The organism is Streptomyces zhaozhouensis, assembly GCF_900230195.1.
Lineage (GTDB): Bacteria > Actinomycetota > Actinomycetes > Streptomycetales > Streptomycetaceae > Streptomyces > Streptomyces zhaozhouensis.
The window spans coordinates 392,827-449,132 of sequence record NZ_OCNE01000003.1 but is presented as its reverse complement, the minus strand read 5'-3'; the positions used below and the strand labels follow the sequence as shown (position 1 = coordinate 449,132).

Annotated in this window: 52 protein-coding genes (2 of these 52 only partly in view); 33 read left to right on the top strand and 19 right to left on the bottom strand. The window is 74.0% G+C overall.

Translation table 11 applies throughout. From position 1 onward, the window contains the following. The 10 genes from ald to der form a co-directional block, all read left to right on the top strand. Positions 1-107, top strand: partial view of an alanine dehydrogenase gene (ald, locus tag CRP51_RS07875; RefSeq protein ID WP_097230339.1) — the 3' portion only. It extends 1,006 nt beyond the left edge of the window; only the last 107 of its 1,113 coding nucleotides appear in the window; its start codon lies beyond the left edge, outside the window; the stop codon is at positions 105-107. A gap of 487 nt (positions 108-594) precedes the next feature. After that, on the top strand, positions 595-1,629 hold the full coding sequence (locus CRP51_RS07870; protein WP_097230285.1) for a ParA family protein: 1,035 nt from the start codon (positions 595-597) through the stop codon (positions 1,627-1,629). Next, positions 1,614-2,207, top strand: a complete 594-nt coding sequence (locus tag CRP51_RS07865; RefSeq protein WP_097230284.1) for a prolipoprotein diacylglyceryl transferase — start codon at positions 1,614-1,616, stop codon at positions 2,205-2,207. The genes CRP51_RS07870 and CRP51_RS07865 overlap by 16 nt, the downstream gene beginning before the upstream one ends. A gap of 49 nt (positions 2,208-2,256) precedes the next feature. After that, on the top strand, positions 2,257-3,396 hold the full coding sequence (locus CRP51_RS07860; protein ID WP_099459292.1) for a segregation and condensation protein A: 1,140 nt from the start codon (positions 2,257-2,259) through the stop codon (positions 3,394-3,396). Further along, on the top strand, positions 3,393-4,070 hold the full coding sequence (scpB, locus tag CRP51_RS07855; RefSeq protein WP_097230283.1) for an SMC-Scp complex subunit ScpB: 678 nt from the start codon (positions 3,393-3,395) through the stop codon (positions 4,068-4,070). Before CRP51_RS07860 ends, scpB begins: the two co-directional genes overlap by 4 nt. Continuing rightward, positions 4,070-5,260, top strand: coding sequence for a pseudouridine synthase (locus CRP51_RS07850; RefSeq protein ID WP_097230282.1), 1,191 nt, complete (start codon positions 4,070-4,072; stop codon positions 5,258-5,260). Before scpB ends, CRP51_RS07850 begins: the two co-directional genes overlap by 1 nt. Positions 5,261-5,339: 79 nt before the next feature. Continuing rightward, on the top strand, positions 5,340-6,425 hold the full coding sequence (locus tag CRP51_RS07845) for a prephenate dehydrogenase (RefSeq protein WP_097230281.1): 1,086 nt from the start codon (positions 5,340-5,342) through the stop codon (positions 6,423-6,425). A 177-nt stretch (positions 6,426-6,602) separates the two neighbouring features. Then, positions 6,603-7,316: a (d)CMP kinase gene (gene cmk / locus CRP51_RS07840; RefSeq protein ID WP_097230280.1), complete on the top strand. Its 714-nt coding sequence runs from the start codon at positions 6,603-6,605 to the stop codon at positions 7,314-7,316. 2 nt (positions 7,317-7,318) lie between these two features. Then, positions 7,319-7,963 carry a lysophospholipid acyltransferase family protein gene (locus CRP51_RS07835; RefSeq protein ID WP_097230279.1) on the top strand — a complete coding sequence of 215 codons (645 nt, stop codon included), beginning with the start codon at positions 7,319-7,321 and terminating at the stop codon, positions 7,961-7,963. 67 nt (positions 7,964-8,030) lie between these two features. Then, positions 8,031-9,521, top strand: coding sequence for a ribosome biogenesis GTPase Der (gene der / locus CRP51_RS07830; RefSeq protein ID WP_097230278.1), 1,491 nt, complete (start codon positions 8,031-8,033; stop codon positions 9,519-9,521). A 24-nt stretch (positions 9,522-9,545) separates the two neighbouring features. Here the strand turns inward: der and CRP51_RS07825 are convergent, their stop codons facing one another. Both CRP51_RS07825 and CRP51_RS07820 read right to left on the bottom strand, forming a co-directional pair. Then, positions 9,546-9,860, bottom strand: coding sequence for a hypothetical protein (locus CRP51_RS07825; RefSeq protein ID WP_245880443.1), 315 nt, complete (start codon positions 9,858-9,860; stop codon positions 9,546-9,548). A 157-nt stretch (positions 9,861-10,017) separates the two neighbouring features. Further along, positions 10,018-10,824 carry a DUF8842 C-terminal domain-containing protein gene (locus CRP51_RS07820; protein ID WP_170970461.1) on the bottom strand — a complete coding sequence of 269 codons (807 nt, stop codon included), beginning with the start codon at positions 10,822-10,824 and terminating at the stop codon, positions 10,018-10,020. 451 nt (positions 10,825-11,275) lie between these two features. Here CRP51_RS07820 and CRP51_RS07815 point away from each other — a divergent pair, with 451 nt between their 5' ends. Further along, the gene (locus CRP51_RS07815; RefSeq protein WP_097230276.1) at positions 11,276-11,491 is read left to right on the top strand and encodes a hypothetical protein; all 216 of its coding nucleotides are present in this window, start codon (positions 11,276-11,278) and stop codon (positions 11,489-11,491) included. Positions 11,492-11,542: 51 nt separating this feature from the next. On the opposite strand, the gene CRP51_RS07810 is transcribed toward CRP51_RS07815, so the two are convergent. Then, complete coding sequence (locus CRP51_RS07810; RefSeq protein WP_245880432.1) at positions 11,543-12,499, bottom strand: phosphatase PAP2 family protein; 957 nt, start codon at positions 12,497-12,499, stop codon at positions 11,543-11,545. Positions 12,500-12,849: 350 nt separating this feature from the next. On the opposite strand from CRP51_RS07810, the gene CRP51_RS07805 reads away from it, so the two are divergent. Then, positions 12,850-14,409, top strand: a complete 1,560-nt coding sequence (locus CRP51_RS07805) for an MFS transporter (RefSeq protein WP_097230274.1) — start codon at positions 12,850-12,852, stop codon at positions 14,407-14,409. Between the two features lie 115 nt (positions 14,410-14,524). Further along, positions 14,525-15,721, top strand: a complete 1,197-nt coding sequence (locus tag CRP51_RS07800) for an acyl-CoA dehydrogenase family protein (RefSeq protein WP_097230273.1) — start codon at positions 14,525-14,527, stop codon at positions 15,719-15,721. A 62-nt stretch (positions 15,722-15,783) separates the two neighbouring features. Here CRP51_RS07800 and CRP51_RS07795 read toward each other — a convergent pair whose 3' ends face one another. Then, on the bottom strand, positions 15,784-16,224 hold the full coding sequence (locus tag CRP51_RS07795) for a cell division protein SepF (RefSeq protein ID WP_097230272.1): 441 nt from the start codon (positions 16,222-16,224) through the stop codon (positions 15,784-15,786). A 361-nt stretch (positions 16,225-16,585) separates the two neighbouring features. Here CRP51_RS07795 and CRP51_RS07790 point away from each other — a divergent pair, with 361 nt between their 5' ends. The 4 genes from CRP51_RS07790 (at position 16,586) to CRP51_RS07775 (ending at position 20,838) form a co-directional block, all read left to right on the top strand. Further along, positions 16,586-17,503 (top strand): S1 family peptidase, encoded by a 918-nt coding sequence (locus CRP51_RS07790; protein WP_097230271.1) that lies wholly within the window; start codon positions 16,586-16,588, stop codon positions 17,501-17,503. 489 nt (positions 17,504-17,992) lie between these two features. After that, positions 17,993-19,066, top strand: coding sequence for a S1 family peptidase (locus CRP51_RS07785; protein WP_097230270.1), 1,074 nt, complete (start codon positions 17,993-17,995; stop codon positions 19,064-19,066). Positions 19,067-19,222: 156 nt separating this feature from the next. After that, entirely contained in the window at positions 19,223-20,401 is a 1,179-nt protein-coding gene (locus tag CRP51_RS07780) for a DUF5685 family protein (protein WP_097230269.1), read from the top strand. 113 nt (positions 20,402-20,514) lie between these two features. Next, complete coding sequence (locus tag CRP51_RS07775) at positions 20,515-20,838, top strand: chaplin (protein WP_097230268.1); 324 nt, start codon at positions 20,515-20,517, stop codon at positions 20,836-20,838. A 93-nt stretch (positions 20,839-20,931) separates the two neighbouring features. On the opposite strand, the gene CRP51_RS07770 is transcribed toward CRP51_RS07775, so the two are convergent. Together CRP51_RS07770 and CRP51_RS07765 are read right to left on the bottom strand one after the other, a co-directional pair. Next, positions 20,932-21,960 carry an aspartate-semialdehyde dehydrogenase gene (locus tag CRP51_RS07770; protein WP_097230267.1) on the bottom strand — a complete coding sequence of 343 codons (1,029 nt, stop codon included), beginning with the start codon at positions 21,958-21,960 and terminating at the stop codon, positions 20,932-20,934. Positions 21,961-22,046: 86 nt separating this feature from the next. Beyond that, positions 22,047-23,000 carry a helix-turn-helix domain-containing protein gene (locus CRP51_RS07765; protein ID WP_097230266.1) on the bottom strand — a complete coding sequence of 318 codons (954 nt, stop codon included), beginning with the start codon at positions 22,998-23,000 and terminating at the stop codon, positions 22,047-22,049. A 181-nt stretch (positions 23,001-23,181) separates the two neighbouring features. Here CRP51_RS07765 and CRP51_RS07760 point away from each other — a divergent pair, with 181 nt between their 5' ends. Next, complete coding sequence (locus CRP51_RS07760) at positions 23,182-24,042, top strand: phytanoyl-CoA dioxygenase family protein (protein WP_097230265.1); 861 nt, start codon at positions 23,182-23,184, stop codon at positions 24,040-24,042. A 114-nt stretch (positions 24,043-24,156) separates the two neighbouring features. Next, the gene (locus CRP51_RS07755; protein ID WP_245880431.1) at positions 24,157-24,999 is read left to right on the top strand and encodes a pentapeptide repeat-containing protein; all 843 of its coding nucleotides are present in this window, start codon (positions 24,157-24,159) and stop codon (positions 24,997-24,999) included. A gap of 82 nt (positions 25,000-25,081) precedes the next feature. On the opposite strand, the gene CRP51_RS07750 is transcribed toward CRP51_RS07755, so the two are convergent. Both CRP51_RS07750 and CRP51_RS07745 read right to left on the bottom strand, forming a co-directional pair. Next, complete coding sequence (locus tag CRP51_RS07750; protein WP_097230264.1) at positions 25,082-25,285, bottom strand: cold-shock protein; 204 nt, start codon at positions 25,283-25,285, stop codon at positions 25,082-25,084. 213 nt (positions 25,286-25,498) lie between these two features. Then, entirely contained in the window at positions 25,499-26,164 is a 666-nt protein-coding gene (locus CRP51_RS07745; protein WP_245880430.1) for an HAD family hydrolase, read from the bottom strand. A gap of 278 nt (positions 26,165-26,442) precedes the next feature. On the opposite strand from CRP51_RS07745, the gene CRP51_RS07740 reads away from it, so the two are divergent. From CRP51_RS07740 to CRP51_RS07730, 3 genes are all read left to right on the top strand, one after another. Continuing rightward, positions 26,443-29,886, top strand: coding sequence for a DNA polymerase III subunit alpha (locus tag CRP51_RS07740; RefSeq protein ID WP_097230262.1), 3,444 nt, complete (start codon positions 26,443-26,445; stop codon positions 29,884-29,886). Beyond that, positions 29,883-30,866, top strand: coding sequence for a DNA polymerase Y family protein (locus CRP51_RS07735; protein WP_097230261.1), 984 nt, complete (start codon positions 29,883-29,885; stop codon positions 30,864-30,866). The genes CRP51_RS07740 and CRP51_RS07735 overlap by 4 nt, the downstream gene beginning before the upstream one ends. A gap of 123 nt (positions 30,867-30,989) precedes the next feature. Beyond that, positions 30,990-31,856 carry an esterase/lipase family protein gene (locus CRP51_RS07730; protein WP_097230260.1) on the top strand — a complete coding sequence of 289 codons (867 nt, stop codon included), beginning with the start codon at positions 30,990-30,992 and terminating at the stop codon, positions 31,854-31,856. A 13-nt stretch (positions 31,857-31,869) separates the two neighbouring features. On the opposite strand, the gene CRP51_RS07725 is transcribed toward CRP51_RS07730, so the two are convergent. Then, on the bottom strand, positions 31,870-32,526 hold the full coding sequence (locus CRP51_RS07725; protein WP_097230259.1) for a pyridoxamine 5'-phosphate oxidase family protein: 657 nt from the start codon (positions 32,524-32,526) through the stop codon (positions 31,870-31,872). A 243-nt stretch (positions 32,527-32,769) separates the two neighbouring features. Here CRP51_RS07725 and CRP51_RS07720 point away from each other — a divergent pair, with 243 nt between their 5' ends. From CRP51_RS07720 to CRP51_RS07710, 3 genes are read left to right on the top strand one after another with little or no spacing between them, the layout of a single operon-like run. Beyond that, positions 32,770-34,314 (top strand): pyridoxal phosphate-dependent decarboxylase family protein, encoded by a 1,545-nt coding sequence (locus CRP51_RS07720; RefSeq protein WP_099459291.1) that lies wholly within the window; start codon positions 32,770-32,772, stop codon positions 34,312-34,314. Further along, a complete protein-coding gene (locus CRP51_RS07715) occupies positions 34,311-35,657 on the top strand; it encodes a lysine N(6)-hydroxylase/L-ornithine N(5)-oxygenase family protein (protein WP_245880429.1) in 1,347 nt (448 codons plus the stop codon). The genes CRP51_RS07720 and CRP51_RS07715 overlap by 4 nt, the downstream gene beginning before the upstream one ends. A 45-nt stretch (positions 35,658-35,702) precedes the next feature. Continuing rightward, entirely contained in the window at positions 35,703-36,071 is a 369-nt protein-coding gene (locus CRP51_RS07710) for a GntR family transcriptional regulator (RefSeq protein ID WP_097230258.1), read from the top strand. Positions 36,072-36,165: 94 nt separating this feature from the next. On the opposite strand, the gene CRP51_RS07705 is transcribed toward CRP51_RS07710, so the two are convergent. The 3 genes from CRP51_RS07705 to CRP51_RS07695 form a co-directional block, all read right to left on the bottom strand. Then, complete coding sequence (locus CRP51_RS07705; RefSeq protein ID WP_097230257.1) at positions 36,166-37,842, bottom strand: glycoside hydrolase family 13 protein; 1,677 nt, start codon at positions 37,840-37,842, stop codon at positions 36,166-36,168. A gap of 55 nt (positions 37,843-37,897) precedes the next feature. After that, complete coding sequence (locus CRP51_RS07700) at positions 37,898-38,974, bottom strand: LacI family DNA-binding transcriptional regulator (protein ID WP_097230256.1); 1,077 nt, start codon at positions 38,972-38,974, stop codon at positions 37,898-37,900. Between the two features lie 296 nt (positions 38,975-39,270). Then, positions 39,271-39,921 carry a hypothetical protein gene (locus tag CRP51_RS07695; protein ID WP_097230255.1) on the bottom strand — a complete coding sequence of 217 codons (651 nt, stop codon included), beginning with the start codon at positions 39,919-39,921 and terminating at the stop codon, positions 39,271-39,273. A 218-nt stretch (positions 39,922-40,139) separates the two neighbouring features. On the opposite strand from CRP51_RS07695, the gene CRP51_RS07690 reads away from it, so the two are divergent. The 3 genes from CRP51_RS07690 to CRP51_RS07680 all read left to right on the top strand — a co-directional run bounded on the left by CRP51_RS07690 (position 40,140) and on the right by CRP51_RS07680 (position 42,898). Beyond that, the gene (locus CRP51_RS07690) at positions 40,140-41,306 is read left to right on the top strand and encodes a helix-turn-helix domain-containing protein (RefSeq protein ID WP_097230254.1); all 1,167 of its coding nucleotides are present in this window, start codon (positions 40,140-40,142) and stop codon (positions 41,304-41,306) included. A gap of 177 nt (positions 41,307-41,483) precedes the next feature. Further along, on the top strand, positions 41,484-42,089 hold the full coding sequence (locus tag CRP51_RS07685; RefSeq protein ID WP_097230253.1) for a dihydrofolate reductase family protein: 606 nt from the start codon (positions 41,484-41,486) through the stop codon (positions 42,087-42,089). A gap of 365 nt (positions 42,090-42,454) precedes the next feature. Then, on the top strand, positions 42,455-42,898 hold the full coding sequence (locus tag CRP51_RS07680) for a hypothetical protein (protein WP_141514562.1): 444 nt from the start codon (positions 42,455-42,457) through the stop codon (positions 42,896-42,898). A gap of 94 nt (positions 42,899-42,992) precedes the next feature. Here the strand turns inward: CRP51_RS07680 and CRP51_RS07675 are convergent, their stop codons facing one another. Continuing rightward, positions 42,993-44,570, bottom strand: coding sequence for a pectate lyase family protein (locus tag CRP51_RS07675; RefSeq protein WP_439333126.1), 1,578 nt, complete (start codon positions 44,568-44,570; stop codon positions 42,993-42,995). An 866-nt stretch (positions 44,571-45,436) separates the two neighbouring features. On the opposite strand from CRP51_RS07675, the gene CRP51_RS07670 reads away from it, so the two are divergent. The 4 genes from CRP51_RS07670 to CRP51_RS07655 all read left to right on the top strand — a co-directional run bounded on the left by CRP51_RS07670 (position 45,437) and on the right by CRP51_RS07655 (position 49,896). After that, positions 45,437-46,726, top strand: coding sequence for a DUF1906 domain-containing protein (locus CRP51_RS07670; RefSeq protein WP_097230251.1), 1,290 nt, complete (start codon positions 45,437-45,439; stop codon positions 46,724-46,726). Between the two features lie 522 nt (positions 46,727-47,248). Beyond that, positions 47,249-48,640, top strand: a complete 1,392-nt coding sequence (locus tag CRP51_RS07665) for a glycoside hydrolase family 43 protein (protein WP_439333128.1) — start codon at positions 47,249-47,251, stop codon at positions 48,638-48,640. A 236-nt stretch (positions 48,641-48,876) separates the two neighbouring features. Next, a complete protein-coding gene (locus CRP51_RS07660) occupies positions 48,877-49,314 on the top strand; it encodes an ATP-binding protein (protein ID WP_245880427.1) in 438 nt (145 codons plus the stop codon). A gap of 312 nt (positions 49,315-49,626) precedes the next feature. Beyond that, on the top strand, positions 49,627-49,896 hold the full coding sequence (locus CRP51_RS07655; protein ID WP_097230249.1) for a hypothetical protein: 270 nt from the start codon (positions 49,627-49,629) through the stop codon (positions 49,894-49,896). Positions 49,897-50,101: 205 nt separating this feature from the next. Here the strand turns inward: CRP51_RS07655 and CRP51_RS07650 are convergent, their stop codons facing one another. From CRP51_RS07650 to CRP51_RS07625, 6 genes are all read right to left on the bottom strand, one after another. After that, positions 50,102-50,917, bottom strand: a complete 816-nt coding sequence (locus CRP51_RS07650; RefSeq protein ID WP_097230248.1) for a GntR family transcriptional regulator — start codon at positions 50,915-50,917, stop codon at positions 50,102-50,104. 51 nt (positions 50,918-50,968) lie between these two features. Beyond that, positions 50,969-52,318: a homogentisate 1,2-dioxygenase gene (gene hmgA, locus CRP51_RS07645; RefSeq protein ID WP_097230247.1), complete on the bottom strand. Its 1,350-nt coding sequence runs from the start codon at positions 52,316-52,318 to the stop codon at positions 50,969-50,971. A gap of 73 nt (positions 52,319-52,391) precedes the next feature. After that, positions 52,392-53,699 carry an NsdA family TPR-like regulatory protein gene (locus CRP51_RS07640; protein WP_097230246.1) on the bottom strand — a complete coding sequence of 436 codons (1,308 nt, stop codon included), beginning with the start codon at positions 53,697-53,699 and terminating at the stop codon, positions 52,392-52,394. A 313-nt stretch (positions 53,700-54,012) separates the two neighbouring features. Then, positions 54,013-54,474 carry a MaoC family dehydratase gene (locus CRP51_RS07635; RefSeq protein WP_097230245.1) on the bottom strand — a complete coding sequence of 154 codons (462 nt, stop codon included), beginning with the start codon at positions 54,472-54,474 and terminating at the stop codon, positions 54,013-54,015. Between the two features lie 49 nt (positions 54,475-54,523). Then, positions 54,524-54,862 carry a DUF202 domain-containing protein gene (locus CRP51_RS07630; protein WP_097230244.1) on the bottom strand — a complete coding sequence of 113 codons (339 nt, stop codon included), beginning with the start codon at positions 54,860-54,862 and terminating at the stop codon, positions 54,524-54,526. Next, a complete protein-coding gene (locus tag CRP51_RS07625) occupies positions 54,850-55,263 on the bottom strand; it encodes a YidH family protein (protein WP_097230243.1) in 414 nt (137 codons plus the stop codon). The genes CRP51_RS07630 and CRP51_RS07625 overlap by 13 nt, the downstream gene beginning before the upstream one ends. A gap of 109 nt (positions 55,264-55,372) precedes the next feature. On the opposite strand from CRP51_RS07625, the gene CRP51_RS07620 reads away from it, so the two are divergent. Continuing rightward, positions 55,373-56,306: the 5' portion of an FAD-binding dehydrogenase gene (locus CRP51_RS07620; protein ID WP_097230242.1), read on the top strand. The gene runs 719 nt beyond the window's last position; 934 of the gene's 1,653 nt are visible here — the first part of the coding sequence; it begins with the start codon at positions 55,373-55,375; its stop codon lies beyond the right edge, outside the window.

The following is a 56,306-nucleotide window of genomic DNA, read 5'->3' as shown; positions in this document are numbered from 1 at the left end:
CGGGGCTGGCCGCCGGGCTCCACACGCACGAGGGGCTGGTGGCCCACCGACCGGTCGCCGAGGCTCACCAACTGGCCTTCACCGCGCCCTCCGAGGTGCTTGCCTGAGTCGCCCGTGACCCGGGGCCCCGCCCCCGGGTCAACTCCCCGCGTCAACATCGGGAATGTCACACCGACGCGTTCGATGACCGTGTCGATTCAGCCACTCGGGCGCTTGTCGGTGCCGCCCGATCTGTCCCCAACTCCGCGCTCACGTCGTGGTTTAGCGGCCCGAACGGGGGTGAGATGCCCCGGCTCGCGAAGCATGGGGCCTTGACAAGTGATTGTTCGATGGCCGACACATCCGTGCCGGTCCGGTGGATTGTGTTGCTGAGGACCGCCGACACGCCATAGAGTCGCCAAACGTCGGCATGGTGCAACGCTGACTCTGTCTAGAAGTTCCCTGGTCCCCAAGGAGGTAAGACGACTTGTGAATGAGTCGATAATTACTCCCAGGGGAGCACAGGTCCCGGAGCGGCGTCAGAGCGCCTCGGATTCGACGGGCAACGGCTCCGTCGCTGTTCATCCCTTCGCAACCCACCAGAGCCAACCGAGCATGACAGCGCATCAGAGCACGGACGGCCACGAGACCAGTGCCGTCACAGCGAACCGTACGGCCGGCGAGTCCGACCGTTATCCCGACTACGAAGACATCCCCGACGGCCAGTTCTACGACCCGGACGCCGAATACGAGCCGGATCCCGAATACGCGGCGACCATCGCCCCGGACGCGGCCCGGCAGCGCCGGGAGCGGATCGGCCCCACCGGCCGGCCCCTGCCGTACTTCCCCATCCCCGGACCGCTCAGCGAGCGCGGACCGGCGAAGGTCATCGCCATGTGCAACCAGAAGGGCGGCGTGGGCAAGACCACGTCGGCCATCAACCTGGGCGCGGCGCTGGCCGAGTACGGACGCCGGGTCCTGCTGGTGGACTTCGACCCGCAGGGCGCGCTCTCCGTCGGCCTCGGCGTCAACCCGATGGAGCTGGACCTCACCGTCTACAACCTGCTGATGGAGCGGGGCATGGCCCCCGACGAGGTGCTGCTCAAGACGGCGGTCGCCGGCATGGACCTGCTGCCGAGCAACATCGACCTCTCGGCGGCCGAGGTGCAGCTGGTCAGCGAGGTGGCGCGGGAGTCCACGCTCCAGCGTGCGCTCCAACCGCTGCTCAGCGACTACGACTTCATCATCATCGACTGCCAGCCCTCGCTCGGCCTGCTCACCGTGAACGCCCTCACCGCGGCGCACAAGGTGATCGTGCCGCTGGAGTGCGAGTTCTTCGCGCTGCGCGGCGTGGCGCTGCTCACCGAGACGATCGAGAAGGTCCAGGAGCGGCTCAACCCCGAGCTGCGGCTGGACGGCATCCTCGCCACCATGTACGACTCGCGCACGGTGCACAGCCGAGAGGTGCTCGCCCGGGTCGTCGAGGCGTTCGACGACAACGTGTACCACACGGTCATCGGCCGCACCGTCCGGTTCCCCGAGACCACCGTCGCGGGCGAGCCGATCACCACGTACGCCTCCAACTCGGTGGGCGCGGCGGCCTACCGACAGCTCGCCAGGGAGGTGCTCGCCCGGTGCCACGCCGAGTGAGCCTTCCGGCGGCCGACGAACTGTTCCGCAGCACGGGTGGGGCGGCCGTCCAGCCGTCGAGCCCCTCGACCGCACAGGAGAACGCGGCGGCGGAGCCCTCCCAGGCCCCGTCCGCCGACCAGTCGGGCGAGCCGGCCGGCTCCGGGGCGCCCGACGAGGGCGCGGGCGAGGGGCGCGCGCGCCGCGAGCCCAGGCCCAAGTCGGCGCGTGAGCGCGGCGGTCGGGAGGAGCGGCTGCCCGCTCAGGCGAAGCGGGACGGCTCCGGCCGGCCCACCGTTCCCCCCGCCGGCGGCCAGCCCGCGGCCCCCGGCCGGGGCGGCGCCCCCGCGGGGCCGCCGCGCAAGGGACGCGTCGCGCGGCGGCCGAGCGGCCGGGAGCGGCACGACGAGAAGATCACCGTCTATGTCTCGGCGGAGGAGCTGATGGACCTGGAGCACGCGCGGTTGGTGCTGCGCGGTGAGCACGGGCTCGCCGTCGACCGGGGCCGCATCGTGCGCGAGGCGGTCGCCGTCGTCCTCGCCGACCTCGAATCCCGGGGCGACGCCAGCATCTTGGTGCGGCGCCTGCGCGGTCGCTGACCGCGCGGCGCGCGCTGCCCGAGTGCGGCGCGGAGTAACGTGCCCGGCGATGACCCCGCCCGCCCACCGCCGCCGCCCCCTGGGCCGGGGCCCCACCGGCCCCGAGGCGACGCCTCCGGAACGGGCCGCCGAACAGACCCCGGCGGCCCCTTCGCCCGTGCCCCCGCAGGGACTCGGGGAGCCCGAGCGGGCCGCCACCCCCGTGGACGCTCCGCCGCCGGGGGAGGCCGGCCCGGCGCCCGACGAGGACGGGACGCCAACCCCGGGGCCCGCGCCGGAGGATGCACCACCGGCCGCCGAGGACCAGGACGGCGCCGGCGGCGAGGAGGCGCCCGACGACGGGAAGTTCCGCGTCGTACTGGAGAACTTCGAGGGCCCCTTCGACCTGCTGCTCCAACTGATCTCCCGGCACCGGCTGGACGTCACCGAGGTCGCGCTCTCGCGGGTCACCGACGACTTCCTCGCCCATCTGCGGGCCATGGGGCCGGACGGCGACCTCGACCAGACCACCGAGTTCCTGGTCGTCGCCGCCACCCTGCTCGACCTCAAGGCCGCCAGGCTGCTGCCCACCGCCGAGGTGGAGGACGAGGCCGACCTGGCGCTGCTGGAGGCGAGGGACCTGCTCTTCGCGCGGCTGCTCCAGTACCGCGCGTTCAAGCGGGTCGCCGAGATCTTCGCCGACCGCCTCGCCGACGAGGCGCTGCGCCACCCCAGGACCGTCGGCCTGGAACCGCACCACGCGGAGCTGCTGCCGGACGTGGTGATCAGGATCGGACCCGAGGGCTTCGCGCGGCTCGCGGTCAAGGCCATGCAGCCCCGGCCAAGACCCGCCGTCTACGTCGAGCACATCCACGCCCCGCTGGTCAGCGTCCGCGAGCAGGCCGAGGTGGTGGTCGGCCGGCTGCGCGAGGCCGGCGCGCTCACGTTCGCCGAGCTGACCGACGACGCCCCGGACACGTTGACCGTGGTGGCCCGGTTCCTCGCGCTGCTGGAGCTGTACCGGGAACGCGCGGTCGCGCTCGAACAGCCGGAGGCGCTCGGCTCGTTGCTGGTCCGCTGGAGCGGCGCCGAGCCGGGGCGGACGCTGGTCAGCGACGAGTTCGACCAGGCGGCGGGGGACACGGGCAGGCGCGGCGCGCGCGACGAGGACGGCACCGAGGCCGACGACAGGGAAGGCGGAACGGCATGACCACCCCCGAGGCCCCCGCGCACCGGGACCCGGAGCGGAACCCGCGGCGGGACCCGGAGAACGCGCCCGAGGAGTCGCCCGTCGCGCTGCGGCCGGCGCTGGAGGCGGTGCTGATGGTCGTCGACGAGCCGGCGACCGAGGAGCACCTGGCCAGGGTGCTGGGGCACCCGCGTCGCGCGGTCGCCGACGCGCTGCGCGAACTGGCCGACGAGTACACCAGGGACGGCCGGGGCTTCGAGCTGCGGCTGGTCGCCGGAGGCTGGCGCTACTACACCAGGCCGGTCTACGCGTCCGTCGTGGACGGCTTCGTGCTGGACGGGCAGCACGCCCGGTTGACGCAGGCGGCGCTGGAGACGCTGGCCGTGGTCGCCTACCGCCAGCCGGTGAGCCGTTCCCGCGTCTCCGCGATCCGCGGCGTGAACTGCGACGGCGTGATGCGGACGCTGCTCCAGCGCGGGCTGCTGGCCGAGGCGGGCACCGAACCCGAAACAGGTGCGATCCTGTATGTGACGACGCACTACTTCCTGGAGCGGATGGGGCTGCGCGGCCTGGACGAGCTTCCGGAGCTGGCGCCCTTCCTCCCCGAGGCGGATCAGGTCGAGGGCGAGAGCCAGGAGGGGGTGCCGTCGTTCGACGTAGATGCAGACGACGGCGACTCCCCAACGGATCATTGATGCGAAGCAGCGGCAGGAACAACGACAACCGGGGCTCCGGCGGCAACAGCGGCCGGAACAACCGCGACGCCAACCGGAGCACGAGCCGGAACACGAACCGGAGCTCCAGCCGGGACAACCGCGGCGCGGGCAACAACCGCGACGACCGCGGGCAGCGGTCCGGCCGCCCCCCGCGCCCCGAGGAACGCCGCTACGACCAGGGCGGACGCGGCGACGACAGGAACGCGCCGGGCGGCCGGGGCCGCGGCGGAGGCCAGGGCCGGGCCGGCCAGGGCGGCCCCGGGGGCAAGGGCGGCTTCGGAGGCAAGGGCGGCCCTGGAGGCAAGGGCAAGGGCGGCGGCCCCGGCCGCCGGCGTCCCGCGCCGCCGGCCAGGTCGCGCGAGTACGAGGCGCAGATCGAGGACCGCAACCGGGAGCGGCACGCCAACAAGTCGACGGCCTCGAAGCTGCCCAAGACGTTCGACGAGCCCGAGGGCGAACGCCTCCAGAAGGTGCTCGCCCGCGCCGGCCTCGGCTCCCGCCGGGCCTGCGAGGAGCTGATCGACCAGTCCCGGGTCGAGGTGAACGGCCGGATCGTGACCTCCCAGGGCCGCCGCGTCAACCCCGACCAGGACGAGATCAAGGTCGACGGGCTGACCGTGGCCAGCCAGTCGCACCTGTATTTCGCGCTGAACAAGCCGGCCGGCGTGGTCTCCGCCATGGAGGACCCCGAGGGCCGCCAGTGCCTCGGCGACTACGTGCAGAACCGCGAGACCCGCCTCTTCCACGTCGGCCGGCTGGACACCGAGACCGAGGGCCTGCTGCTGCTCACCAACCACGGCGAGCTGGCCCACCGGCTGACCCACCCCCGCTACGGCGTGACCAAGACCTATCTGGCGGCGATCCAGGGCCCCATCCCGCGCGACCTGGGCAAGCGGCTGAAGGAGGGCGTGCGGCTGGAGGACGGCCATGTGCGGGCCGACAGCTTCCGGGTGGTGGAGAACACCGGGAAGAACTACCTCGTGGAGGTCGTGCTGCACGAGGGCCGCAAGCACATCGTGCGCCGGATGCTGGCCGAGGTCGGCTTCCCGGTCGACCGGCTGGTGCGCACCGGGTTCGGCCCGATCGTGCTGGGCGACCAGAAGTCCGGCTGGCTGCGCCGGATGACCAACACGGAGGTCGGCCGGCTGCTGCGCGAGGTCGGCCTCTGACGGCCCGGCCCCGCCCGCACGGGCGCTGACCTGTCGAAGACGTTCGGAACGTGTCGGGAGCGGCGACTACCCTGAGGGGATGCGCACCGCTCTCGTCATCGGCTGCGGTCTGATCGGGACCTCCGTCGCCCTGGCGCTCTCCGCGAGGGGCGTCCGCGTCCACCTCGACGACCACGACCACGACCGCCGCCGCACCGCCGCCGCCCTGGGCGCCGGCAGCGAGGAGCCGCCCGAGGGGCCGGTGGAGCTGGCCGTGGTCGCGGTGCCGCCGACCCGGATCGCCGCCACCGTCGCGGAGCTGCAACGGCGGGACGCCGCCCACGCCTACGTGGACGTGGGCAGCGTCAAGGCAGGGCCGGCCGGCGAGTTGGCCGCGCTCGGCGGGGACCCGACGAGCTACCTGGGCACCCACCCGATGGCGGGGCGCGAGCGCTCCGGGCCGCTGGCCGCCTCGGCCGACCTCTTCGAGGGCCGGCCCTGGGTGCTGACCCCGACGTCGCGTACCAGGACCGAGGTGGTCAACCTGGTCCTGGAGCTGGCGTCACTCTGCCGCGCGGTGCCCGTGATGATGGAGGCGGCGGCCCACGACCGGGCCGTCGCGCTGGTCTCCCACACCCCGCAGCTGGTCTCCAGCCTGGTCGCCGCCCGGCTGGAGTCCGCGGAGGAGTCGGCGGTGCGGCTGTGCGGCCAGGGCATCAGGGACGTCACCAGGATCGCCGCCTCCGACCCCCGGATGTGGATCGAGATCCTGGCGGCCAACCCGGGCCCGGTCGCCGACGTGCTCGCCGAGGTGGCGGGCGACCTGGAGCGGACGGTCAGCGCGCTGCGCGCCCTGACGTCCGCCGACGAGGCCAAGCGCGCCGAGGGCGCCGAGGGCATCGAGGCGGTGCTGCGCCGGGGCAACGCGGGCCGGGAGCGGGTGCCGGGCAAGCACGGGGCGGCGCCGGCCAGTTATGAGACGGTCGCGGTGCTGATCAGCGACCGTCCGGGCGAGCTGGCGGCGATCTTCGCCGACGCCGGCCGGGCCGGCGTCAACATCGAAGACGTGCGGATCGAGCACGCCACCGGCCAGCAGTCCGGGCTGGTGCAGCTGATGGTCGAGCCGTCGGCCGCCCCGCCCCTGGCGGCGGCCCTGCGGGAGCGCGGCTGGTCCCTGCGGCGGTAGCGGCCTTCCGCGCCCCCGCCGCGGACGCCGGCGGGCGGCCGGCGGGCGGCCCGTGCGGTGCCGGTACCCTTGCCCGGTGGGTCGCCCCGCCCCACCGCGCCGGGCCGCCCGTGCGCCCGCCGGGAGCCAGGGCCCGTCGAGGGGACCGGCGCCCGTTCTCGTCCCGAACTGCGAAAGGTGTCCACTTCCGTGGCTGCAACTCCCGTCGTCGTCGCCATCGATGGCCCCTCCGGCACCGGCAAGTCGAGCACCTCCAAGGCGGTGGCCGCGCGGATGGGGATGCGTTACCTGGACACCGGGGCCCAGTACCGCGCGATCACCTGGTGGATGCTGCACGCCGGCGTCGACATCGACGACCCCCGGGCCGTGGCGGCGGCCGCCGGCAAGCCCAGCATCGTCTCCGGCACCGACCCGCTGGCGCCCACCATCACCGTCGACGGCACCGACGTCGCCGCCCCGATCCGGGGCGAGCGGGTCACCGGCGCCGTCAGCGCCGTCAGCGCGGTGCCCGAGGTGCGGACGCTGATCACCGAGTTGCAGCGTTCCATCGCCGCCCAGGCGGACGGCGGCATCGTCGTCGAGGGCCGCGACATCGGCACCACCGTGCTGCCCGACGCCGACGTCAAGATCTTCCTGACCGCCTCGCCCGAGGTGCGGGCCGCCCGCCGCAGCGCCGAGGTGTCCGGCAGGGCCGGCACCCCGGCGGCCGGCGGTACCGACGTCGCCGCCACCCAGGCGGCGCTGCTGCGCCGGGACGCGGCCGACTCGGGCCGCAAGACCTCGCCGCTGGCGAAGGCGGGGGACGCCACCGAGGTGGACACCAGCGAGCTGACTCTGGAACAGGTCATCGAGTGCGTGGTCACCCTCATCGAGGAGCGGGGGCGGCGGTAACGATGACCCCACCCGGCGCCCGGGGCGCCGTGGCCGGCCACCGGCTGGCGCGCGGGGTGGTCCACACGGTGTGGCGCCCCCGGGTGCTGGGGGCGTGGCGGACGCCACCGGCCGGCCCGCTGATCCTCGCGGTCAACCACACCCACAACGTCGACGGTCCGGTGCTCTTCGGCGCCGCGCCCCGGCCGGTGAGCTTCCTGGTCAAGCGGGAGGCGTTCGTCGGCCCGCTCGGCGCGTTCCTGCGCGGCATCGGCCAGATCGGCGTCGACCGCGCGGCGGCCGACCTGGCCGCGGTCCGCGCCGCCGGCGGGGTGCTGGAGCGGGGCGGGGTGCTCGGCATCTTTCCCGAGGGCACCCGGGGGGACGGCGACTTCGCCTCCGTCCGCGCCGGGCTGGCGTACTTCGCGCTCCGCTCCGGCGCCCCGATACAGCCGGTCGCCGTCCTCGGCAGCGACCGCCCGGGGCGGCTGGTGCGCTCCCTGCCGCCGCTGCGCGGCCGGGTGGACGTGGTGCTCGGCGCACCGTTCACCGTGGGCGGGGGCGCGGGAAGCCGACGCGGCCGGGCGGCGTTGGACAGGGCGAGCGACGAGATCAGGGTCAGGCTGGCCGCCCATCTGCGGGACGCCAGGCTGGCCACGGGCCACTAGCGCCGGGTCACCGGCCCACCCACCATCCACGACGGAACGACACGACGGACGAGGTAGACGCGACGCCATGAACGACCAGAACTCCCAGGGCGCCGAGCCCGGGCCGCACGAAGGGCAGCTGGCCGGTCAGGGCGCGCTCGACGCCGGCGAGTACGACGAGTTCCTGCGGATCGCCCAGGAGGAGGGGTTCGAGGCCGACGAGATCGAGGGCGAGCTGGCGGCCGCGACCTCGGGACCGCTGCCGGTGCTGGCCGTCGTCGGCCGGCCCAACGTCGGCAAGTCGACGTTGGTCAACCGCATCCTCGGCCGCCGCGAGGCCGTCGTGGAGGACCGCCCCGGCGTCACCAGGGACCGCGTGACCTACGAGGCCGAGTGGGCGGGCCGCCGGTTCAAGGTGGTGGACACCGGCGGCTGGGAACAGGACGTGCTGGGCATCCAGGCGTCGGTCGCCGCCCAGGCCGAGTTCGCCATCGAGACCGCGGACGCCGTGGTGCTGGTCGTGGACGCCACGGTCGGCGTCACCGACACCGACAGCGCCGTGGTCAAGCTGCTGCGCAAGGCCGGCAAGCCGGTGGTGCTCTGCGCCAACAAGGTCGACGGCCCCAACATGGAGGCCGACGCCGCCTACCTGTGGTCGCTCGGCGTGGGGGAGCCCCACCCGGTCTCGGCGCTGCACGGCCGCGGCACCGGCGACATGCTCGACGCGGTGCTGGAGGCGCTCCCGGAGGCGCCGGCGCAGACCTTCGGCGACATCGTGGGCGGCCCGCGCCGGATCGCACTCATCGGACGGCCCAACGTCGGCAAGTCCTCGCTGCTCAACAAGGTCGCCAACGAGGACCGCGTGGTGGTCGACGCCACCGCGGGCACCACCAGGGACCCCGTCGACGAGCTGGTCGAACTGGCCGACAAGACCTGGCGGTTCGTCGACACCGCCGGCATCCGGCGCAAGGTCCACCTCCAGGGCGGGGCCGACTACTACGCCTCGCTGCGCACCGCCGCCGCGCTGGAGAAGGCGGAGGCGGCCGTCGTGCTGATCGACGTCACCGAGCCGATCAGCGTGCAGGACACCCGGATCATCACCATGGCCGTCGAGGCGGGCCGGGCGCTGGTCATCGCCTACAACAAGTGGGACACCCTCGACGAGGAACGCCGCTACTACCTGGAGCGGGAGATCGAGCAGGAGCTGGTGCGGGTGCGCTGGGCGCCCCGCGTCAACATCTCGGCCCGCACCGGGCGGCACCTGGAGAAGCTGGTGCCGGCGATGGAGACCGCGCTGGAGAGCTGGGAGTCGCGGGTGCCGACCGGCCGGCTCAACGGGTTCCTCGGCGAGCTGGTCGCCTCCCACCCGCACCCGGTGCGGGGTGGCAAGCAGCCGAGGATCCTCTTCGGCACCCAGGCCGGCACCCGCCCGCCGCGGTTCGTGCTCTTCGCCTCCGGCTTCCTGGAGGCCAGCTACCGCCGCTTCGTCGAGCGGCGGCTGCGCGAGGAGTTCGGCTTCGAGGGCACCCCGATCCAGCTGTCGGTACGGGTGCGGGAGAAGCGTTCCCGGAAGAAGTGACGGCCGGGGGCCGGGGCGCCCCGGTCAGCGCTCCCCGGCCGCCTCCGGACGGCCGGGGGGCAGCTCCGCGCGGGCCTGGCCCCCCGGCCGGTACTCCAGATGGCGCCAACTCCCCACGCCCACGCCCCTGATCGTGTTGAAGCCGACGAAACGCAGCTCCTCCTCGCCGCTGCGGTCGCCCGGCAGCGTCCGGAAGAGCCGCCGGTACTCGGCGCAGAGCGAGTCGTAGATCGGCGTCTGCGAGCCGCCGGCGCGTTCGTAGGGGGAGCGCATCCCCGGGATGGCGCCGGACGCGGGACGGAGCGAGGCGGAGGGCCGCCGGGGTTCGTAAGGGTGCACGTCCAACCAACGACCGGATCCCGCGCCGGATGCGGCCCTGGCCAGCGCTGCACCCACCCGGACGCCCGAACGGGGCGCGGCTCACCGCGCGAGCGACCACTCCTCAGGCGCGGACGACGCCGCACCGCCGCGCCGCCCGCCCCGGGCCCAGGAGGGATCAGGTGCCGGCGAGCGGCATCGCGGCGGCCACCAGCAGCCCGCCGGCCGCCGCCTTCTCCAGGGCCTCCCGCAGCAGGTCCTCCCTCGGCTGCTGCCCGATCGTGCCGGCCGGCGCCGCGTAGACCAGGACGGTGTGCCGCTGGTTGGCCGTGGCCCGCCAGCCGTCGGTGACCGAGAGCGGCTCGTGCGCCTGCCACCAGGCGCTCGCGTCCCCGCCGGCCGGGTCGCTCTGGAGCACCGCGTGCAGCTTGCCCATCGCCAGCAGCACCGACCAGCCGGGAAGCCGCGCCGGGGCGGTGCCGACGTCGGAGATCGGGACGAAGCCGCCCTCGATCAGCAGCGGCAGGAAGTCGTCACCCGGCCCCTGCGAGCCGGGGCGCACGATCGGGGTGGTGGGCTCCACCACGATCGCCGGGAACAGCTCGCCCTCGATCAGGATCTGGCCGCAGGTGACGCCGAGCACCGCCTGCCCGCGCTCGGCGGGGTCGGGCTCGGCCGGGGTCGCGGCCGGCGCCGCGGCCTGCTGGCTCTGCCCGGTGATGGAACGCACCGCGCCGCGCAGTTGCTCCTCGGAGACGGAGACCACCTGGGACGGGATGCAGGAGGCGTGCGCGAAGGCCAGCACGGCCGTCTCGCCGCCGACGAAGAGCACGGTGCTGGTGCGCTCCTGGGTGGTGTTGCCGGGGGTGCGGCAGGAGGTGCAGTCGTACGCGCCCGGGGCGTTCTCGCCCGCGAGCAGCCGCTCGGCCTCTTCGTCGCCGATCTCGGCGCGTACGTCGTCGCTGACGTCGAGCAAGGGGGACACGGTCGCTCCTCGGTAGGGGTAGGCCCGCCGTCGACGGCGGGTGCCCCGTGCACAACGGCGGGAGACGCGCCCGGGTCACGCTGCGGCCGCCGCGTCGCCGGGCCGACGCGACGAACGTCGGGCGAACGCGGGATGTCCTGCGGGAAACCGTCGCCGCACGGAACGTCGCCGGGGGGACGCGCGCCGGACAGCCGCCATAAACCAGCCGTTCACCGGATGCCGCCGGAAGCGTGAATGACCGGTGTGGAGGGAAACGTTCCGCGCGCGCCGGAAAAACCGCCGGAGAACGTGCCCGAGGTGTGCTCCCCACCCTTTCGCGGCGGCCGGTCATTACACAACGCGCACTTTTCCGCGAAAGTACGGCCGGGGACGAGGTCGTGACACAAGCGTGACCGTTCCCCGATCCGGGACGCCCTTCCGGGGGCCCGAGGGCAGGCCCTACGGTGGGGCCATGCCGTCGCTGCCGAAGCCCCCGAGGCCCCCCGAGGACGACCCCGACACCTATCTCGGCATGGCCGCCGACCAGGCCGAGGAGCGGGCCAGGGGGCGGGGCTGGCGCACCGTGCGCCGACTGGCGCCGGACGCGATCGTGACCATGGAGTTCATGCCGGGCCGGCTCAACTTCGCGGTCCGCGACGGCGCGGTCGAGCGCTGCTGGCGCGGCTGAACGTGCCCCGCTGAACGCCGTCCCGAACGCTCCCCGGCCCCGCCGCCCGGCTCAGCGCCGGGTGGCGGGCCCGACCGGCTGCTCCGGATGCGCCGGGTGCGGCCTGCTGGTGCCGCGCACCGTCACCGTGGTGAGCCGCCCGCCGCTGGTCCTGCCGGCCGCGACGGCCGGCTGGGCGTGCGGCCTGGGGTCCTGGTCGGACAGCGGCGTGACCGGCAGCTCCGGATGGCGGTGGTCGCCGCCGGCGGGCGGTGCCGCGCCGGGAGAGGCGTCGGGCGCCGCCTGGGCGCGGTTCCAACGGCGCAGCACGGCGGTGTCGATCCGGGTGATCAACGGTTCGCTCCACGGCAGCGCCAGCAGGATCAGCAGCCCGGCGGCCCAGCCGAGGAGCACGTCGCTCACCCAGTGGGTGCCCAGGTAGACCGTGGTGGCGCCGACGCCGAGGGCGAAGACGGAGGCGATCACCAGCAGGGTCCGGCGCGCGGTCGGGGTGGTGGCCAGATAGGCCAGAATCCCCCAGGTCACGACGGCGTTGGCGGTGTGGCCCGAGGGAAATATATCGCCGGTCAGCCACATCTCGTTGGAGCCTATGGTGGTCGCGTAGTGCGGTCCCTCGCGGCCCATTCCGATCTTGGCGGCGCCGACCGAGAGGTTGAGCAGAAGCAGCGCGCAGGCCATCACCAGCAGCGGACGCAGCGTCCGCTGGCGCCAGCAGCGCCAGCCCAGCCACGCGGCGATCAGCACCGCCGTCGGGCCGCGCTGGCCCAGGACGACGAAGTAGTCGAGGAACGCGTGGAGTTCCGGCCACTGCTTGTACGGCCGGAAGAGCATCACCTGCCAGTCCAGGCGGACCAGCCAGGTCGTGGTGCAGACCGCCGCCACGATGGCCGCGTAGATGGCCGCCGTGAGCCACAGCAGCCCCAGGCGGGTGCGGCTCATCACAGGAGTCGGCACGTCGGGCGGCCGTGGCTCCTGTTCGAGGCGGGCGAAGAATCGGTCGATGCGCACTCTCGCAAGATTACCGGTCGTGATACGCGACTTCCTCCCGAGGCCCGCCTTCGTAATGGCTATGTGATGTGCCGGGTGATACGGGTGAATCGTCAATTGGCCGGGCTTCACGAATTCCGGCGGCGCCGGATAAGTGTCCGGGCATCTTTTCCGGTACTCGTTCATCTGCTTTTTCGGAGGGGTGTGCGTCGGTGAACGGCGGTCGGTGAACGGAACGGGTGCGGCCGGTGGCCGGGGGGCGCTGCCGTAGGGTGGCTCACCGTCCGCCCTCCCCGCTCGCCCGCGTCCGCGCAGCGCGAGGTTTCCCCCGAGACGGCGAGGGACACCGAAGCGCGGGAGTAGGTGCGTACATGCCCGGGTCGTCCCACCCCGGGGCCGGCGCCGCCGGACGGAACCGCTGGACGGTTCTGGTGGTGCTGTGCGTCAGTCTCTTCCTCGTCGCCGTCGACGCCACGGTGCTCCATGTCGCGGTGCCGGCCCTCACCGAGGACCTGCGGCCCGGCGGCATCGAGCTGCTGTGGATCGTCGACGCCTACCCGTTGGTCTGCGCCTCGCTGCTGATCCTCTTCGGCACGCTGGGCGACCGCGTCGGCCGGCGACGGGTGCTGTTGCTCGGCTACGCCTGCTTCGGCGTCGCCTCGGCGCTCGCGGCGCTCGCGCCGGGGCCGCTGGCGTTGATCCTGGCCCGCGCGCTGCTGGGGGCCGGCGGCGCGATGATCATGCCGGCGACGCTCTCCATCCTGCGCCAGGTCTTCCCCGACCGCCGCGAACGCGCCCTGGCCATCGGCATCTGGAGCGCGGTCGCGGCCGTGGGCGCGGCGATCGGGCCGCTGGTCGGCGGGCTGCTGCTGGAACACTTCTGGTGGGGCTCGGTCTTCCTGGTCAACGTGCCCCTGATGGCGCTCTGCCTGCCGGTCGCGCTCGTGCTGGTCCCCGAGTCGCGCGGCACGGGCGAGGGCCCCTTCGACGTGACGGGCGCGCTCTGCGCCACCGGAGGGCTCTTCGCGGCGATCCTCGCGCTCAAGCGCACCGGCGGCGGCGACCTGGACACGCCCGGCACGCTGCTGGCGGCGCTCGTCGGGGCGCTGCTGCTGACGACCTTCGTCCGCCGGCAACGGGCGGCGCGGCGGCCCCTGTTGGACCTGTCGGCGTTCGCCAGGCCGGCGTTCGGCGCCTCGGCGGGCTGCGTGGTGCTGACCGTGCTGGCGCTGGTCGGGCTGGCCCTGGTGGCGGCCCAGTACCTGCAACTGGTCCTCGGCCTCTCGCCGTTGGAGACCGGGCTGCGGCTGCTGCCGCTGAGCCTGTCGGCGATCTGCGCCGGGCTGCTCGGCTCCCGGATGCTGGTGTGGCTGGGGCCGCGCGCGATGGTCTCCGGGGGGTTCGCGTTGACCGTGGTGGCGGTACTGCTGCTGACCGGCCTCGACGACGTGGACCGGCCGCTGCTGCTGGGCGCCGGGTTCGTGCTGCTGGGCTTCGGCCTGGAGACGACGCTCTTCGGCGCGTACGAGTCGCTCCTCAACGACGCCCCCGCCGGCCAGGCGGGGGAGGCGGCGGCGGTGGGGGAGACCGCCTACCAGTTCGGCGCCGGCGTCGGGATAGCGGTGCTGGGCAGCGTCATGAACGCGCTGTACGGGCCTGCGGTGCGCGGCGCGGACGGCGTCCCGCGGGAGGAGTCGCGGGACGCGGCGCACTCGCTGGGGGAGGCGCTGACGGTGGCCGACCGGCTGGGCGGCCCCGCGGCGGACGCGCTCCGCGCGGCGGCGCGCGACGCGTTCGTGCACGGGATGCGGATGACGCTGCTGACCAGCGCGGCGCTGCTGGTCCTCGGCGCGCTGATGGCCCTGCGGCTCCCGGCCACCGCCCCGGGAGCCGCCCGCCCGCTGGCCTCGGCTGACCGGTCACGCGAGTAGCCCTCGCCGTGCCGCGCCGACCACTTCCGTGACCGCCCCGGCAGGGTCGGGGGGCGGCGCCGGCGGTAACGTCGGCCGCGCCCGCCAGAACCCGCCGTGTGAGAGGCCGCCCGTCATGCCAGAAGCCCCCGCGAGCCGCCCCGTCTTCGACCCCGCCGACCCGCTCGGCGTGGACGACCTGTTGTCGCCCGAGGACCGCGCGGTGCGTGACACCGTGCGCCGTTGGGCGGCCGAGCGGGTGCTGCCGCACGTCGCCGGCTGGTACGAGCGCGGCGCCGTGGACGACCCCCGGGGGCTGGCGCGTGAGCTGGGCGGACTGGGCGCGCTGGGCATGTCGCTGCGGGGCTACGGCTGCGCCGGGGCGTCGGCCGTCCAGTACGGCCTGGTCTGCCTGGAGCTGGAGGCGGCGGACTCCGGTATCCGTTCGCTGGTCTCGGTGCAGGGCTCGCTCGCGATGTACGCGATCCACCGCTTCGGCTCGGAGGAGCAGCGGGAACGGTGGCTGCCCGGCATGGCGGCGGGCGAGCGGATCGGCTGCTTCGCGCTGACCGAACCGGACCACGGCTCCGACCCGGCGGGGATGCGCACCCGTGCCGAACGGGACGGCGACGGCTGGGTGTTGACGGGCCGCAAGATGTGGATCACCAACGGTTCGCTGGCCGACGCCGCCGTCGTGTGGGCCAGGACCGAGGACGGCGTGCGGGGCTTCGTGGTGGAGGCGGGGATCCCGGGGTTCGCGGCGCGGGACATCCCCCACAAGGGGTCCCTGCGCGCCTCCGTCACCAGCGAGCTGACGCTGGACGGGGTGCGGCTGCCGGCCGACGCGGTGCTGCCGGGCGCGCGCGGGCTGCGCGGGCCGTTGAGCTGTCTGGCGCACGCCCGTTACGGCATCGTCTGGGGGGCGCTGGGCGCGGCCCGCAGCTGCCTGGCGGCGGCGCTGGAGTACGCCACCACGCGGGAGCAGTTCGGCAGGCCGCTGGGAGGCTTCCAGCTGACCCAGGCGAAGCTCGCCGACATGGCGCTCGAACTGCACAAGGGGCTGCTGCTCGCGCTCCACCTGGGGCGGCGGATGGACGCCGGGACGCTGCTGCCCGAGCAGGTGAGCTTCGGCAAGCTGAACAACGTGCGGGAGGCGCTGACGATCTGCCGGACGGCCAGGACGATCCTGGGCGCCAACGGGATCTCGTACGCGTACCCCGTGATGCGGCACATGGCGAACCTGGAGTCGGTGCTCACCTACGAGGGCACCAGCGAGATGCACCAGCTGGTGCTCGGCAAGGCGCTGACCGGGCTGGACGCCTTCCGGGGCTGAGGGCGCCGCCGGACGTCCCGCCGGAGGGGCGCCGCCTGCCGGGCGGCGCCCCTCCTCCGCCGTCAGCTCTGGTTGAAGAAGCCGTCGTCGTCGTGCCGGGGCGTCTCGGCGACCACCTGGTAGGTCGCGGGGGTGAGCAGGAAGACGCGGTGGGCGACCCGCTTGATGTCCCCGCGCAGACCGAAGTTGAGCCCGGCCGCGAAGTCGACCACGCGCTTGGCGTCGGCGGTCTCCAGGAGAGTCAGGTTGATCACCACGGGCACGCCGTCGCGGAACAGCTCGCCGATGCGGCGGGCGTCCCTGAAGTTCTCCGGGGTGACCATCGCGATCCGGCTGCCCTCCTCCTCGGCCGCCTCGGCCGCGACCCGCAGCCTCGGGTCGGTGGTCCAGGGGGCCTGGCTGTCCCCGGGCTCCGGGCCCTCGGCGTACTCGTCGTCGTAGTAGCGCATCTCGCTGTCGTCGACGAGGCCCAGCCAGGCGCTGGCCTTCCGTACCGATCCCATGGTCGCCTCCTCTCCTGACGCGGCCTCTACCCGTCCGCCCGTCTATGGTCGTCCATGATGCGCTTGTGGTGCCATGTGGATACCTGGCTGTTATGAGTTTCGTGACGGTTCTGGTGCATTCGGCGTACCGTCCCATCAGCGAATCTGTCGTGTGCGGATGCTGACGGGGAGTGAGTTCCGTTCGGCCCGCCAAACGGGTGAGGGTACCGGACGGCGTGGCCGAAAGGTGTTCTCGACAACGGCGGTTCCTGTGAAGAAGATTCACCCAGCGCTTGTCAGGGTCATGACCTTTGCGTGATCCCGACCACGCCTCACGACCCGACACCCACAGGGTCACCCATTCCTTGACTGGAGGAAGCACGTGAGTTTGAAGCGCACCAACCCTCACAGACGCGGCTCCCGCCTGGGGCTGATCGCCGCCGGGACCGGCCTTCTCGCCGCCGCCGCCTTCGCCCTGCCGGGCACGGCGCAGGCGGAGGAGGTCCGGACCTTCTCCGCGTCGGAGCTCTCCACCGCCGGCGACGCGGTGCTCGCCGCCGACATCGCCGGCACCGCCTGGCTGGTGGACGAGGAGACCAACACCCTGGAGGTCACGGTCGACGAGACCGTCACCGACGCGGAGATCCGGGAGATCACCGAGCAGGCGGGAGACCTCGCCGGTGCCCTCACGATCGAGCGCACCGAGGGGGAGATCACGCGTCTGATCGCGGGCGGGGACGCCATCTACGCGTCCGCGGGCTGGCGCTGCTCCGCCGGCTTCAACGTCAGCATCGGCGGGTCGGCCTACTTCCTGACGGCCGGCCACTGCACGGAGGGTCTGCCGGGCTGGTACGCCAACTCCGGCCTCGGCACCTACATCGGCCCGAGCATCGACGCCAGCTTCCCCGGCGACGACTACGGCCTGGTGCGTTACGACAACTCCTCGGTCCCGCGCCCCGGCGTGGTCAACCTGTACAACGGCACCACCCGGGACATCACCGGCGCGGCCAACGCGACCGTCGGCCTCTCGGTGACCCGCTCCGGCAGCACCACCGGCGTCAGCGGCGGCTCGGTGACCGGGCTCAACGCCACGGTCAACTACGGCGGCGGTGACATCGTCTCCGGTCTCATCCGGACCAACGTCTGCGCCGAGCCCGGCGACAGCGGCGGCCCGCTCTTCTCCGGCAACACCGCCATCGGCCTCACCTCCGGCGGCAACGGCAACTGCTCCGTCGGCGGCACGACCTACTTCCAGCCGGTCGTCGAGGCGCTGAACGACTACGGGGCCAGCATCCTCTAGGCCCCGCGCGCCCGCGCGCCCGCCGCGTCGACACGCGACGGGGGCGAGCTCCGGCCACTGCCCCCGCCCTCACCCGGGTGGGGGCAGTGGTGCGTTCGGGGGGCGCGTGTGAACGCCTCTGTGAGGCGTGTTCGCTCCATGGTGGCCACGGGGAGAGCCGTGACCGGCCCGAGAAGCGATTTCAAGCCAGGTCCAGACCAGCGCATGTGACGGACCGTGCGCCCCTGCACGCCGGTGTGGACCCCCTTGGTCGCCCCAACTGTGCACCTATTGAGGGGGAAATCCGGAGTGTTCCGGGCGGTTTATGCGCGTAACGCGCACCAGTGTGATGATCTGGTCGGGGCAAGAACTTGTTCTTGTGTGACCCAGGGGCTCATGGGAATACTCGCCGGTACCGCTTGGCATGGACGTGGCGGACCAGCATCAGGGTCTGGCCGGGTCCTTGCTACTCCGGAGCGAAAGCTCCAACCCCCACAGGAGGAAAAAAGCGTGACTCATCGACGCACGTCAGCCCGGCGCATCACGGTTGCCGCCACCGGTGTGGCAGCCCTCTTCGTCGGCTCCTTCGCCGTCGCTCAAGCGAGCGCCAGCCCGGCGGACGAAGCCGCGACCCCGAGCGTGCTGACCTCGGCCGAGGCCGGAACGCTCGCGACCACCCTGGTCGAGGAGCTGGGCGACACCGCCGCCGCCGGCACCTACTACGAATCCGACTCCCAGACCCTCGTGGTCAACGTCCTGGACGAGAGCGCGGCGGCCCTCGTCGAGGAGTCCGGCGCCGAGGCCCGGATCGTCGAGAACAGCCAGGAGACCCTCAACGAGGTCATGACCGAGGTCGACACGTTCGCCGTGCCGGGCACCTCGTGGTCCGTGGACCCCGTGAGCAACGCGGTCAAGGTCAAGGTGGACAGCACCGTGTCCGAGGCCGACCTGGCCGACATCCAGGCGGGTGTCAGCGAGCTGGGCGACCTGGCCACCCTGGAGTCGGTGAACGGCGAGTTCCAGCCCTTCGTCGCCGGTGGTGACGCCATCTACAGCTCGGGCGCGCGCTGCTCGGCCGGCTTCAACGTGAACGGTGGTGCGGCGTTCCTCACCGCCGGTCACTGCGGCAGCGTCGGCAGCAGCTGGTCCGACACCTCCGGCGGTTCGCCGATCGGCACCATGACCGCCGGCGAGTTCCCGGGCGCCGACTACGCGCTCGTCGAGTACAGCAGCGGCAGCGGCGCCAGCGAGGTCAACCGCTACGACGGCAGCACCCAGTCCATCAGCGGTGCGGCCGAGGCCGTCGTCGGCCAGTCGGTGGAGCGCTCCGGCAGCACCACCGGTCTGCACGGCGGCTCGGTGACCGGTACCGACGTCGCCGTCAGCTACCCGCAGGGCACGGTCTACGGCACCATCGAGACCGACGTCTGCGCCGAGCCCGGCGACTCGGGCGGCGCGCTGTTCTCCGGCAGCGACGCGGTCGGCCTGACCTCCGGTGGCAGCGGCAACTGCTCCTCCGGTGGCCAGACCTTCTTCTACCCCGTCACGGACGCCCTGGCCGCCACCGGCTCGCAGCTTCCGTAACGGCACCCCTGGCCTGGCCGTCCCCGTGGCGGCCCGGCCAGGGTGAGCGCGATCTCTCCACCCGGACCCCCGGCCGCAACCGCGGCCGGGGGTCCGTGCGTCCTGGAAGTGTGGGATGGGCGGGGCCGGTGTGCCCCACGGGTTCGGGGAGCGCACGTGTTCGGCATCATCAGGCCCTGTCAGCACCGCTTGTCCCGGGGGCTGCGCGAGGAGTGGACGGCCCATCTGTGCGGCCTCTGCCTCGCGCTGCGCGGGACGCACGGCCAGGCGGCCAGGGTCGCCACCAACTACGACGGGCTGCTGGTCTCCGTGCTGCACGACGCCCAGCTGCCCGCGCCGCGCCCCGGCGGGCGGCGCACCGCGGGGCCGTGCCCGCTGCGCGGAATGCGCACCGCCACGGTCGCCGAGGGGGCCGGCGCCCAACTGGCCGCCGCCGTCTCCCTGGTGCTGGCCTCGGCCAAGATCAGGGACCATGTGGCGGACGGCGACGGCGCGTTCCGCCGCCGGCCGCTCGCCGCGGCGGCCACCCGGGTCGCCGGGAGCTGGGACGCGGCCGGTGCCAGGGGCGGCGCCGGCGTCGGCTTCGACACCGGTGTGCTGGTCGAGGCCGTGCGGCGGCAGCAGGCGATCGAGGAACGCACCGCGCTCGGCAGTCCCCTGCTCGCCGTCACCGAGCCCACGGAGACCGCCACCTCCGCCGTCTTCGCCCACACCGCGCGTCTCGCCGGGCGTCCGGAGAACGCGGCGCCGCTGGCCGAGGCCGGCCGGCTCTTCGGCCGGCTCGCCCACCTGCTGGACGCCGTCGAGGACCTGGCGGCCGACCGGGCCGCCGGCCTGTGGAACCCGATCGACGTGACCGCCACCCCCGCCGCCGAGGTCCGCCGGCTCTGCGACGACGCGGTAAGGGGGGTGCGACTGGCCCTGGACGACTGCGAGTTCGACGACGGCAGGCTGGCGCACGCGCTGCTGGTGCACGAGCTGGAGCGGGCGGTGGACCGCGGCTTCGGGACGACGTGCTCCCATCCCGGGGGGCCTCGTCCTCAGGGCTCCCACGCGCCCGGCCCCCACGCGCCCGGCCCGGGGGCTCCGGGCCCCGGCGGCGGCTTCGGCCCGCCGCCGCCCCCGACGGGGAAGCCGCCGCTGATCCGCGGCCGGCTGGCCGGCTGCGCGGTGTGGACCGGGCTGTTCTGCACCTGCCAGGTGTGCTGCCGCTCGGAGTACCGCGAGCCGTGGCGCGGCCGGCGCCGCGAGGGCTGGTGCCACAAGTGCGGCGACTGCTGCGACTGCTGCCGGTGCTGCGACTGCGACGGCTGCTGCTGCGACTGCAACTGCTGAGGGGCGTCGCGCGGCGGTGGACGACACGCCTCCGAGTGGAGTAATGCCCAGGTCGGCGGCCGGGCGCGCGGTGAGATCTTCCCGTTCAGTTCTTCCTCACGAGGGGTAACCCCATGCGTCTTCGCACCGCTGCGGCCGTGACGGCCGTTGCCTGCACCGTCGTTCTCGGCGCCGGCTCGGCCGCCTCCGCCACCGAGCAGCACTCGCCCCGCACGGTCTCCGACCACGGCGACAAGCACGACAAGGGTGACAAGCACGGCAAGGGCGGGCACCACAGCGGTGCCGGTGCCATCGGCTTCGCCGCTGGTTCGCCCGGCGTGCTGTCCGGCAACAACATCCAGGTCCCGATCCACATCCCCGTGAACGTCTGCGGGAACTCGATCAACATCATCGGCCTGCTCAACCCGGCCAGCGGCAACATCTGCGTCAACGCCTGACCCGACGCACCCGCCGTACCGACGTGACGAAGGTGGCCCGCGTCCCCGTTCGTGAGAACGAGGACGCGGGCCACCGCCCGTTTCCGGCCGCGCTCAGCCCAGCTCGGCGGCGACCAGCTCCGCGATCTGCACCGCGTTGAGCGCCGCGCCCTTGCGCAGGTTGTCCCCGGAGACGAAGAGCGAGAGCCCGTTCTCCACCGTCTCGTCCCTGCGCACGCGCCCCACGAAGGAGACGTCGCGGCCCGCCGCCTGGAGCGGGGTCGGGATGTCGGAGAGCGCCACGCCCTCGGCCTCGCCGAGCAGTTCGAGCGCCCGGCGCGGGGTGAGGGGGTGGGCGAAGCGCGCGTTGAGCTGGAGCGAGTGGCCGGTGAAGACGGGGACCCGCACACAGGTGCCGGCCACCGGCAGCCCGGGGATCTCCAGGATCTTGCGGGTCTCGTTGCGGAGCTTCTGCTCCTCGTCGGTCTCCTCCAGGCCGTCGTCCACGATCGAACCGGCCATCGGCAGCACGTTGAACGCGATCGGCCGCACGTACTGCTCGGGAGCGGGGAAGTCGACCGCCGAGCCGTCGAAGGTGAGCGCCGTCGCGTCCTGGGCCAGCGCGGACTTCGCCTGGGTGTGCAGCTCGGCGACGCCGGTCAGACCGCTGCCGGAGACCGCCTGGTAGGTGGTGGCCACCAGCGCGGACAGCTCCGCCTCGCGGTGCAGCGGCCGCAGCACCGGCATGGCCGCCATGGTGGTGCAGTTGGGGTTGGCGATGATGCCCTTGGGGCGCTCCGCGATCGCGTGCGGGTTGACCTCGGAGACGACCAGCGGGACCCCGGGGTCCATCCGCCAGGCCGAGGAGTTGTCGATCACCACGGCGCCGGCGGCGGCAACCTTCTCTGCCAGCGCCTTGGAGGTGGCCTTCCCGGCGGAGAAGAGCGCGATGTCGAGACCGGAGAAGTCGGCCGTGGCCGCGTCCTCGACGGTGATCTCGCCGTCGCCCCACGGGAGGGTGCGACCGGCCGAACGGGCCGAGGCGAAGAGCCGCAGCTGCTCCACCGGGAACTTCCGCTCGGCGAGAATCGCGCGCATCACGCCGCCGACCTGTCCGGTCGCGCCAACGATCCCGATCTTCATGGGGCTCCTTACCTCGGTGCTGGTAGCCGTCTTCCGCCTCCTACCCTGCCCGCTGGATTCCCTGCCAGCCAGTTCTTTGACGCTGGTCACACTCCCGGCCCGTCGCGGTCACCCGGGGAGCCGCCCCCGGCGCGGTCGACGCGGTAGGCACCGGGGGGCGCCCCGTAGCGCTCCCGGAAGACCCGGCTGAAGTGGAACGCGCTGGCGAAGCCGGCGGAGGCCGCCACCCTGGCCACCGAGAGGTCGGTGACCTCCAACAGCCGTGCCGCGTGCCGCAGTCGGGCCTCGCGCAGCGCCCGCATCGGCGGCTGGCCGAGCTGCTCGGCGAACAGGTGCGCCAGCCGGGACGGGGAGAGCGCCACCCGGGCGGCCAGCGACGCCACGGTGTGCGGGGCGCCCGGATCGGCTGCGATCAACGCCGCGACCCGGCGCACCCTGGGGTCCACGCCGTCGCCCGCCACCGGCCCCGCGCCGGGGGCGCGCGCGGTGGAGCCGGCCAGCACCACGACCTCCTCCAGCGCGCCCAGCGCCAGCTCCCTGGCGGCCGAGCCGTGCGCCACCGCCACGGGCCCCGGCGCCTCCGCCGGCCGGGGCGCCGGCCCCGGGGCCTCGCCCGACCAGCGGGCGTCGGCCGCCATCCGCGCGAAGGCGGCGGCGATCCGCCCCCGCGCGAACTCCGGCACGCCGCGCACCGCGTAGAGCCCGCCGCCGGCCGAGCGGTGCGGGCGCAGCCAGCCGGCCCAGGCGGGTCTGGCCTGGCAGTGCACCCACCAGAAGGCCCACCGCTCCGCGCCCTCGTCCACCGCGTATCCGTGGGGCGCCCGGGGGCCGAGGGCGACCAGGTCGCCGGGGCCCGCGGCGGTCTCGTCAGGGCCCTGGCGCAGCCGGCCGGCGCCCGCGACGGTCCAGGTGAAGAGCCAGCTGTCCGCGCCGCGCGGGCGGCCCACCGCGTAGCCGGGCCGCTCGTCGAAGTACCCCACGGTCAGCAGCCCGGGCGGGGGAGCAGCAGCCCCGGGCAGGTCCCCAGCGTTCACGGGCATCCTCCAGGCCGCCGAGCGCGCCTAGCGTCGGAACGGACAACGGGGCGAACGGTCGAGGCGAACAGGTCGCGGGGCACCGCGCCCCGCGTCGAGGTGCGAGCCAAACAGACATCCCCGGCACACGCCACCCCCGTCCGGGACAACCGAAGAAGCCGACGACGGCACCATCGGGAGCGATGAGATGACTACAGCGGAGACCCGCCGAACGGTCGGCGGGGCGGTCGAGGAGACAGAGGGAACCCTGCCGGAGGCGGAGCGGAGGCGCTTCAGGGACCAGGGGTTCCTGGTGCTGCGCGGGCTCTTCGCGCGGGAGGAGATCGAGGAGCTGCGGGCCGAGTTCACGGCGATCGGCGAGGGCGGCCCGGTGCCGGGACACTTCGAGCCGAGGGAGCCGGCCCCCGGCGCGCCCGAGGACCCGCTGGCGCGGCTGCCCCGGGTGATGCACCCGCACCAGATCAGCCAGCTGGCGCTGCGCTGGCTGCTGGACGCCAGGCTGCGCGTGGTGCTGGAGGGGCTGCTGGGGGAGGAGCCGCTGGCGGCGCAGAGCATGTTCTACTACAAGCCGCCCGGCGCCAGGGGACAGGCGTTGCACCAGGACAACTTCTATCTGCGGGTCGAGCCCGGCACCTGCGTGGCGGCCTGGGTGGCCTGCGACCTGATCGACCGCGACAACGGCGGGCTGGAAGTGGTCCCTGGCACTCACGAGATGGACATCTTCTGTCCGGAAGAGGCCGACCCGACGCTCTCCTTCGTGCGGGAGTACGTTCCCCCGCCGCCCGGACTGGCCGCGGTGCCGGTCGACATGGAGCCGGGCGACGTGCTGTTCTTCAACGGCAGCCTGGTCCACGGCTCGCAACCCAACCGCACGGCCGACCGCTTCCGCCGCTCGTTCATCTGCCACTACGTGGGGCGTTCCACGGAGCGGATCGGGACCTGGTACCCGACCATGGCGATGAGCGGAGACCGGGTGCGGCTGCCGGAGAGCGTGGGCGCCGGCCCCTGTGGGACGGAGTTCGACGACGGCGGGCGCGCGCCGCACTGATCGGCGCGTGTCCGACCCCGCACGCCCCCCGGCCGGCCCTGACCCCGGCCGGGGGGACAATGGGGCGCGCGGGGCCGACGGGCCCCGCGGGACGAGAACGACGGGGGTACCGCGGTGGCGGACGGGACGGTGCCGGTGACGGCGGGTGCGCGGCGGCGGCTGGCGCTGGTCGGCGACTGCGCCGACTGCCACGGCCTGTGCTGTGTGGCGCTGCCGTTCGCCGCCTCGGCGGACTTCGCGCGGAGCAAGCCGGCCGGCACCCCGTGCGGCCACCTGGGCGCCGACTCCGGCTGCGGCATCCACGCGCGGCTGCGGGAGTCCGGCTACGCGGGCTGCGCGGTCTTCGACTGCTTCGGCGCCGGTCAGCGGGTCTCCCAGGTCACCTTCGGCGGCCGGGACTGGCGCGGGGACCCGGAGCTGGCCCGCCGGATGTTCGCCGTCTTCCCGGTGCAGCGCCAGCTCCACGAGCTGCTGTGGTACCTGACGGTGGCCCGTTCGCTGCCCGCCGCCGCCCCGTTCGCCGACCGCCTCGACCCGGCGCTGGCCGAGACCGAGCGGCTGGTCGACGCCGACGCGGACGAGCTGCTGGCGCTGGACGTGCCGGCGCACCGCGACGGGGTCAACGCGCTGCTGCTCGCGGTGAGCGAGCGCGCCAGGGCCGGGCTGCCGGCCGCGCGCCGCTACCGCAGGGGCGCCGACCTGGTCGGCGCCCGGCTGCGCCGGGCGGACCTGCGCGGCGCCAATCTGCGGGGCGCGCTGCTGCTCGCGGCCGAGCTCGGTGGGGCCGACCTGCGCGGGGCGGATCTGATCGGGGCCGACCTGCGCGCCGCCGACCTGCGCGGAGCCCGTCTCGACGGCGCGCTCTTCGTCACCCAGGCCCAGCTGAACGCGGCGCGCGGCGACGGCGCGACCACCGTTCCCGAGGGACTGACCCGGCCGGCGCACTGGGCCGGCTAGCCGGGGCGCCGGAACGCGGGAAAGCGAAGGGCCCCGCCCCCGTGGAAACGGGGACGGGGCCCTGGCACGCCGTGGGGCGCGATCAGGCGGGAACGATGTTCTCCGCCTGCGGGCCCTTCTGGCCCTGGGTCACGTCGAAGGTCACCTTCTGGCCCTCGTGCAGCTCACGGAAGCCGGAGCCCGAGATGTTGGAGTAGTGGGCGAACACGTCGGCGCCGCCACCCTCCTGCTCGATGAAGCCGAAGCCCTTTTCGGCGTTGAACCACTTGACGGTGCCTGAAGCCATCCCTGCGTCTCCTTCGGGGGCAGACCCGGAACCGCACCTTGCGGAGCCGGAGTCGCTGTGATGATTTCCCCCTTCCGGAAACAACCGGAAAATGAAAAAAGGTGCTCACCGAACGTAGTAACGGACGGGAAGAGCACCTGAAATTCTTGGGAACCACAACTGCAACTTCCGCCACGGTAGCACAGCGCCCCGGCCCGCGCGCGGCGTTCCCCGTCAGGCGGCGGCCAGCAGGGCGGGCAGCTCCCGCATGTCGTGGAAGACGGTGGTGCCGGGGCCGGCGAGCCAGTCGGCCGGGGTCAGCCCGCCCGCGTAGCCGAAGGCGCGCATCCCGGCGGCGCGGGCGGCGCGCACGCCGTACTGGCTGTCCTCGACCACCGCGCAGCGGGCCGGCGGGACCCCCATCCGCCGCGCCGCGTGGAGGAAGAGGTCGGGCTCCGGCTTGCCGCGCTCCACCTCGCCGGCGCTGAAGATCCTGCCCTCGAACCTGGCGCGCAGCCCGGTGCGCCCCAGGGTGCGGCGCATCTTGTCGTGGCTGCCGCTGGAGGCGATGCAGGACAGCGGTATCGGCAGCGCGTCCAGCGCCTCGGAGACGCCGGCCACCTCGGCCAGTTCGGCGTCGATCACGCGGGCCAGCCGGGCGCGGTACTCCTCGCCCCAGCGGACGGCCAGCTCCGCGCCGAGCCGTTCGGCGATCTGCCGCTCGACCGCGCGCTCGGAGCGGCCGAGGAAGCGGTCGACCACCTCGTCCTCGGTCAGGGGCCAGCCCAGCTCGGCGCCCAGCTCCAGGCAGACCTTCAGGGCCAGCGGCTCGCTGTCCACGAGCACGCCGTCACAGTCGAAGATCACCAGGTCGAACGGGGGTATGGAGGGATTCGCCACCCGGGAAGCCTAGCGCGCGGAGCGTGCGCCCAGGAGCGTGAGAAGCGTCGCACCCGCGGGGGCGCGGAAGCCGGGGTGAGGGGCAACTCGGGGCGTGGCGAGGGGTGTTGTCCGCCCGTCGTTTTTCGGCCAGCGAAGATCGCCGAAAGCCCGGGTGACCTGCGAAGGACATCAATCGTACGTACGTTCGATGGCTGGTTTATGGTGGACCGGAACGGCGGGGGCGACGGGCCGGGAGACGGCCTGGGGGGCGGTGCGCGACGAGAGGCGGTGCGGCGATGGCGGGGTTCACCCATCTCCATGTGGCCTCGGGGTTCTCGCTCCGCTACGGCGCCTCGCACCCCGAGCGGCTGGCCCGGAGGGCCGGGGAGCGGGGGATGGAGGCGGTCGCGCTCACCGATCGCGACACCCTGGCCGGCGCGGTCCGCTTCGCCAAGGGCTGCGCGGCGGCCGGGGTGCGCCCGGTCTACGGCGTCGAGCTGGCCGTCGGCCCGCCCGAGGAGCGCGAGCGCACCGCCACGCAACGTCGCCGCACTCCCGTGCGCGGGGGCGCGTTCACCGACGAGTCGGCGCCCCGGGTGGTGCTGCTGGCCACGGACGGCGCGGCCGGCTGGGCCGAGCTGTGCCGGCTGGTCACCGCGGCCCACGCCGGCGGCGGGGAACGGCCGCTGCTGCCCTGGGCGGAGCTGGCCGCCGGAGGCGGGCGCGGCGTTCTCGCGCTGCTGGGCCCGGACTCCGAGCCCGGGCGCGCGCTGACGGCGGGCCGCCCCGACCGGGCCGTGCGGCTGCTGGCGCCCTGGCGGGAGGTGTTCGGGCCGGCGCTGCGGCTGGAGGTGGTGGCCAGCGGCCCGGAGCGCACCGCGGCCCGCACCCTGGGCCTGGCCGCCGAGACCGGCGTCGTCCCGGTGCTCGGGAACGCCGTCCGCTACGCCGACCCGGGCCAGGGCCCGGTGGCCGACGTGCTGGACTCCGCCCGCCGGCTGGTGCCGGTCGACACGCGCGGCGCGCTGGACAACGGGGAGCGGTGGCTGAAGGACCCGGCCGCGATGGAGCGCGAGGCCGAGCGCGTCGCCCGCGCCGCCGGCTACGGTCCCGACGCCGCGCGCCGGCTGCTGGAGCACACCGCCGAGACCGCGCTCTCCTGCCGGGTCGACCCCGAGGACGACCTGGGCCTCGGCAGCGTCCACTTCCCCGAGCCCGCGCTGGTCGGCGCCGAACGGCGCACCGCCGCCCGGGTGCTGCGCTCCCGCTGCGCCGCCGCGATGACGCTCCGCGGCCACGCGGCGGACCGCGCGCGGTGGGACCGGCTCGACGCCGAGCTGGCGATCGTCGAACGACTCGGCTACGCCTCCTACTTCCTGACCGTCGCCCAGGTGGTGGAGGACGTCCGCGCGCTGGGCATCCGGGTCACCGCGCGGGGCTCGGGAGCGGGGTCGCTGGTCAACCACCTGCTGGGGATCGCCGCCGCCGACCCGGTGGAGCACGGACTGCTGATGGAGCGCTTCCTCTCCCCGCGCCGCCCGGTCCTCCCCGACATCGACGTGGACGTCGAGTCGGCCCGCAGGCTGGAGGCGTACCGGGCCATCTTCGCGCGCTTCGGCGAGGAGCGGGTGGCGACCGTCGCGATGCCGGAGACCTACCGGGTGCGGCACGCGGTGCGGGACGTCGGGCTGGCGCTCGGCGTCGAACCGGCCGAGGTGGACCGGCTGGCCAAGGCGTTCCCGCACATCAGGGCCGGGGACGCGCGCGCCGCGCTGGCCGAGCTGCCCGAGCTGCGCGGGGTGGACGCCGACGCCTACGGGCCCCGGATGTGGGAGCTGGTGGAGGCGCTGGACGGGCTGCCGCGCGGGATGGCGATGCACCCGTGCGGGGTGCTGCTCTCCGACGCCTCGCTGCGCGCCCGCACCCCGGTGGTGCCCACCAGCGGGGAGGGGTTCGCGATGTCCCAGTTCGACAAGGAGGACGTGGAGGACCTCGGGCTGCTCAAGCTCGACGTGCTCGGGGTGCGGATGCAGTCGGCGATGGCGCACGCGGTGGCCGAGACCGAGAGGGCCACCGGCGAGCGGATCGACCTGGACCGGGTGCCCGAGGGCGACCCGGAGACCTACCGGCTGATCCGTTCCACCGAGACCCTGGGCTGCTTCCAGATCGAGTCCCCCGGCCAGCGCGACCTGCTGGGCCGGCTGCAACCCGTGGACTTCCACGACCTGGTGGTCGACATATCGCTCTTTCGGCCGGGCCCCGTCTCCGCGGACATGGTCAACCCGTTCATCGACGCCAAGCACGGCCGGCGCGCGGCCCGTTTCCTCCACCGCGACCTGGAGCCGGTGCTGCGGGAGACCCACGGGGTGGTGGTCTTCCACGAGCAGATCATCGGGGTGATCGCGACCATGACCGGCTGCGACGCCGGACTGGCCGACGAGGCCAGGCGGGCGCTGTCCGACGCGGAGCGCCTGGGCCGGGTCCGGGTCTGGTTCACCGAGCTGGCCGAGCGGCGCGGCTACCCGCCGGAGGTGGTCGCCCGCGCCTGGGAGAGCGTCCAGTCGTTCGGCGCCTACGGCTTCTGCAAGGCGCACGCGGTGGCCTTCGCCGTGCCGACCTACCAGTCGGCCTGGCTCAAGGCCCACCACCCGGCCGCTTTCTACGCCGGGCTGCTGACCCACGACCCCGGGATGTACCCCAAGCGGCTGCTGCTCGCCGACGCCAGGCGGCGCGGGGTGCCGGTGCTGCCGCTCGACGTGAACCGGTCCGACGCGGTCTATCGAATCGAACTGGAGTCTGAATCCGGGGTGTGGGGCGTGCGGCTGGCGCTCGGCGAGGTGAAGGGCATCGCCGAGGAGGAGGCGGCCAGGATCGCGGCGGGCCGCCCGTACGCCTCGCTCCCCGACCTGGTCAACCGCGCCGCGCCCAGCCGCCCGGTCGCCGAACGGCTCGCCACCGTCGGCGCGTTGGACGCCTTCGGCGAGAACCGGCGCGACCTGTTGCTGCACCTGGCCGAGCTGCACCGCCAGCGCCGGGGGCGGCGCCCCGGCGCGCGGCAGCTGCCGCTGGCCGACGCCGCCCGCACCCCGCCGGCCGGCCTGCCCGACCTGGACGGGGGCGAGCGCCTGGACGCCGAGCTGGGCGTGCTCGGCATGGAGACCCAGCGCCATCTGCTCGCCGACCACCGGGCGTTCCTCGACGAGCTGGGGGTGGTCGACGCGCGCCGGCTGCGCGAGGTGGCGCACGGTGAGACGGTGCTGGTGGCCGGCGCCAAGGTCGCCACCCAGACCCCGCCGATCCGCTCGGGGCGGCGGGTGATCTTCGTGACCCTGGACGACACCCACGGCCTGGTCGACCTCGCCTTCTTCGAGGACAGCCACGCCGCCAGCGCCCACACCGTCTTCCACTCCTGGCTGCTGCTGGTGCGCGGCACGGTGCAGCGGCGCGGGCCGCGCACGTTGAGCGTGGTCGGCGAGATCGCCTGGGACCTCGCCGACCTCGCCGACCTCCGCGCCGCCGGTGGCCTGCCCGCGGTCGCCGAGCATCTCGCCCACACCGAGGCGGCGGCGGGTGAACGGGCGGCGGAGGGCGAACGGGAGGCCGCCGAGGCGGAGGTGACCCGGCGGATCGAGCAGCCGGGTGGGCATCCCCTGCACCCCTGGGCCGACCTGCGGCCGGCCGGCGGGTCGGCGAAGACGCCGCGCAAGCTCTGGCACGCCAGCCCCGGGAGCGCGGGATGACCGGACGCGCGGTGCTCCAGGTCCGCTTCCTCGGCCACCGGCCGGAGGAACACCCGGCGCTGGTCGGGCTGTTGGGGGATCTCACCCCCGTGGTGCGCGCCCTGCCGCCGGAGGGCGCGCTCGCCGACGTCGGGGGCGCGTTGCGCTACTTCGGCTCCGACGCCGAGCGGCTGGCGGGGCTGCTGCGGGTGCGCGCGCTGGCGCGGCACGGCGTGGACTGCGCGGTGGGCGTCGCCTCCAACCCGCTGCTGGCCCGGCTGGCCCTGGTCGGCCGCGACGGTCCCGGGGTGTGGGTGGTGCCGGCCGACGCCGGGGGCGTCGCCGCGTTCCTCGCCGAGCTGCCGGTCGACGCGCTGCCGGGGGTGGGCGCCTCGACCGCCCGCGCGCTGGCCGGCTACGGGCTGGGAACGGTGGGCCGGCTGGCCGCCGCGCCGCCCGCCACGCTGCAACGGGTGCTCGGCGCACGCGAGGCGCGCAGGCTGCGCGCGCTGGCCGAGGGGCAGGACCCCACGCCGGTGGTGCCGGGCGCCCCGGAGCCCTCGCTGGCCGTCGAGCACCGCTTCGACCGCGACGAACTCGACGCCGGCCGGCGCCACCGCGCGCTGCTGACCCTCGCCGACGAGCTGGGTTACCGGCTGCGCGGCGCCGGCCAGACCGCCGGCGCGCTGACCCTCACCGTCCGCTACGCCGACCACGCCACCACCACCCGCCGCCGGGGGCTGGCCGAACCGACCGCGCACACCCCGGCGTTGCTCGCCCTCGCCGACGCCCTGCACGACGCGCTCGGGCTGCAACGCGCCCGGGTGCGCGCGGTCGCGCTGCGCGCCGACGGGCTCGCGGCGGCGGAACGCGCCACCCGTCAGCTCTCCCTGGACCCGGCCGACGAGCGCCGCCGCCGCGCCGAGCTGGCCGCCGACCGCGCCAGGCGCCGGTTCGGCGCGCGGGCCGTGGGGCCGGCGGCGCGTACGGTCGCGCTGTGAGTGACGCGTGAAGACTTCTTCACCGTCTCGCCTGTGGGCGGGGCGGGTTACCCGCCCGTAACTTGGCATGGGCCCGCCGCTGTGACGCGAGCCACACCGATACCCCGGGTGAGGAGAGCCGCCATGCCCTTCGGGACACCGACACCATCACGCACCAGCCGACGCGCCCTGTTCGCCGGCCTGTTGGCCCTGCCCCTGCTCGCGCTGCCCGGCGGCACCGCGCACGCCGCGGCCCCGACCGGCGGGTGGAACGAGTCCGACTGCTCCTCCGAGCACCGCCCCGTCGTCCTGGTCCACGGCACCGGCGCCAACGGCACCGTCAACTGGCTGGGGCTCGCCCCCTATCTGGTCGACCGCGGCTACTGCGTCTACTCGTTGGACTACGGCCGGCTGCCGGGGGTGCCCGTCCTCGCCGCGCTCGGCCCCATCGAGGAGTCCTCCGGGCAACTGGCCGCCTATGTCGACGAGGTGCTGGCCGCCACCGGCGCCGACGAGGTGGACATCGTCGGCCACTCCCAGGGCGGGATGATGCCCCGTCACTACCTCAAGAACCACCCGGGCGCCGCCGACAAGGTCAACGCCCTGGTCGCGCTCGCGCCCAGCACCAACGGCACCACCCTGTCCGGGCTCACCACGCTGCTCGACCTCGTCCCCGGACTCGCCGACGCCCTCGACACCTTCACCCCGGCGCTGACCCAACAGGTCGTCGGCTCCGACTTCCTGACCGAGCTGAACGCCGACGGGTACACCGTCCCCGGTGTCGAGTACACCGTGATCGCCACCCGCTACGACCAGGTCGTCACGCCGTACGAGACGCAGTTCATCGACGAGCCGGGCGTGCGCAACGTGCTGCTCCAGGACCTCTGCCCGCTCAACGTCTCCGAGCACGTCACCATCGGCCTCAGCGACCGGATGGCCTTCCACGAGGTGGTCAACGCCCTCGACCCGGCGGGCGCCGAGCCGACCGACTGCCGCCACCTCGTCTCCTGAGGGGCCCGGCGCCTCACTCCCCGTAGAGCCGCTGGGCGTAGGCCGGGCCGTAGTGCTCCTCCAGCACCTCCAGCGGCTCGTCGGGGCGCTCCAGCGCCTGGGCGAGCCGGGCCCTGGCCGGCAGCGCGTCCGGCCGCCAGCTCTCCGGCTCCCAGGCGCGGGAGCGCAGGAACGCCTTGGCGCAGTGGTGGAAGACCTCCTCGACCTCCACCAGCAGCGCGAGCCGGGGGCGGTTGCCCCGGACCACCATGCGGTCCAGGAACGGCGCCCGGCTGACGATCCTGGCGCGGCCGTTGACCCGCAGTGTGTCGCCCCGCCCCGGCAGCAGGAAGATCAGCCCGACCCGCGGGTTGCGCAGGATGTTGCGGAAGCCGTCCACCCGGCGGTTGCCCGGACGGTCGGGGAGCGCGAGCGTGTGGTCGTCCAACACCAGCGCGACGCCGGCCGGATCGCCCTTCGGCGAGACGTCGAGCCGGCCCTCGGCGTCCGAGGTGGCGACCAGGCAGAGCGGCGAGTGCGCCAGCCACTCCCGGTCCCACGGGTGCAGCGCGGTGCGGACCTTGTCCCTGGTGTACGGCTTGGGCTCGCCGACCAGCGCGGTCAACTCCGCCTCGCCGGTGACCTCGTGTATCTCCCCGTCCCTCCGCCAGGACGCCTCGTCGTCGACCACCGCGCGCTCCTCCCCGCTGCCCGAAGCCCCCCGGGGGCGTCGGGGGCTTCCTTCTGCTCGGCGACCCTACTCCCGCCCACTGACAGTGGCGCCGGCGAAGCCCGGTGTGGCGGGGCTCGGTTGCAAGGTTAGGTGTGCCTAACCTAAATTGTCGTGGGTTGCCGTCCGGCCGCGCTCTCCGGACACGTACACCCCCACGACAGCCGCGACACCCGAGACAAGGGACGCCACCGACTCATGAGCATGTCCGGCCACGTACCCACCGTGCCCGCGCCCGACCCCCTGAGGGAGCCCGACCTGCTGGCCGCCGACCCCGAGGGCATCGTCGAGGTCGGCCGCCTCGTCGGCGAGTTGACCAGCGAGGCCGCCAAGGCCCTGCGCCGCCGGGGCGGCCCGCTCCCGCCGCTCACCCCCCTCGAACTCGCCCACGTGGTGGACGCCCAGCTCCCCGACGGCCCCCTGCCGGCCGACGGCGGCGGCCGCGACGCGGTGCTCGCGCTGGCCAGGACCTACGCCAGCCACACCGTCGACCTCGCCCACCCCAGGGCCGCCGCCCACCTCCAGCCCCCGGCCCTCGGCGTCGCCACCGCGACCGACGTGCTGGCCTCCGCGTTCAACGCCTCCGTCGACACCTGGGACAGCGGCCCCGTCGCCGTCGAGTTGGAGAGCCGCCTGGTGCGCGCGCTCACCGCGCTCGCCGGCTACGGACCGCACGCCGACGGGGTGCTCACCCCCGGCGGCACCGCCTCCAACCTCCAGGCGCTCCTCATCGCCCGCGACACCGCGCTGCGCGCCCAACGCGACGTCAGAAGCGCGGGCCTGACCGGAATGGCCACCCAACCCGTCGTCTACTGCTCCGAGTTGGCGCACTTCTCGGTCGCCAGGGCCTGCTCGGTGCTGGGCCTGGGCGAGGAGGCCGTCCGCCCCGTGCCCGCCGACGCGCACCGCAGGATGACCGCCGAGGCGCTGGAGCGGGCCCTCGCCGCGCGCCCCGAGAACGAACTGCCGATCGCCGTCGTCGCCACCGCCGGCACCACCGACTACGGTTCCGTCGACCCGCTGGCGGAGCTGGCCGCCGCCGCCCACCGCCACGGCGCGCGCCTGCACGTCGACGCCGCCTACGGGGGCGGCGCCCTCTTCTCCGACCGGCTGCGCCCGCTGCTCGACGGCGTCGAGCACGCCGACTCGCTCACCATCGACCTGCACAAGACCGCCTGGCAGCCGGCCGCCGCCAGCGTGCTGCTGGTCCGCGACCGCGCCGACCTGACGGGCAGCACCGGGCTGCGCGTCGCCTACCTCAACCCCGACGACGACGGCGCCGCCGGCTACGACGGGCTGCTCGGCCACTCGTTGGCCACCACCCGCAGGGCGGACGCGCTCAAGGTCGTCGCCACCTTCCTCGCGCTCGGCAGGCGCGGCATAGGCCGGATGCTGGAGACCTGCCACGACCTGGCCGTCTTCGCCGCCGAACGGATAACGGCCCACCCCCGCCTGGAACTGGTCGCCACCCCGGTGCTCACCACCGTGGTCTTCCGCTACGTGCCCGCCGGCGGCACCGCCGACCCCGCACGCGCCGACGCCGTCAACGGTGCCCTGCGCCGCCGGCTGCTGCTCCAGGGGCGCGCCCTGATCGGCCGCACCGACGACCTGGCCGGCGACGCGACCACCGGCCGCGTCCGGCTCAAACTCACCCTGCTCAACCCGCAGGCCACGCGGGACGACATCCAGGAGCTGCTGACCGCCGTCGAGGCGGCGGGCCGCGCGGTGGAGACGGAGGAACTCCCGTGACCGAGTCCGCAACCGGGTCCGTGACCGAGCCCGACCTCGACCTGGCGGCCGTCGGCATAGGACCGTTCAACCTCGCCCTCGCCGCGCTCGCCGACGAGGTGCCCGAGCTGCGCTTCGCCGCGTTCGACCGCCGCCCGCGCTACGACTGGCACCCGGGCCTGATGTTCGACTGGGCCTCGCTCCAGGTCGGCTTCCTCGCCGACCTCGTCACCCTGATCCGCCCCACCAGCCGCTGGTCGTTCCTCAACTACCTGGTCGAACACGACCGGATGTACCCCTTCTACATCGCCGAACGCTTCCACGTCCCGCGCCGCGAGTACGCCGACTACTGCGCCTGGGCCGCCGCCCGGCTGCCCGGCTGCCACTTCGGCACCGACGTGACGGCCGTCGACTGGGACGCCGCGGCCGCACGCTGGCTGCTCACCCTCCGCGACACCGCCACCGGCGCCGTCACCACCCGCCGCGCCCGCCACCTCGTCATGGGTGTCGGCACCGAACCCGTCCTCCCCGAGCCGCTGCGCCGGCTGGCCGGCGACCGCGTCTTCCACTCCGGCGAGTACCTGCACCGCGTCGACGCGCTCGTCGACGCCGGCACCCGTTCCGTCACCGTGGTCGGCTCCGGCCAGTCGGGCGCCGAGGTCTTCCTCGACCTGCTGCGCCGCCAGCGCGACGCCGACTGGTCGGTCAACTGGCTCACCCGCTCCTGGGGGTTCGCCCCACTGGACTACTCCAAGCTGGTGCTGGAGTACACCACCCCCGCCTACATGCGGTACTTCCACGCGTTGCCACCGGAGACCAGGGACCGACTGGTCACCTCCCAGTGGCAGCTCTACAAGGGCATCGACAGCGAGACGATCGACCTCATCCACCAGGAGCTCTACGACCACCTGCTCGACGGCGACCGGCCGCCCGTCACGCTGCTCCCGGCCACGGCCGTGCGCGGCGCCGAACCCGACGAGGACGGCGGCCTGCGCCTGACCACCTGGCACGCCGACACCGAACGCGAGGCCGTCCACCGCACCGACGCCGTGATCGCCTCCACCGGCTACGCGGCCCGCCGCCCCGACTGCCTGGCGCCCGTCGAGAAGCTGATCGTCTGGGACGCGCGAGGCCGCTACGACGTCTCGGCCGAGCACCGGGTGGCGACCGCCCCCGAGGTCACCGGCGGGCTCTTCGTCCAGAACGCCGAACTCCACACGCACGGGGCCGCCGCCCCCGACCTGGGCATCGGCGCCTACCGCAGCGCCCTGATCCTGAACGCGGTCAGCGGGCGCGAGGTCTTCCGGATCCCGAGGAACACCGCGTTCCAGACCTTCGGCCCCGGCGGCCCGCCGGCCGGCTGACGCGGGCGCCGGGGGCGGTGCGGCAGAATCGGACCGATGAACGGGATGACAGTGCGCATCGACCCCGAGTCCGCCGTGCCGCCCTACGAGCAGCTGTGCCGCCAGGTGGCCGAGCAGGCCAGAGGCGGCGCGCTGCCCGTCGGCTACCGGCTGCCCACCGTGCGGGCCCTCGCCGCGGAACTGGGCGTCGCGGTCAACACGGTCGCCAAGGCGTACCGCACCCTGGAGGCCGACGGCGTCGTGGAGACGCGGGGGCGCCAGGGCACGTTCGTCGCGCCGGCCGACTCGGCCGCCGCCCGGGAGGCGGCGGCCGCGGCCGAGACCTTCGCGCGCCGCGCGAAGCGGCTCGGCCTCAACGCGGACGAGGCCCTCGCCGCGGCGGTCGAGGCGGTCCGCGCCGCGTACGCCTCATAGACGGGACGCGTCGCCGGCGGGGGAGGGGCGCGGTCGGCCCGGTGCCTCGCGGCAGCGGGCCGACCGCCCCGATCGACGACCGGCGAGGGCGACGTCACCCCCGCGCTGAGCCGCCGCCCCAGAGCCAGACCGTCGTGTCCGGCGGCAGGTGTCCGTTGACCAGCCGCTCGCTGGTCAACAGCACGCCCCAGTTCTTCGGCAGCGGGTACGGCTCACCCGAGAAGTTGACCGCGCACCGCAGCACCGGCGACCGCTCGAACGCGAGCACCCCCTCCGGCGTCGTCAACCAGCGCAGCGTCCCGCTGTCGAAGCCCGGCTGCTCCCGCCGCAGCCGCAGCGCCGAGCGGTACAGCTCCAGCATCGACCAGGGGATGCCCGACTGCGCCTGCGCCGTCAGGCTCTTCCACTCGGCCGGCTGCGGCAGCCACGGCTCCGTGCCCTTCGGCCCGAAGCCGAACGGCCCGTCGAGCCCCGACCACGGCAGCGGCACCCGGCAGCCGTCGCGCCCGCGCACCGTGCGCCCGGAACGCTCCCACGTCGGGTCGGCCAGCACCTCGTCCGGCAGGTCCTCGACCTCCCACAGGCCCAACTCCTCGCCCTGGTACAGGTAGGCGCCGCCGGGCAGCGCCAGCGTCAGCAGCGCGGCGGCGCGCGCCCTGCGCGTTCCCAGTTCCAGGTCGACCCGGCCCCCGACGGTGTCGTGCTCGTGCGTCGTGGTGTCCTCCCGCCCGTAGCGGGTCACGTGCCGGGGCACGTCGTGGTTGGAGAGCACCCAGGTCGGCGGCGCGCCGACCGTCGCCAGCGTGGTCACGCTGCGGTCGATCACCTCCCGCATCGCCTTCGGCTCCCAGGAGGACTTCAGATAGGGGAAGTTGAACGCCGTGTGCAGCTCGTCCTGGCGCAGGTAGCCGGCCAGCCGCTCGTCCCGCACATGCGCCTCGGCCACGAAGACCCGGTCGCCCGCGTAGGAGTCGGCGATCTTGCGCCACGCCTGGTAGATCTCGTGCACCCCGTCCTGGTCCCAGTGCGGGTGGCTCTCCCGGTGCCGCTCGTGCTCGAAGACGGCGTCCTCGGGGATGCCCAGGTCGGGCAGGGCCGGGTCCTTGACCAGCCCGTGCGCCACGTCGATCCGGAAGCCGTCCACACCCCGGTCGAACCAGAAGCGCAAAATCGCCTCGAACTCGTCCCGCACCTCCCGGTTCCCCCAGTGCAGGTCCGGCTGGAGCGAGTCGAACAGGTGCAGGTACCACTGGCCCGGCGTGCCGTCGGGCTCGGTGATCCGCGTCCACGCGGGGCCGCCGAACCGGCTGCGCCAGTCGTTGGGCGGCCGTGCGCCGTCCTCACCGAGGCCGTCCCTGAAGACGTAGCGCTCCCGCTCGGGAGATCCCGGCGCGGCGGCCAACGCCTCCTGGAACCAGGCGTGTTGGTCGGAGGTGTGGTTGGGGACGATGTCCAGCACGACGCGCATCCCGAAGGTGTGCGCCTCGGCGATCATCTCCTCCGCCTCGGCGAGGGTGCCGAAGGCGGGGTCGATGTTCCGGTAGTCGGCGACGTCGTAGCCGCCGTCGGCCATCGGGGACGGATACCAGGGGTTGATCCACAGCGCGTCCACCCCCAGTTCCTGAAGGTAGGGCAGACGGGCACGCAGACCGGCGAGGTCGCCGATCCCGTCGCCGTTCCCGTCGGCGAAGCTTCTGATGTAGACCTGGTAGATGACGGCGTCTCGCCACCAGGGCGCGGCCGACTTCTGGTCAATGCGGGTGCGGGGCACGTATCTTCCATTCCTCTTGCGAGTTGACCCTGGGAGATGCGCGGTCGGCGGCGGCTCACCGCGCGGTGGTGCTGTGCTGGTCCGGTTCAGGTCCCGGCCGAGGTGTGGAGTGATATCGGGGCGGATGTTCCCGCGCCGCGCCGGTGGTGCCCCGGACTACCAGCCGGGTCGGCACCACCACCTGGGCGGGCTCCTCGTCGCCCCCGGACAGTGCGTCCAGGATCTGGCGGGCGAGCAACTCCCCCTGGTGGGCTACGGGTTGCGCGATCGTGGTGAGATCGAGCAGCTCGGCCGTCTCGTGGTCGTCAAACCCGATGACCGAGACATCGTCGGGGGCGGTAAGCCCCATGCGGCCCAACGTCCGCAGTGCGCCGAAGGCCATGTGGTCCGACTCGGCGAAGACCGCCGTCGGGGGTTCGGCGAGGCTCAGCAACTGCGCCATCGCCGAGGCGCCCTCGTCGATACTCAGATGGCCAGGCACTTCCAGATCCGGGTCGTAGGCAATCCCGGCCTGCGCGAGCACCGTGCGGTAGGCGTGCTGGCGAACGATCGGGGTGGTGAACCCCCGAGGATCTCCGGGGGCGGCGGTGATCATACCGATTCGGCGATGCCCCAGGTTGATCAGGTGGCGAACGGCGGTGCTCGCCCCCTCCTGGTTGTCGATCGAGACGTGCCAGCAGCCCGGGATCGAGCTGCCGAGCACGGCGATCGGCACCTCCATCGACACCAGCGCCTCGCTCTCCGCCGCCGACAGCGGCAGGTTGAGCACGATCAGGGCGTCCACCCTGCGGCGCAACGGCATCCTGGTGAAGAACCGCTCGTGCACCCGCTCGTCACCGAGGTTGTAGAGCAGCAGATCGAGGTCGTGGGCGCGCAGCACCGAGTCGATGCCGGCCAACACCTGGCTGTAGAACCAGCGGTTGACGAACGGCACCACGACGCCGACGGTGCCCGTGCGGCCTGAGGCGAGCGAGGAGGCGTGCGGGGAGACCGAGTACGACAGCTCCTCGGCGGCGCGCAGCACGCGCTCCCGGGTCGCCGCCGACACGTTCGGCAGCCCCCGCAGGGCACGGGAGACGGTGGCGGTCGACACCTCGGCCCGCTTGGCGACATCGATGATGCTCGCGGCCATAACCCTCCGATCACGGCGGTAAGCCGAACGTACTGCCGACACCGGAGGTGGTGCAATCGCTTACATGAAAAATCTTGTGCTTTCGGCCAACTCGGAGCGCTAAACGGACGGTTGGCGTCCGTTCCCCGGTGCCGATCCCGTGGCGGCGCGTTGTAAACGTGTGCATGGAAGCAGTTCCCGCGCACACCGCCCACCGGAGAGACATACCCACTCGGCGCGCCGGAACGGCCCCGGCCCGGCCGGCCGACGCGTGGGCGTCGACCGACCGGGCCGGCCGTCGTGGACGGCGCCCGGCGCTACCCGTCGAGCCGGGCCCGCGCGGACTCGGCCGTGGCGAGGAACTCCTCCACCGGCGCCTGGTCCAGCGTGCCCATCTGCCCCCAGCGCACCACCGTGACCAGGCTTCCCTCGCGGACGACCGCGAAGAGGTTCACATCCCGGCCGGCCTGCTCCGGCGCGGTGTACACGCCGAACACCCGCCCGTAGTCCGCGTTCTCCAGCTCGCCCCACTCGTCCCAGGAGGCGGTGCCGCCCGGGTTCTGCCACAGCCAGTCGGACGCGCAGTCCGTGCCGGCCTCGTGCAGCACCTCGACCAGCCCGGCGGCGGCGTCCTCGCTGCCGAGGTCCATCACCACCTGGGTGGCGTTGGTGTCCAGCTCGGTGCGGTGGTTGACATGGCGCGCGCCCTCCTCCGGCAGCAACGAGCCGAAGCAGAACACCGGCGCCTCCGGCAGCCCCTCGAACGGGCCGTCGCTGTACCAGCCGTCCGGATGCGTCGGCAGCTCGTCGCCGGTGACGAACGTCTCCGTGTCCACGGCGGCCGGCTCCCCGGCGCTCTCCCCGGCCGTCGCCGTGCCCGCCAGCGTGGTCAGCGCCAGCGCCCCGGCACCGAGCGCCGCCCCGGCGGCGACCGCCAGCCCGCGTGCCGACCCTCGTGTGTGTCGCATGGGCGTCTCCCCCTCGTCTCGTCGGCCCCGTGGGCCGTCTCCCGGCGGCCCGCGGCCGCCCTGCCGAGCAGCCTGGGACGCCCCGCCGCCCGCCGGCAACCGGGGCGGGAACATCTGGGAAGGTGGAACGTCCGAAGCCCCTCTGACGTCGAAGAACGTGAGCCCCTGGAACGCGGAACGGGACGCGGGAACGGGCACACGGCGGGGGAGAGTCACGCATGGGGAACGGGCCGGCCGGCGAGTTGGCGGCCAGACTGCGCGCGCTCAAGGAGCGATCGGGGCTCAGCTACGGCGCGTTGGCCCGGCGGCTGCACACCAGCACCTCCACCCTCCACCGCTACTGCTCGGGCGCGGTGGTGCCGGCCGACTACCCGGCGGTCGAACGCCTGGCGGCGGCGTGCGGCGCGCGCCCCGAGGAGCTGCTGGAACTGCACCGGCTCTGGCTCGCGGCCGACGGCGCGCGGGGCCGCGCGGGACAGGAGCCGGAGCCGGAGCCGGCCGCGGCGCCGGAGCCGGAGGAGTCCGTTCCGGTTCCGGCGCCCACCGCCGTACCGGCCCCCGTTCCCGCCGCCGCTCCGGCCGCCTGGCGCGGGCGGCGGCCGTGGGGGGTGCTGGCGGCGGCGGTGCTGCTGGTGGCGCTGGTCGGCGGCTGGGGGCTGTGGCGGGCGACGGGTCCTGGCGGCGAGGGCGCGTCCGACGCCGCGGCGCCCGGCGACGCGCGCGGCGAGGGGGAGGCGGCGCCCCGACAGGCCGCCGGGCAGCCGCCGTTGGCGTACGCGGTCCGCTCGCACGTCTGGGCCGAGGGCTGCGGCCACCGCTATCTCGTCGACCGGGCGCCGGACGCCGTCCCGCCGCCCCCGGTGGCCCAGGACGCCGAGGCGTGGGCCGCCGAACTGGGCGCGGTGCACGGCGAGTCCACCATCGTGGAGGCCACCCTGACCGGCACCGCGTCGGAGCCGGTGGTGATCGAGGCGCTGCACCTGCGGGTCGCGGAGCGCCGCGCGCCGCTCGGGTGGACCGCCTACGACATGTCCTCGGGCTGCGGCGGCGCGCTGACCCCGGCCGCCTTCACCGCCGACCTGGACGCCGAGCGCCCCCAACTCCGGCCCCGCGACGGCTACGACGCCATGAGCGAGCGCGAACTGGCCCCGCCGAGCCTGCCGTTCGCCGTCACCCCGCAGGAGCCGCTGGCGCTGCGGATCGAGGCGGAGGCGGCGGAGTGCGACTGCGACTGGTATGTCGAGGTGGAGTGGACCAGCGGCGACGAGGGCGGCACGCTGCGGCTGGACGACGGGGGAGCCCCGTTCCGGACCAGCGGCGCGGGGGCGGAGGGCGCGCTGGTGCACGACCACGTGACGGGGGAGTGGACGGACGGCGGCTGGTGACCGGCGCACACCCGGTGGACGGCGCACACCCGGCGGACGGCGTGCGGCGGCGAGACGGGCGGCCGGGTGCCGCGGCCTTCCCCGTCGCCCCACGGCACGGCCGATGAGTTTCCGGCGCCCGGACGGTCAGAGCTGGTGACACCAAGGACGGGTGACACCGGAGGAAAGGACACCGCCATGGCGGAGCTTCTCGTCGACTTCATCACCTCGCTCGACGGCCACGCGTCGGGAGAGGGCTGGCCCGGCTTCTGGGGCCTCGAGGGCCCGGAGTACCTCGCGTGGCTCGAGGAACAGCCCGAGGCCACCCATCTGATGGGGGCGAACACCTACCGCCAGATGTCGGGCTTCGCCGCCGGTCAGGTCCCGGACGGCCAGGACGAGTTCAGGCCCGAGGAGGAGGCTTCCGTCGACGCGCTCACGCGGGCGCCCAAGGTGGTCTTCTCCTCCTCCCTCGCGGAGCCGCTGACCTGGGCCAACTCCACACTCGTCCGCGGTGACGCCGTCGCGGAGGTCCGCGCGATGAAGGCGCGCGGACCGGGGCTGCTCGCCACGATCGGCAGCCTGAGCCTGTGCCGGTCCCTGCTGCGTGCCGGACTCGTCGACCGCTTCCGGGTGGTGATGTTCCCGGTGATCACCGGGGCCACGGGCGCGGAGCGCGTCTACGACGGCTATCCGGACGTCGCCCTCGAGATGATCGCGCACCGCACCTTCGACGGCCGCATCCAACTGGTCGAGTACCGCCCGCGCGTGCTCGCGCGCCCGCCGCTCGGCGCCCCCGCGTGACGCCGGCGGGGAGAGCCGCGAGGCGGACCCCGTCCAGACGCGGCCGGGGGGAGCTGGTGATCCGTCGCGGCGGAGCGCGTGGGCGACCTCGCGCACGGCGGCGGGATCGGGGCGTCCCCGTTCCACGCCTGGCCGCGCGTGCCGTTGCCCTGGAGCCTCGTCACGGACGCCTCCGCCCCGGCGCGCTGCCTGGACGCGTCGGGGGAGCACGGGCGTCGAGGTCGTCGTCGCCGACGTCGGCGCGTGAGCCGAGGGGCCGATGGTTCCCCGCCCGTTCCTCACCATCGGCGTGATCTTCGTCACCCAAAGTAGTATCGTGGCGGGGCGAGTTGAGGGGACGAGGGGGGTACACGGGAGGTGGCGAGTTGAGGGAGCCCGCGGTGTGGGGCGCGGCCGTCGAGGGGCGGCACGAGAAGGGCGCGAGCGCCGAGCCGGGGGCCTCGGTCCACCGCCTGGACGGCCGTGCCGACGGGGCGGAGACGCGTAGGGCCGTGCTCTATCTGGCGCTGAGAGCGGTGCGCGACGCCCCGGCCAGGCAGGCGGCGGACCGCGACGCGGCGCTGCTGTGGTGCTCCCGGGAGCACGTGGCCCTCCACGCCGACGACGTGTGCGAGGACGACGCGCCCGAGGTGCGCCTGCACCGGCGGGCCGGATGGCGGCGGGTGCGCGCGCTGGTGCGGGAGGGGGCGGTCGCGGTGGTGCTCGTGCCCGACCCGCTGTACCTCTCCATCGACGGCCGCGCCCGCCGTGACGCCGAGGACGACGTCCGGTCGGACGGCGGCGAACTCGTCTATCTGAGGACCCTCTAGGTGTGTTGTTCGGGCAGGTTGGTGACGCGGTCTGGGGTCGGGCCGCCCCGGCCGGGGCCGTCTGCCGCGCCCCGGCCGGGTGGTGCGCACGGAGCTAGGCGTAGGTCTCGTACTCGGCGACCCGTGGGGTGCCGTCGGCGCTGGTGATCTCGAACGTGAGCTTGCGAACCGAGGTCGCGGGGAAGCGGATGGTGCCCGCGCCGTTCCCGGTCGCCAGGACGGAACCGGTGTCGGCGTTCCGCACGCGCCAGTCGCCGATGACGCCGGTCGCGCCGGACGCCTCACGGATGGTGAGGGCGGAGACGCTGGTCGCCGACGGCCACTTGATGGAGATGGCGCCGGTCGAACCGGTGGGTGACCAGTAGGTGCTCATGTCGCCGTCCCGCACGTTGCCGTAGGAGGTGCCGCTGGCCTTGCTGCTGCCGTCGGCGTCGGCCGCGAGGCTGAGGTTGGTGCCGCCTGGCGGGTCCGTCGGGTCCGGCGGGTCGGGGTTGTCCGGCGGGTCGGTCGGGTCCGGGTCCTGCGGGGCGCAGTCGCCGTCCGACACCCGGTTCCCCTTGTTGGCGCCCGCCGTGTCGCGCACCACGCCGGGCACGCAGTCGGCGGCGTCGAGGCTGTGGGCGTAGGGGATGTCGACGGAGGTGTTGGACCGCGGGTTCGGGCCGGCCGGGTTGTTCTGGTTCCCCGGGCTCGACCACCGCACGTTGTCGAAGACGTTGCCGTCGACCTGCCAGTAGCCGGCCTCGTTGGTGTAGAAGGTGCCGAGGACGTCCTTGGAGTCCTCGAAGTAGTTGTTGTCCACCCTGGCGCGCGCCCCCGCGCGGGAGTTGATGCCCGAGTCGTTCACCCGCAGGTAGTGGTTGTTGTACATGTGCCCGACGCCGCCGCGCAGCAGCGGGGCGCGGGAGTCGATGTTCTCGTACAGGTTGTGGTGGTAGGTGACATAGCCGTTGGAGGTGTCGCTCTCGCTGGAGCCGACCAGCCCGCCCCGGCCGGAGTTGCGCAGCACGCTGTACGAGAGGGTGACGTAACGGGTGTTGTTCTTCAGGTCGAAGAGCCCGTCGTAGCCCTCGTCCTCGCCGCCGGACGCCTCCAGCGTCACGTGATCGACCCAGACGTTGCGGACGTTGTTCTCCATGCCGATGGCGTCGCCGCCGTTGGAGGTCGGCGAGCCGGACTTCTTGACGTTCCGCACCGTCACGTTCTGGATGATGATGTTGCTGGACTCCCGGACGTGGATGCCCAGTTGGTCGAAGACCGCGCCGTCGCCGACGCCGACCAGGGTCACGTTGCTGATCTGCTTCAGCTCGATCACGCCGTCGGCGGTGTTGCAACTGCCGCCCGACACCTTGCTGGTGTTGCCGTGGTTGATGGTGCCCTCGACCTGGATGGTGATCGGGGTGCTGCTGCTGGCCCTGCCGCAGAGGGCCGCGTGGATGGCGGTCCCCGTGGTGGCGCGGACCGTCTGGCCTCCGGCGCCGCCGGTGGTGCCGCCGTTCTGCGACGCGAACCCGGTGGCACCCCCCGTCGCCGCCGAGGCCGTCGAGGTCGGCAACGCCACCCCTACGGCGGCGACCATGGCCATCAGGGCCGGCACCGCGAAGAGTCCGAGCCGCGATCTCAGCCGCGGTCCGGGTCGCGACCCGGACCGCGAGCCGACTGGTCTTCTCATCTCTGGTTTGCCTTTCGTCCGCGTGAGAGGTCGTCTTCGAGACGGAGGAAACCGTGGGGGGAGGGGGCATTCGCCCCCGGTGACCTGGCCGTTCGGGCGCGCGCTACCCACCCGGGGGCCGGCCTTCGCGACGCGCCGGGGACGGGTGGGGGGAGGGCGATGGGAGGTGGCGGGCGACGGTCCGCCCCCGGCTGCGGGCGGGCGCGGCGCCGCCGGGCGGGGACGCCACGGCGGGCGTCCGCGCTTGGTGGTGCGGCACGGGTGGGGCGACACGGCGCGGCGCGGAACGGCCCACGAGGGGCGCGGCGCCTCGACGCGGTGCACGCCTGCCGTCGGGGGCGGCGTCCCTCCGCCCCCTCGGGCCTGCTTCTCCGACTCAGCGTAGGGGCGTGCGGCCGACAATCCAGCGCGGGGCGTGGACAATACCGCGCACCGGGTGCGGGGGAGCCCCGTGAGCGCGGCCGCCACCTCCGCCGGGACCGGGGAGCGGCTGGCGCCGGCTCCGGGGCCGAGGCCACCGTGCCCGCGCGGGGTTCGCGTCCCCGTCCCCCGTTGCCTGGTGAACGGCGACCTCGTCACGCGCGGCGCGTTCCCGGGCACGCTTCCCGACCGGTTCCTGGGACCCGCCTGCCGTCACCACTCCGGCCCCCGCGCCGGCCGGCCGGAACCGGGACCGGGCCGCCGACCCGAGGCGCCCACAGTCGGGGGCGGCCGTGCCCGCCCTGTCCGCGCCGAACGGGAGGCCGTCGCGCCCCCGCACACGGCACCGGGGGACTCTACCGCGATGACCGTGCCCCTTCTCTGTACGTGGTGTGCATGTCAAGGTGGACGGGTCGCGTTCTCACCCCCCACCCCTGGAGACGCTCATGCACCTGCCGGCACCCGTCTCGACCCGCCGACGCCGGGCGGCCGTCCTGGCCGCGCTCGGCGGCCTCCTCGCCACCGGCCTCGGCGTCGCCCCCACCGCCGCCCAGGCCGGGGAGTCCGGTGACTCCGCCACCGCGGTGACCTACCGCGGCCTGAGCCTCGAGGTGCCGGCCGACTGGCGCGTCGTCGACCTCGACGACGACCCCTCGGCCTGCGTCCGCTTCGACATACCCACCCTCTACCTGGGCAGCCCCGACGGACAGCGCGACTGCCCGGCCGGGCTCGTCGGCCGGGACGTCGGCATGGTGATCGAGCCGCTGGCAGAGGTCGCTCCGGAGCGCCTCGGTGACCGCACCGCCGTCGCCGCCGGCGACCCGGCCGCCGCGGCGGCCCGCGCCACCTCGCACGGCGGCACCCTCCAACTCGCCGTCGAGCAGGCGGGGCTGCTGGTCACCGCCGCCCACACGCCCGCCACCGAGAACGAGGCGCGGGCCGTGCTCGAAGGCGCCGGGCTGACCGAGGACGCGCGCCCGGCGGCGCCCCCGGCGCCCGCCGGGACCACCGCGCGCCCCGCCGCCGTCGGCCCCCAGCCGGGCGACTACACGGGCCTCGGCTTCGACGCCTGCGCCGCGCCCTCCCAGGCCGCGATGGACGCCTGGGGCGCCGGCTCGCCGTTCCAGGCCGTCGGCGTCTACATCTCCGGTGCCAGCCGCGCCTGCGACCAGCCCCACCTGACCGCCGCCTGGGTCGAGGCCCAGACCGCCGCCGGCTGGCATCTGACCCCGATCGACGTCGGCCGCCAGGCGCCCTGCACCAGTTACGCCCAGCGCATCTCCGAGGACCCGGCCACCGCCCGCGCCGAGGGCGCCCAGGCCGCCGACGAGTCGGTCGCGGCCGCCGCCGCCCTGGGCATCCCGGCGGGCAGCGTGCTCTACAGCGACATCGAGGCGTACACCCCGGGCGCCACCTGCACCGCCGCCGTGCTCAGCTACCTCTCCGGCTGGACCGAGGGCCTGCACGCCCAGGGCTACCTCAGCGGTGTCTACTCCAGCGGTGCCTCCGGCATCCAGGACGTGGCCAACGCATACGACGACCCGGCCTACACCCGCGTCGACCACATCTGGTTCGCCTGGTGGAACGGCCAGGCCGACACCGACGCCGGCCGCTACGCCCCCGCCGAGTACTGGGCCGACCGCCAGCGCATCCACCAGTACGTGGGCGAGGTGACCGAGACCCACGGCGGCGTCTCGATCAACATCGACCGCAACTACCTGGACGTCGCCCCCTGACCCGAGGCGAGACGCCGACACCCCACCGGTTCCCCGCGCCCCGACAGGAGCGCGGGGAACCGCGCGAGCAGTCCCGCACTGTTCCTGCCGGGCTCAACCCCACCAAGGGGCGCGGGGAACTGCGCGAGCAACCCAAGCCGTCCCGCAGCCGCCCCGCCGGGGTTCGCCCCGCAGGGACCCGCGAGCAACCCCCAGTCGACCCGCACCCGCCCCGCCAGGCTCCGCCCCGCAGGGACCCGCGGTCGACAACGGCCCGCGCCCCCGACCGCCGTCGTCGCCCACCCCTCCGCGGCAAGCGGCGAGCGGCAAGCGGCAACCGCTTTCGTCCGGGGTATTTCCATCGCTGTAACTCCCGTGATGACATGACCAGGTCGTCAACCGATCCCGTTACGTCGTCCGTTGGACGCGATGAGAACCAGGGAGCCGCTGATGCGCGCCCGTTCCAGAAAGAACCTGGTCGTGGTGGTGCTCGCACTGCTCGTCGGCCTGGCCTGGGGGCCGCAGGCCACCGCAGGAGACTCCATGCCACAGGACCCGCCCCCCACGACGGAGACCACGACCGACGAGGCCGCCCCGGCCGCCTCGGGAACCTTCCGCAACCCGCTGAACCCCGGCCCCGACCCGTTCCTCACCTACGCGAACGGCGAGTACCACCTGGCCACCACCCAGGGCGACGGCATCAGGATGTGGAGCGCTTCCTCGCTCGCCGACCTGCTCGCCGCCGATCCCGTCACGGTGTGGACCGACACCGACCCCTCGCGTGACCAGCACATCTGGGCGCCGGAGTTCTACCGGTTCGGCGACCGCTGGTACATGTACTACACGGCCGACGACGGGGTGGACGAGCACCACCGGCTCTTCGTCCTGGAGTCGGAGGGCGACGACCCGAGGGGTCCCTACCACTTCAAGGCCAAGCTCGAACCGCCCAACCACGTCGACAAGTTCGCCATCGACCCGGGCATCCTCCAGCACGACGGCAAGCTCTACCTGGCCTACAGCGGGCTCAACGAGTACCAGCACAACGGCCTCAACATCGCCCCGATGTCCAACCCGTACACCGTCTCCGGCGACGCCGTGCCCTTCGACGCCGCCGGCGGCTGCCCGGAGGTCCGCGAGGGCCCGGCGTTCCTCTACCGCAACGGCAAGACCTGGATGACCTACTCGGCCTGTGACACCGGCAAGCCCGACTACCAGGTCTGGATGATGTCGCTGCCGGAGGGCGCCGACCCGCTGGTCCGGGAGAACTGGACGCAGCACGACGGCGCGCTGTTCTCGCGCAACGACGAGGTGGGTGTCTACGGCCCCGGCCACCACACCTTCTTCACCTCGCCGGACGGCACCGAGGACTGGATCATCTACCACGCCAAGAACACCTCGGAGAACACCTACACCCACCGCACCACCCGCGCGCAGCCGATCAGTTGGAACGACGACGGCAGCCCGAACCTCGGCCGGCCGCTCGCGCTCGGCGCCACGCTGGACCTGCCCTCGGGCGACCCCGGCTCGGGCAACTACTGGATCAATGACGACGGCCGTTCCAGCGGCGACGGCACCGTGACCTTCGAGGGGAACTGGAACTCGGGCTCAGGCTGCGCCACCCAGTGCTTCTGGAGCGACGACCACTGGAGCGACGAGCCGGGCGCCACCGCCACGTTCACCTTCACCGGCACCCGGATCGCGCTGCTCTCGGTGGAGGACACCGGCAACGGCATCGCCGCGATCAGCGTGGACGGCGGCCCCGAGGAGCGCGTCGACTTCCACGGCCCGATCCGCACCGGCGAGACCGTGCACTACCTCAGCCCCCGGCTGCCCGAGGGCGAGCACACGCTGACGGTCCGGGTCACCGGCGAGCACAACCCCGACTCCGGCGGGGCGTTCGTGAGCGTGGACCGGGCGGAGGTCTACACCGACTGACGCGTCGACCACCGGGGGACGCGGGCACCGGCGGGCCCCGAGCCCGCCGGTGCGGCGTCTCCCCGGGGGGCCGCCCCGGCGGACGAGCCGAGCCGGCAACGGGGGAAAACCGGCCGAACTACCGGGAAAACGGGCCCGAAAGGCGACTGGAGGGCGCCGAAACGGGAACGCTCGCTCCCACGGAGGTGGTGACGGGTCCGAGAGGCGGACCCCACGACGTCGAGGGGAGCGGACCGATGAACGGCATACGGACGATGGGCCGGGCGAGCGCCCCACGCGGGGTCACCGTCAGCGTCGCCGGCGCGCACGGGGCCGACGTGGCCCGTGCCCGCGACCTCACCCGCGCCTTCTGCGACGGCCTCGACCTCCCACGGGACGCGGAGGACGCCCTGCTGCTGGTGGTCTCCGAACTGGTCACCAACGCGCTGCGACACGGCGGCGGAAGCTATGTGCTGCGTCTGACGGCCACGCCCGAGGCGATGGTGGTGGAGGTCGACGACGGCGAGTCGCGCCCGCCACGGCCGCGCGAGCCGGACGTGCTGCGCGGCGGCGGCTTCGGCTGGCACCTGGTCACCTCGCTGGCCACTGGCGGCGTGAGCGTGCTGCCCCGGGGCGACGGCAAGACGGTGCGCGCCGCGTTCCTCCGCGAGACGGGGGTCCCCCGGGCGGCCTGACGAGCGGGTGAGCGCACGGAGCGTTCGGCTTGTCCTATCGACACATTCACGGTTCTTTGGACAGGGCGGACGATCGGGATATTAGCCCTTGAGGGTGGATGCCATGATGGTGGTACGGATGCGTTTCCAGGGGCGCCCGGGTCGCCCGGGACGCCGGGGAGGAGGCGATTCCCGAAGTGGCGCGGGGCGCGGGCGTGTTCGTCAACCCCGTTGCGGGAAAGCTGAATCATGGGACCGGGATACCCACGTGTCCTTGTGGGGCGTTAGGGTTACTCTGCCCGGACCGGGTGCCGCTGTACGGGTGGGAGAGTCATGAAGCAGATAACAGCGCACGGCAGGCCGCCGCGAGTGCCTGCGATCAACTGTGGGAGCACGGTCAACAGCGCGCGCCTCGACAGGCACCTGAGCGTGCTCTCGGGCCCTGCCGTGCCGGCGGGGGAGACCGAGGAGGCGACCACGCTGATGCGTGAGCTGACCCGGCGCGACCACAAGAGCCCCACCAGGACCAACCGCACCGCGAGGGTGCTGCTGTTCGCCCCGCTTCGCCGGCTGCGTCGCACGCTCTTCGGCGGACGCGGCTGAGCCCGGCCGGCTGATCCCGTCGCCGTCGGGCCCGGTCCGGTCTTCGGCGGTGACGGCGCCCTCGCGCGAGGGCGCCGGGTCTCTCCCCCCGCGTCGTCCCACCCGGTCCCCGACGCCACCCGGTTCCTCCCACCGCGGTCTCCGCTCCACGGCACCCGGCGCGCGCCGCGCGGCCCCTTCCGTGCGCGAGAGCGCGCCGGCGCGCTCAGTTGAGGGGGTCGAGCCCGGTCGTCGGCGGTCGGCCCGCCCCCGCGTCCTCCGCCTCCTCGCCTGCCTCGACGGTGACCGCGAAGGAGAACCGGTCACCCCGGTAGGACATCAGGGCCACGTCGACCACCCGCTCGGAGAGGTCGTACTCCACCCCCGTGATGTGCAGGATCGGGCTCAGCAGCGGCACCTGGAGCAGCCTGGCCGTCGTGGGATCCGCCAGCCGGGCCCCCGCCGTGTTGTCGATCCTTCCGACCCGCACCCCCGCCACGTCCCGCAGCACCCGCGTCATCGGCCAACGCGCCAGCGCCTCCGGGTCGATGGCGTCGGCGACCTCCGGGTGGATCAGGTTCTCCACCCAGTTGACCGGCTCCCCGTCCGGTGCCGCGCGGCGCAGCCGCCGGAAGCGCACCACCTCGGCGACGCCGGGGAAGTGCTCGGCCCACTCGGCCGGCACCGGCACGGCCACCGGGCCCGGGTCGAGCAGGGTGGTGTGCCCGCCGGACTGTTGCGCCACGATGGCGTCCAGGGAACCCAGCAGCCGCACCGGCACGCCCCGTCGGGCCGCGGGCTCGATGAAGGTGCCGCGCCGCCGGTGCCGGCTGATCAGCCCCTCGTTCTCCAGCTCCTTGAGCGCCTGGCGCATGGTCAGCACGCTCACGCCGTAGTGCTCGGCCAGCCGCTCCTCGGTGGGCAGCCGCAGCGGCGCCTGAGGCGAGCGGCCCAGTATCGAGGCGCGTAAGGACTGGGAGACCTGGTACCAGAGCGGGAGCTTGCGGTTGAGGTCGAGTGAGTCGGGGGCGAAGACGTTCACGGATCAGGGCTCCGGATCGGGGAGGACCGGCGCCGGCCCGGCGGGCCTTCGCTACGGTCGCGTCGGGGAGTGGTGCCGCTCCAGACCTTGCCACACCTGGTCGTAGTGGCGCTGGCGGTGGGGCGCGTCGGCGGCGGCCGCGGTCAGCGTCACCGGCCAACGTGTCTCGAACATGAACGCGAGCCCGTCGTCGACCCGTTGGGGCCTCAGCTCGGCGGCGCTCGCCCGGTCGAAGGTGGTCCGGTCGGGACCGTGCGCGGACATCATGTTGTGCAGGGAGCCACCGCCGGGCCGGAACCCCTCCGCCTTCGCGTCGTAGGCGCCCTCGATCAGACCCATGTACTCGGTCATCACGTTGCGGTGGAAGTACGGGGGCCGGAAGGTGTCCTCGCCGACCAGCCAGCGGGGCGCGAAGACCACGAAGTCGACGCCCGCCTGGCCCGGCAGCTCGGACGGCGAGGTCAGCACCGTGAAGAGCGAGGGATCGGGGTGGTCGTAGCTGATCGTGCCCAGCACGTTGAACCGGCGCAGGTCGTAGAGGTAGGGCACATGGGTGCCGTGCCAGGCCACCACGTCCAGCGGCGAGTGGGCGTACTCGGCGGCCCACAGCCGCCCGCAGAACTTGTTGACCACCTCGACCGGCCCCTCGGACTCCTCGGGGGCGGCCGTCGGCGCCAGGAAGTCCCTCGGGTTCGCGAGGCCGTTGGCGCCGATCGGGCCCAGCTCGGGCAGGGTGAACGGCTGGCCGTAGTTCTCGCAGACGTACCCCCTGGCCTCGCCGTCCGGCAGCTCCACCCGGAAGCGCACCCCGCGCGGGATCAGCGCCACCTGCCCCGGCGCCGCCACCAGCACGCCCAACTCGGTGCACAGCCGCAGCGCCCCGCGCTCGGGCACCAGCAGCAGCTCGCCGTCGGAGTCGCCGAAGACCCTGTCGGTCATGGGGGAGTTGGCGTGGTACAGGTGAATCGCCATCCCGGAGCGCAGCCTGGCGTCCCCGTTGCCGCCGAGCGTCCACAGCCCGGCGACGAAGTCCGTGCCCGCGGGCGGCGGGGGGAGGGGGTCCCAGCGCATCCGGTTCGGGTCGGGCTCGGTCTCCTCGAACGGCGCGCCGCGCAGCGAGCCGTTGCCGACGCGGTGGAACGGCGGGTGCGCGGCGGAAGGGCGCGCACGGTAGAGCCATGTGCGCCGGTTGTGCGCCCTCGGCTCGGTGAACGCGGTCCCGCTGAGCTGTTCGGCGTAGAGCCCGAGGGGTGCGCGCTGGGGGGAGTTGCGTCCCACCGGGAGCGCGCCGGGCTCGGCCTCGCTGCTGTGCTCGTTGCCGAACCCGGACAGATAGCGCGGCGCGGCTTCGGCCGGCCGCCCGCCCTCGACCGCCGTCGCGGCCACCTCTTCGGTGTCCATCCCACACTCCCGCCGCCCGATGATTCCTTCGCTGTTGCTGAGGAATCGACGGTAGAAACGTCGGTCGGGCAAGTCAACGACCCTGCGGAGTACGGCTCAACAACTCGGCCGTCTGGCGGCGGTTGCGATAGGGCTGCAACGCCTGGCGCATCGCGCGAAGCGCCTGCTCGGCGTCGCCGGAACGCAGCCGTTCCCGCCCGTCGAGGAAGCCGCTCCAGGCCGCGCACGCCTCGTCCAGCCGCCCGGCGCGCAGCAGGAGTTGTCCGAATCTCGCCTGCGTCAGCGCCCGCCCCCGCAGGTCGGCCGCCGAGCGCTCGACGGCCGAACGCCGCAGCGCCCCCAGCGCCCCCGACAGATCGCCCAGCGCCTCCAGCACCTCCGCCGTCTGGAAGTGCAGGGCGGCCGACGGATAGCTGTCGAACGGTCCCCCCTGGTCGGTCGCCCGCTCCGCCGCCCGCTCGGCCCGCCCGAGCACGGCCAGCGCCTCCCCGCGGTCCCCGCTGTGCGCGAGCACCACCGCCAACTGGGTGCCGACATAGAGCTGGTGGGGCACGGGCGCCCCGCGCGCCCCCTGGTGCGCCGCCTCCGCCAGTTGGAGCGCGGAGGGCAGATGCCCCAGGCGCTGGGCCTGCGCGCTCATCGCGCGCAGCACCACGCTCCACGCCGTCCGGTCGCCTGACTCGCCGGCCAGCCGCTGCGCGTAGTTGTAGTAGCGCTGGGCCACTCCGTGCAGCAGCCCGTCCTCGTACATCCTGGCCAGCAGGAACGCCAGCCGGCTGGCCAGCACGAGCAGCTCGGCCCGCATCCTGGGCGTCTGCCGGGAGCTGAGCAGCGGCACCACGTCGTCGGCGAGGTAGGCGGACAGCGCGCTGCGCGCGTGCCGCCCGCCGTGCGAGTCGATCGAGGTGGCGAAGAACTCCACGGCGTCGTGCAACGCCTTGGTCTCCTCGGTCCGCTGGCCCAAGGCGCGGAAGAGCGCGGGCTCTTGGGGCGGCTTGGGTACCACGGCGTCGGCGACCCGGTAGGGGCGCTGGTGGAGCGGGACCCGGCGGGCCGCGTCGGCGTCGGAGCGGCAGAGCGCGGTGAAGCCGGTGACCGGGTCGATCGGCGGTCCCTCGCCGGCCAGGTCGGCGAAGCCGGCGGCCTCCGGGGTGATGGCCCGGCCGATCCGCCGGGAGAGCGCCTCCGCGGCGAGCTGCGGCACCGGGTGGCGCGGCTGCGTCCCGGAGAGCCAGTGCGCGACCGCGGTGCGGTCGTACCGGAGCGAGGAACCGATCTCGGCCCCGAGGATGTTCACGGAACGCGCCAGCGCCTCCTGGGTCCAACCGGCCTCGGTGAGTAAGGCGCGCAGCCGGTGGTTCGGCCCCTGCCGCTTCTTCATGCCTCCAGTCGTCTCACGCGGGGGGCGCGAGACACCAGGGCGCATGGAGGCATGGGGCGCGGGCGTCCTGCACCCCGATCACACGATCGGGTTGCTTTTGGGGTATTCGGTCACTCACAAGTGGCGTGTGTCGACCGGGTGGTTGACCGTATGGGCATGAATGATCCGAACGCCTATGCCGCCGTCGTCCGCCCGCCGGAACCGCCCGCCGTCTCCGGCCCGCCGGCGCCCGCCGGGCCACGCCCGCCCGCTCCGCCCGGTGACGTGAACGCCCGCGCGCGGTCCCGCGGTCGGGGGCGCGGCCCTGGCCGCCTCAGAGAGCGAAGCGGGTGATGGTCTCCGCGGCGCACACCGGTCTGGCGCCGCCCTCCCGCTCCACCGTGACCGCCAGCGTCAGCTGCCAACCGCCGGGTACCGGCTCCACGTTCGCCACCGAGCCGTGCGCCCGGACCCGGGAGTCCACCGGCAGGGGGGCGGGGAAACGCACCCGGTTGCTCCCGTAGTTGAGCGCCATCCGCACCCCCTCGACGCGCAGCAGCTGGGGCGTCAGCACGGGCAACAGGGCCAAGGTGAGATAGCCATGGGCGATCGTCGCCCCGAAGGGGCCGGTCGCCGCCCGTTCCTGATCGGTATGTATCCACTGGTGATCGCCGGTGGCCTCGGCGAACTGGTCGATCCTGTGCTGGTCGACCAGCAGCCACTCGCTCGGGCCCAGCGGCTCGCCCACCGCGCCCGGCAGTTCTTCGGGCGAGGAGAAGATCCGGGGTTCAGCCATCCGGCCAGGATACTCACCGGTAGCCCCGCGGGGGAGTGCGCGAGCGCCCTCAGCCGAGCGTGACCACGGCCAACACCCCGGCCGCCACCGCCAGCAGTCCCACCGCGCCCGCCGCGACCAGCACGGTCGACGCGGACACGCCGTGGCCGCCGGTCCGCGACAGTGCGACGATCCGCCGCTGGGCCAGCACCAGGAAGCCGGCCCAGAGCAGCCCGCCGCACGCCACCGCCAACCCGCCGACCAGCACCCCCGAGTCCGCCATCACCAGCCCGCGCACCGCGAGCCCCAGCGTCAGCGCGAAGGCCAACGTCGTCCGCCGCCAGGAGAGCCGGGTGCGCTCCGCCTGCCCCCCGGCCTCCGCCCCGCCGTTCCGGCCTAGCGCGGCCACAGCAGCGCGCCGATGATCAGCAGTGCGATGAGCACCGTGCCCACCGAGAGCAGGGCGGGGAAACGGTTCAACGGGAGGTCGTCGCCGCGCCGTATGGCGCGCTCCGTCCGCACCCAGTGGTCGACGGCCCGCACCGCGCACAGCGCGCCGCCCGCCACCAGCAGCAGGGCGACCGTGGTGCGGAGCGCCCACGGCAGCTCGGTCAGGAACTGCTGCACCGCGATTCCGCCGGCCAGCAGCGCCAACGCCGTCCGCAGCCAGGCCAGAAAAGTGCGCTCGTTGGCCAGCGAGAAGCGGTAGTCCGGGGTGGGCCCCTCCTCCCGCACCCGCTGCGGGGCGAACCACCAGCGCAGGGTCTCTCGCACGCGTCCGATCACGCGTATGAGCCTAGGGCAAGACATTCGGCTCCCGGCGGGGCGCGGTGCCGCGCCGTTTCCGGCCCTCCCCACTGGTTGACGCCCGCCTCCGCCCCGCCCAGGATCACTAACGGTCGAACGGGAGGTTCGTGGGATGGCGTATGACGCCGACGTGATCGTGATCGGCGCCGGGCTCGCCGGCCTGGTGGCCGCGGCCGAGGTGGCCGACGCCGGCCGCAAGGTCATCCTGCTCGACCAGGAGCCCGAGGCCTCACTCGGCGGCCAGGCGCACTGGTCGTTCGGCGGGCTCTTCCTGGTCGACTCCCCCGAGCAGCGCCGGCTGCGGGTGCGCGACAGCCACGAACTGGCCTGGCAGGACTGGCTCGGCACCGCCGGCTTCGACCGCAGGGAGGACCACTGGCCGCGCCGCTGGGCCGAGGCGTACGTGGACTTCGCGGCGGGAGAGAAACGTTCCTGGCTGCACGGCCAGGGCGTTCGTTTCTTCCCGGCGGTCGGCTGGGCCGAGCGCGGCGGCTACGACGCCTCGGGCCACGGCAACTCGGTGCCGCGCTTCCACATCACCTGGGGCACCGGGCCGGGCGTCGTCGCGCCGTTCGAGCGCCGGGTCCGCGCGGCGGCCGAGCGCGGCCTGGTCGACCTGCGCTTCCGCCACCGGGTCAGCGGACTCGCGCGCACCGGCGGGCGGGTGGACACCGTGCTCGGGGAGGTGCTCGCCGAGGACACCGCGCGCCGGGGCGTGGCCAGCAACCGCGAGGTGGTCAGCGCCTTCGAACTGCGCGCCCAGGCCGTGATCCTCACCTCGGGCGGTATCGGCGGCAACCCGGAACTGGTCCGCGACGCCTGGCCGGAACGGCTCGGCTCCCCGCCCGCCCACCTGCTCAGCGGGGTTCCGGCGCATGTCGACGGCCTGATGCTCGGCATCGCGGAACGGGCCGGCGCCCGGCTGATCAACCGCGACCGGATGTGGCACTACACCGAGGGCATCACCAACTGGGACCCGGTCTGGGCCCGGCACGGGATCCGCATCCTGCCCGGCCCCTCCTCGCTCTGGCTGGACGCCAGGGGAC

Coding starts and splice junctions, on each gene's coding strand:
- CRP51_RS07625 (WP_097230243.1), bottom strand. CDS start 55,263: ATGTCTTGCCCTAGGCTCATACGCGTGATCGGACGCGTGCGAGAGACC.
- CRP51_RS07835 (WP_097230279.1), top strand. CDS start 7,319: ATGACCCCACCCGGCGCCCGGGGCGCCGTGGCCGGCCACCGGCTGGCG.
- CRP51_RS07775 (WP_097230268.1), top strand. CDS start 20,515: ATGCGTCTTCGCACCGCTGCGGCCGTGACGGCCGTTGCCTGCACCGTC.
- CRP51_RS07635 (WP_097230245.1), bottom strand. CDS start 54,474: ATGGCTGAACCCCGGATCTTCTCCTCGCCCGAAGAACTGCCGGGCGCG.
- CRP51_RS07805 (WP_097230274.1), top strand. CDS start 12,850: ATGCCCGGGTCGTCCCACCCCGGGGCCGGCGCCGCCGGACGGAACCGC.
- CRP51_RS07730 (WP_097230260.1), top strand. CDS start 30,990: ATGCCCTTCGGGACACCGACACCATCACGCACCAGCCGACGCGCCCTG.
- CRP51_RS07720 (WP_099459291.1), top strand. CDS start 32,770: ATGTCCGGCCACGTACCCACCGTGCCCGCGCCCGACCCCCTGAGGGAG.
- CRP51_RS07800 (WP_097230273.1), top strand. CDS start 14,525: ATGCCAGAAGCCCCCGCGAGCCGCCCCGTCTTCGACCCCGCCGACCCG.
- CRP51_RS07695 (WP_097230255.1), bottom strand. CDS start 39,921: ATGCGACACACACGAGGGTCGGCACGCGGGCTGGCGGTCGCCGCCGGG.
- CRP51_RS07750 (WP_097230264.1), bottom strand. CDS start 25,285: ATGGCTTCAGGCACCGTCAAGTGGTTCAACGCCGAAAAGGGCTTCGGC.
- CRP51_RS07735 (WP_097230261.1), top strand. CDS start 29,883: ATGACCGGACGCGCGGTGCTCCAGGTCCGCTTCCTCGGCCACCGGCCG.
- CRP51_RS07740 (WP_097230262.1), top strand. CDS start 26,443: ATGGCGGGGTTCACCCATCTCCATGTGGCCTCGGGGTTCTCGCTCCGC.
- CRP51_RS07795 (WP_097230272.1), bottom strand. CDS start 16,224: ATGGGATCGGTACGGAAGGCCAGCGCCTGGCTGGGCCTCGTCGACGAC.
- CRP51_RS07870 (WP_097230285.1), top strand. CDS start 595: ATGACAGCGCATCAGAGCACGGACGGCCACGAGACCAGTGCCGTCACA.
- hmgA (WP_097230247.1), bottom strand. CDS start 52,318: ATGGACACCGAAGAGGTGGCCGCGACGGCGGTCGAGGGCGGGCGGCCG.
- CRP51_RS07845 (WP_097230281.1), top strand. CDS start 5,340: ATGCGCACCGCTCTCGTCATCGGCTGCGGTCTGATCGGGACCTCCGTC.
- CRP51_RS07660 (WP_245880427.1), top strand. CDS start 48,877: ATGAACGGCATACGGACGATGGGCCGGGCGAGCGCCCCACGCGGGGTC.
- der (WP_097230278.1), top strand. CDS start 8,031: ATGAACGACCAGAACTCCCAGGGCGCCGAGCCCGGGCCGCACGAAGGG.
- CRP51_RS07770 (WP_097230267.1), bottom strand. CDS start 21,960: ATGAAGATCGGGATCGTTGGCGCGACCGGACAGGTCGGCGGCGTGATG.
- CRP51_RS07685 (WP_097230253.1), top strand. CDS start 41,484: ATGGCGGAGCTTCTCGTCGACTTCATCACCTCGCTCGACGGCCACGCG.
- scpB (WP_097230283.1), top strand. CDS start 3,393: ATGACCACCCCCGAGGCCCCCGCGCACCGGGACCCGGAGCGGAACCCG.
- CRP51_RS07860 (WP_099459292.1), top strand. CDS start 2,257: ATGACCCCGCCCGCCCACCGCCGCCGCCCCCTGGGCCGGGGCCCCACC.
- CRP51_RS07690 (WP_097230254.1), top strand. CDS start 40,140: ATGGGGAACGGGCCGGCCGGCGAGTTGGCGGCCAGACTGCGCGCGCTC.
- CRP51_RS07815 (WP_097230276.1), top strand. CDS start 11,276: ATGCCGTCGCTGCCGAAGCCCCCGAGGCCCCCCGAGGACGACCCCGAC.
- CRP51_RS07670 (WP_097230251.1), top strand. CDS start 45,437: ATGCACCTGCCGGCACCCGTCTCGACCCGCCGACGCCGGGCGGCCGTC.
- CRP51_RS07710 (WP_097230258.1), top strand. CDS start 35,703: ATGACAGTGCGCATCGACCCCGAGTCCGCCGTGCCGCCCTACGAGCAG.
- CRP51_RS07675 (WP_439333126.1), bottom strand. CDS start 44,570: ATGAGAAGACCAGTCGGCTCGCGGTCCGGGTCGCGACCCGGACCGCGG.
- CRP51_RS07665 (WP_439333128.1), top strand. CDS start 47,249: ATGCCACAGGACCCGCCCCCCACGACGGAGACCACGACCGACGAGGCC.
- CRP51_RS07765 (WP_097230266.1), bottom strand. CDS start 23,000: ATGCCCGTGAACGCTGGGGACCTGCCCGGGGCTGCTGCTCCCCCGCCC.
- CRP51_RS07640 (WP_097230246.1), bottom strand. CDS start 53,699: ATGAAGAAGCGGCAGGGGCCGAACCACCGGCTGCGCGCCTTACTCACC.
- CRP51_RS07760 (WP_097230265.1), top strand. CDS start 23,182: ATGACTACAGCGGAGACCCGCCGAACGGTCGGCGGGGCGGTCGAGGAG.
- CRP51_RS07700 (WP_097230256.1), bottom strand. CDS start 38,974: ATGGCCGCGAGCATCATCGATGTCGCCAAGCGGGCCGAGGTGTCGACC.
- CRP51_RS07655 (WP_097230249.1), top strand. CDS start 49,627: ATGAAGCAGATAACAGCGCACGGCAGGCCGCCGCGAGTGCCTGCGATC.
- CRP51_RS07850 (WP_097230282.1), top strand. CDS start 4,070: ATGCGAAGCAGCGGCAGGAACAACGACAACCGGGGCTCCGGCGGCAAC.